Raw genomic sequence first — 57,671 nt, forward strand, 5'->3', positions numbered from 1 at the left:
CCCACGCCATGATGCTGCAATAACGCTCTCGCCGTATCGCGTTCCTCAGACCGCATTCTTAGTCGATAAAGGCGATGCCACTCATTGACAAGAGAACCTATTCCCGCAAAGACAATCATGCCCCCGGCTGCCGCTACACCTAATGCACTCCAATCCTGCTGCTGCCATGATTGATAAATCCACTGCACAAACTGAGCAACAGCACTCACCCCCAATAACATCAGAGAACCATATACCATTCTACGCCAGCAACTACGCTTAGGTTTCAGTGCCGCATTAACTATCCCTTCTACCTGACCTTCGCGTTCTTCAGCCTCAAGTTCCGGTGAAGCAGGACAAAAATTCGCTGTGTCTTTTTCATTAAAGATCTGAGCAGGCTTTAAAACCGGCTCTTGTGGCCCCGATAAAGATTCTGCAAAGTCAATTCTTGGCTTCAAGGGCTCCGTCATTTCACTTTATCTCCCACTAAAAATTCCAGCACGGTATCTAACCGGATATGAGGCAATGGTGTATCAACATTTACCGGGCAAGGGCTAAACTCTTCGAAAGCGAAACCCTGTTTTTGCCAGAAGTTATCCTCAGGTAAACGCCGTGGCACCTCTCCTGGAAAAAATGTCAGCGGTTTACCATCTGTAAGCCGATATCCTTTCAACGCCGGAATACTTTCACCATTGTGTTCAATCACGCCACTTTCTGTCGCTCGTACCGACGCAAGGCCAACACAATCCATGCTGATACCTTCAAAAACCGCATTTTGTCTGGCTTCCTGAATCAATTGCTGGAGTAAAGAAACCAAATTAGCATGCTGATCTGCGGTAACGTGATCGGCTTTACTGGCAGCAAACATTAATTTATCAATGCAAGGGGAAAACAGGCGACGGAAGAGCGTTCGTTTACCATAATGAAAACTTTGCATTAATTGTGTCAGCGCCAAACGCATATCATTAAATGCTTGTGGTCCACGGTTTAATGGCTGTAAACAATCTATCAACACAATCTGCCGATCAAAACGTAGAAAATGCGCTTTATAAAACCCTTTCACCACCGACTGGCAGTAATATTCAAAGCGCTGACGCAGCATACCGATATTCGTGTGTCTATCTGCCTGAGCAAATCGTGACTCAGTGATATTGTTGATATCCGGCCACGGGAAAAATTGTAAAGCCGGAGCACCCATCATATCACCGGGCAGAACAAATCTCCCCGGCTGAATAAAATGTAAACCTTGCTCTTTGCATTTAGCCAAATATTCCGTATAGGCCTGAGCAATAGCAGCCAACAGATTCTCATCCGCGGGTGCCAGTGGATCGCACTGTTTACAAAGTTCCAACCAAGGTTTCGCCCATGCAGCTCTTTGTCCCTGCAATAAGCTATTCATCTGGTGTGACCATGTTAAATAACTTTGCGCCAACATCGGTAGATCCAACAGCCATTCGCCGGGATAATCCACAATTTCCAGATATAACGTGGCAGTTTCTTTAAAATGGCGCAACAGAGAATCCCCAGAACGGTAACGAAGTGCCAGACGGATTTCACTGACACCCCGCGTCGGAGTCGGCCAGGCTGGCGGTGTGCTGTAAAGTGCGGTCAACCCTTCATCATAAGTAAAACGAGGAACGCCCAAATCACGTTGTGGAACCCGTTTTACACCCAACAAGCGACCGTCACGCACAGCAGAAAATAGCGGCAACCGGGCACCGCTATGGAGGTTAAGTAACTGATTAACCAAAGATGTGATAAACGCTGTTTTACCACTACGACTTAATCCTGTTACAGCTAACCGTAAATGGCGATCCATCCCACGATTAACCAACGCAGTTAATTCATTTTGTAGCCGTTTCATGTCTCTCCTGTGATAAATATGACGATCAGGCAATACCCGTTGCATCATTTAACTTTTCCTGCAACTCGTGCTGGCAAAGCTTCACGCTGACGCTACATCTCTTGTTTAGCCAACTTATGAGAAACCCAAACCGTGTTAGGATCATCGGCTTCATTGAGGCCCTGTTTCACTTGTTCCCGGAACCAATTATCGTGTTCCGCCGCTTCATGAGTTCGTTTCAACACTAATGACCCCAATTAGCCCAAGGCCTCCCTTAATTATTATCAAAGCTGCCTGAAACGACTGCGAACGCTGAACGTTTCCGAGGTGATATAACGCTCCATTTGGCGCAGACGAATCTCTCCCGATTTCAATTGATAATCGATTTCATTCAGCAAGTTTTGTACTGAAAAATGGTCCTCTTCGGTATAACCCGTAGGTGCCGGATCAAGGACGAAAACCAGTACAATATAAGCAACAACCACAAAACCAAACAGGCCAAAGAAGAGTGACAATACCGCGATGACACGAATCAAACGTACTGGTACATCAAAATAATAGGCCAACCCAGCACAAACACCTTTAATTTTGCCCTTTTCGGGTATTCGATACAGTTTCCGGCGGTTACCATTCGACATTATGATTGCCTCCAATCAGGATGTTCCGCATCCAGAATATCTTCCAATGTTTTGATTCGTGCCTGCATATGTTGTACCCGCTCTGCCAGACGCTGAATTTCATTCTGATCTAACTGGCTTTGGTTTGAATTCCGGCTGTTATAATGCAACCACAACCAGATGGGTAACACAAAAAGTACAAAAATAGTCAGCGGAATGCCAAGAAATATAGAGCCCATCACTTTTCCTTAAATGGTTAGTTGAGTGCGCCAACACTTAATGTTGTTCTTTATTAGCATTTATTTTAGCCTTCATTGCCGTTAACTGCGCACTGATTTCATCGTCTGCTTTTAATTCAGCAAACTGTTGATCCAGCGATTTTTGTTTTCCCATGCCCACGGCTTCTGCTTCCGCTTCCATATGATCGATACGGCGTTCAAATTGTTCGAAGCGAGCCATTGCCTGATCAATTTTACCGCTGTCTAGCTGATGACGAACCTGTCGGGAAGAGGCGGCCGCCTGATGACGCAAAGCCAATGCCTGTTGTCTTACTCGGGTTTCGCTAAGTTTGTTTTCAAGCTCAACAATCTCCCCTTTCATTCTCTCAAGTGTCTCTTCCAGTATGGTCAATTCATGTTTCAATGTATCCACTAAAGCAGCCACTTTCTGCTTTTCAAGCAGGGCTGCCCGTGCCAAATCTTCTCTCTCTTTATTCAACGCCAGTTCCGCTTTTTCCTGCCAGTCGTGCATTTGTTGTTCACCTGCGGTAATGCGGCGAGATAACTGCTTTTTCTCTGCCAAAGCACGGGCGGAAGTTGAGCGAATTTCAACTAAAGTGTCTTCCATTTCCTGAATCATTAGACGAATCATTTTCTGCGGATCTTCCGCTTTATCCAGTAATGAAGAGATATTGGCATTCACGATATCAGCAAAACGAGAGAAAATACCCATGGCAAATTATCCTCTTTGGTTAAGGTTGGTTAATACTATTCATGTCACTTCTATCCTATCAAGAGTCGTGCCAACTTTTCATTTACTTTATTTCCATGAAATATAAAGAAATTTTTTTATTTAACTTTTTATCACAACGTAATAAAGTGGCTAAAATAACCAATTATCGGTGAAAATAACCATGAATGACGCCACAGAAAACCTATTGGGTGAAGCAAACAGCTTTATTGAAATTCTGGAGCAGGTATCCGCGCTGGCAAAATTAAACAAACCCGTTATCGTTATTGGGGAACGCGGAACCGGCAAAGAGCTGATTGCCCGCCGTTTGCATTATTTATCTCCCCGCTGGCAAGGCCCATTTATCTCCCTAAACTGCGCGGCTCTGAATGAAAATTTATTGGATTCAGAGTTATTTGGTCATGAAGCTGGCGCATTTACCGGTGCACAAAAGAGGCACCAAGGAAGATTTGAACGTGCTGATGGAGGAACACTATTTCTTGATGAATTGGCAACCGCACCAATGCAAGTTCAAGAAAAGCTGTTGCGTGTCATTGAATATGGGCATCTTGAACGCGTTGGCGGCAGCCAATCATTACAAGTTGATGCTCGACTGATATGCGCGACCAATGATAATCTGCCCGCAATGGCAGCCAAGGGGCAATTCCGCGCTGATTTGCTCGATAGGCTGGCTTTCGATGTGGTTAAAATCCCACCATTGCGGCAAAGACAGCAGGATATCATGTTGTTAGCGCAGCATTTTGCTATTCAGATGTGCCGCGAACTTGATTTACCACTATTTCCCGGGTTCACTGACCAGGCAAGACAACAGTTACAGGATTACACGTGGCCCGGTAATATTCGTGAACTGAAAAATGTTGTGGAACGATCGGTTTATCGTCACGGCGAAAATTCTGCTCAACTTGATAATATTATTATTAACCCATTCGCTTCCACACCACATTTTATAGCCAATGATGATAGTAATGATTTATCTTCACAACTTCTGCCTTCACTACCCGTTAATTTAAAACAGTGGCAACATGACAGCGAACGACAATTAATAGCATTATCATTAAAAGAGAGCAGATTTAACCAAAGAAAAGCAGCAGAGAAACTACGACTGACCTATTATCAATTACGAGGCTTAATGAAGAAACATGATATCAACGTCGGCGATAAGTGATCCGGATTACAGATAAAAAAAAGCCAGCACCCGAGCTGGCTAAAAAACACTGGAAGCAATGTGAGCAATGTCGTGCCTTTCCTGAGATACAAAAACTGTTCCCCGGAAGTGCGATACAGATGATAATGGTTATCAATACGTTTTGTAAAGCACTTTATTGAGAATTTTTCTCATTATCATCCCCGCAGCGTTTTTTTGGGCTCAAGCGCGAATTGAGATACAATGTGTCAATTCTAATTAATAACAGATGCCTTATATGCGCAGTTTGATTTACTGGATCATATTATCCCTTTCAGCTCCTGCTATTGCAGAAACAATAGCTATGCCTGAAAAAAATCCCCACGTTCCGACTGACATTCAGCAACAAGGGCTTATTTATTGCGTTAATGGCAATCTGAATACCTTTAATCCCCAACTGGCTAGCAGCGGCTTAACTGTCGATACACTGGCGGCACAACTCTATGAGCGCCTACTAGATGTTGACCCTTATACTTATCGTTTACTCCCTGAATTAGCCTCCCATTGGGAAATACTGGATAACGGTGCTACCTACCGTTTTTATTTGCGCCATAATGTCTCATTTCAATCAACAGACTGGTTTACTCCGACCCGTAACATGAATGCTGATGACGTCATTTTCAGCTTTAAGCGCCTGTTTGATAAGCAACACTATTATCACAGCGTCAATGGCGGGCATTACCCCTATTTTGACAGCCTCCAACTGGCCGATTCTATTCAAAGTATCCGTAAACTTAATGAATATACGGTGGAGTTTCGCTTGAACGAACCAGATGCTTCTTTTCTTTGGCATTTGGCAACCCACTATGCCCCAATCCTTTCACAAGAATATGGGCAACAATTGCATCAAATGAATCGCCATGAACAAATTGACTGGAAGCCTGTCGGCACAGGCCCGTTTATGTTGGAAGATCATCGGACCAGACAATTTATCCGTCTGGTTCGTCATGATAAATACTGGAAAGGCAAACCACAAATGCGTCAGATAGTTATTGACGTCGGCGCCGGCGGCACCGGCAGGATGTCTAAACTTTTAACCGGTGAATGTGATGTATTAGCGTATCCCGCTGCCAGTCAGCTTACAGTTTTACGAGATGATCCTCGCCTGCGCCTGACTTTACGCCCAGGAATGAATATCGCTTATCTGGCTTTCAATACCAGCAAGCCACCACTTGATAAGCTACAGGTCCGGCAAGCCATTGCTTACGCTATTAATAACCAACGGCTGATGCAATCCATCTATTATGGTACGGCGGAAACAGCCTCATCAATTTTACCTCGGGCGTCATGGGCTTATGATAATCAAACTGAAATTACGGAATACAACCCAGAAAAATCCCGTAAAATGCTTAATGACCTCGGATTAAATGGCTTGCAATTGAGCTTATGGGTACCTTCCGCCTCTCAATCATATAATCCAAGTCCACTCAAAATGGCAGAACTGATTCAGGCCGATTTAGCACAAGTTGGTATTACCATGAGTATCAAACCTGTTGAGGGCCGCTTTCAGGAAACCAAACTGATGGATAAATCTCACGATATGACATTATCAGGTTGGTCAACTGACAGTAATGACCCAGACAGTTTTTTCCGTCCACTGTTAAGTTGTGCTGCTATCGCTTCACAGACAAATTTCAGCCATTGGTGTGAGCCAACGTTTGATAAAATTTTGCGGGAAGCTTTGATTAACCAGCAATTATTATCCCGAATTAAGTATTATCATGCTGCTCAACAAGTCCTTGAGCAGCAATTACCTATATTACCATTAGCCTATTCTCTGCATTTACAGGCCTACCGTCATGATATTAAAGGGCTGGTACTCAGCCCATTTGGTAATACCTCTTTCGCTGGCGTTTATCGGGAAAAAGAGACTAATCGAATGAATCAGAAGGGTGACAAATGATTATTTACACTCTCCGTCGTCTGCTATTGCTGATTATTACCCTGTTTTTCCTGTCACTGATAAGCTTTAGCCTAAGTTACTTTACCCCCAATGCTCCACTCAGCGGGGCATCCCTATTTGATGCTTATATATTCTATTTCAACAGCTTATTACTATGGGATTTTGGCGTATCCAGCATTAATGGTGAACTTATCAGCGGACAACTACGGGAAGTGTTCCCCGCTACAATGGAGCTCTGTATTCTGGCTTTCTCTACCGCCTTACTAATCGGCATCCCACTCGGGATTATTGCGGGAGTATGGCGTAACAAACCAGCGGATACTGTTATCATCTCCATTGCTTTAGTCGGATTTTCCATCCCGATTTTTTGGCTAGCATTATTACTGACTCTATTTTTCTCTCTTTATCTCGGCTGGCTACCCGTCTCCGGGCGCTTTAATCTGCTATATCAGATTGAACCTGTAACAGGTTTCTCATTAATTGATGCCTGGTTATCAAAATCACCCCATCGTAATGAGATGATCATTAGTGCCATGCAACACTTACTGCTACCCGTTATTACACTCGCCGTTGCACCGACAACCGAAGTTATCCGGTTGATGAGGAACAGCACAGAAGAAGTTTTTGGTGAAAACTATATTAAAGCCGCCGCAACCCGTGGTTTATCAAGGCTGACAATTATCCGTCGTCATGTATTACACAATGCGCTGCCCCCTATCATTCCGAAACTAGGATTACAATTTTCCACCATGCTGACACTGGCAATGATGACAGAACTCGTATTTAACTGGCCGGGACTTGGTCATTGGTTGGTCAGTGCCATTCGTCAGCAAGATTATTCCGCCATTTCTGCCAGTGTTATGGTGATTGGCACACTGGTGATTTTTGTCAATGTTCTGTCTGATATTATTGGCGCAATGGCTAACCCTCTGAAGCATAAGGAATGGTATGCCCTTAGATAATTTTTATCGTGAAAAGAAAATGCCGTCACCGATAAAGGTCATCTGGCGCTTTTTCTATTCTGACATGTTGGCAATGATGGGGTTTTATGGGGTGCTGATTCTGATCGCCCTAAGTCTGTTTGGTAGCTATCTGGCCCCCTATAAGCTCGATCAACAATTTCTTGGTCATCAGTTGCTGCCACCTTCATGGTCATATCACGGTAATATCGCATTTTTTCTAGGTACCGACGATCTTGGACGCGACATTCTCAGCCGATTACTAATAGGTACGGCCTCTACATTCGGTTCAGCGCTGTTAGTCACTTTAGCAGCCGCTTTATGTGGTCTGATTATTGGCTGTCTGGCAGGCATGACACGAGGACTGAAATCCGCGGTGCTCAATCATATTCTCGATACATTACTCTCTATCCCATCACTATTGTTGGCAATCATTGTCGTCGCCTTTGTGGGTGCCAGTTTGCAGCATGCAATAATCGCTATTTGGTTGGCGCTATTGCCACGTATCGTTCGCACAGTTTACAGCGCCGTTCACGATGAGCTAGATAAAGAATATGTTATTGCCGCTCGCCTGGATGGTGCCTCTAATTACCACATTCTATGGTATGCCGTATTACCAAACATTACCGCCGCCTTGGTCAACGAGCTAACACGTGCCCTTTCTATCGCCATACTTGATATCGCTTCACTTGGTTTTCTTGATCTTGGCGCCCAACTTCCCTCACCCGAATGGGGAGCCATGTTGGGCGATTCACTGGAGCTAATCTATGTTGCGCCCTGGACCGTTATGTTGCCCGGCGCGGCAATTATGTTCTGTGTCTTGTTAGTCAATTTATTAGGTGATGGATTACACCGAGCAATTAATTCCGGGGTGGAATAATGCCATTACTAGACATTCGCAATCTCACTATTGAATTTATGACTGCCAAAGGGCCAGTTAAAGCGGTTGATCGCGTCAGTATGTCACTGACAGAAGGCGAAATACGTGGTCTGGTTGGTGAATCCGGCTCAGGTAAAAGCTTGATTGCCAAAGCAATAAGCGGAGTCACTAAAGATAATCTCAAAGTGACGGCTGACCGTTTTCGCTTCGATGATATTGACCTGCTCCGTCTGACTCCACGTCAGCGCCGAAAAGTGATCGGCCACAATATCTCAATGATTTTTCAGGAGCCACAATCCTGTCTTGATCCTTCTGAAAATATTGGTCGTCAACTCATTCAAGCCATTCCCTGCTGGACATACAAAGGCCGTTGGTGGCAACGTTTCAAATGGCGAAAACGCCGGGCTATTGAATTACTCCATCGTGTGGGAATTAAAGATCATAAAGACATTATGAGTAGCTTCCCTTGCGAGTTAACGGAGGGAGAGTGCCAAAAGGTCATGATTGCTATCGCATTGGCTAACCAACCACGCCTGCTGATTGCAGATGAACCAACCAATGCGATGGAACCGACCACACAAGCTCAGATTTTCCGTCTGTTAGCACGATTGAATCAGAACAACAACACCACCATTTTACTGATAAGTCATGACTTGCAAGTCATGAGCAAATTGGTGGATCGCATTAATGTTCTGTACTGTGGTCAAACGGTCGAAAGCGCCGTTCCCGATGAATTACTGGTAACACCACACCACCCTTACACACAAGCGTTAAGCCGCGCTATCCCTGATTTTGGTAGCTCTTTGCCCCATAAAAGCAGGTTAAACACCTTATCAGGCGCTATTCCATCCCTTGAACACTTACCCATCGGCTGCCGTTTAGGTCCGCGTTGTCCTTATGCGCAAAAAACGTGTATTGAAACACCGCGGTTGCGGGTGATTAAAAACCACGCTTTTGCCTGCCACTTTCCACTGAATCTGGAGGAACAGTAATTGATTAATACTCTGCTAGAAGTCAGGAACTTGGCTAAAACTTTTCGCTATCGAACGGGGTTTTTTCATCGTCAACATCTCAATGCGGTAAAACCCGTAAGCTTTACCTTAAAAGCTAAACAGACGCTGGCGATTATTGGTGAAAACGGTTCTGGAAAATCAACACTGGCAAAAATGCTTTCAGGCGTCATCGAGCCAACTGCCGGTGAAATCATGATCGAAGGCCATAAACTCACTTACGGTGATTACAGTTATCGCAGCCAACGCATTCGCATGATATTTCAGGACCCAAGTACGTCGCTAAATCCTCGTCAGCGTATTGGACAAATTCTTGATATTCCCCTTCTGCTTAATACAGCGCTTAATACAATGGAGCGGGAAAAACGGATCAACCAGACATTGCGACAAGTTGGCCTGTTACCGGACCATGCCAATTATTATCCACATATGTTAGCCTCAGGCCAGAAACAGCGGGTAGCACTGGCGCGCGCATTGATATTACAACCTCAGATTATTATTGCTGATGAGGCATTAGCATCACTCGATATGTCTATGCGATCTCAAATCATTAATCTGATGTTGGAATTACAGGAAAAACAAGGTATTTCTTACCTCTATGTCACCCAGCATCTTGGCATGATGAAACATATCAGCGATCAGGTGCTGGTCATGCATCAAGGGGAAGTTGTTGAGCGGGGAAATACAGCAGAAGTGTTGGCTTCTCCTCTGCACGATATGACCCGCCGTTTAATCGCTAGCCATTTTGGTGAAGCACTCACCGCTGATGCCTGGCGGCAGGATATTCCTTAACATATAGAAAACGATAATCACTGCTCGGAGCAGAACGCAAAATACAGCATATTTCTCTCTAGCGTGATAGAATTACTGGGTTTATTAACAATAAAACGTCATATTGATATTGTCTCTGTGAGCAATTTTAATCCATGAATATCATTACCGGCGTTATCACACAAGGATACTGTTATGGGTTTTATGACCGGCAAGCGCATTCTGATCACTGGCGTCGCCAGTAAACTCTCCATCGCTTATGGTGTTGCAAAAGCAATGCATGACCAGGGAGCTGAGCTGGCTTTCACTTATCAAAATGACAAGTTGAAACCTCGTGTTGAAGAATTTGCTGCTTCCCTAAATTCTACTATCGTTCTGCCTTGCGATGTAGCTGAAGACGAAAGCATTGAAGTCCTGTTCACCGAACTGAGTAAAATTTGGCCAAAATTCGATGGTTTTGTTCACTCCATTGGCTTTGCACCTGCTGATCAACTGGATGGTAACTATGTCAGTTCCGTTACCCGCGAAGGTTTTAGAATCGCGCACGACATCAGCTCTTACAGCTTTGTTGCTATGGCAAAAACTTGCCGAGAAATGCTGAACCCAAATTCTGCTTTACTGACTCTCACCTACTTGGGAGCAGAGCGCTCAATCCCTAACTATAATGTAATGGGTCTGGCAAAAGCATCTCTGGAAGCTAACGTCCGTTATATGGCTAACGCCATGGGCGCTGAAGGTATTCGTGTTAACGGTATCTCTGCCGGGCCTATCCGTACTTTGGCTGCGTCTGGCATCAAAGATTTCCGTAAAATGCTGGCTCACTGTGAATCCGTTAACCCAATTCGCCGCACTGTAACAACTGAAGATGTTGGTAACGCTGCGGCATTCTTGTGCTCGGATCTGTCCGGCGGTATTACCGGTGAAATCCTGCATGTTGACGGTGGTTTCAGCATTGCCGCAATGAATGAGCTGGAATTGAAATAATCTGATTAATAATCAGTAAATTTCAACTCACAAAACAAGGCCCGAAAAGCTAGTTTTTCGGGCCTTTTATTATCAATAAAATAATATACCCGTCATCTTTCAAGTTGCCTCTTTGTTGGCTGCACTCACTCACCCCGGTCACATAGTTTGCTATGCTCCCGGGGATTCGCTCCCTTGCCGTCGCGATGCAGCTTGAAATCTATAAGGTATAGATTAATCACTTCATTAAATCATCACTAATAGGTAAAAATTAATTTTAAATCAAAATATAAAAAAACGATTAGGCCGAATTATTAAACCCTTTGTAATTAAAGAGTTAAATGATATTACCTTATAATTGTTTTACCGAAATAAAAAATATCAGCTTGTTTCCTTGCACTAATCAGTAATATGTCCTTTAATATAATCAACAACTTAATTTCATAAAATCGATTATTAGGTCAATATTTTATTTTTATTATTATTTTAACCTTTTAGTTTTAATATTATATTTCATGCTTTCATACAATTTAATCATATTTATTATTTTAGCAAGGTGCATAAAATGAAAAATGATTTTTTAATTATATCCAATATGTTTAAATCAATTACCAATATAAAATTACCAGAATGCCTGAAACATTATGATCTATCCCAAGAAATTGCAGCTTCTTGGAATGAATTCAGTGGATCATTATATCGCTGGCCATCAGCACTGGAAGATTATGAATATGCATATAATTCCGATGAACAAGATATTGATAGAATCATTAAAAATATACACAAAGCAACAACTTATTTAGGTTCACTTAGCAGTGGATATTTAGGTCATGGTTATATTGCCAGAGTCAATCATGCATTGAAAGAAATTGAATCAGATTTTAGTAAGCTAAACGATTTCATCTCAAAATTACCACAACCATTTGAAATATCTCAAATTAATTTTGAAAGCAAGAAAAACTTCGCAGAAAAGACACATATAAAAATACAACAATTATTAAAGAATATTCCCGATGGAGAAGATAAAAAACAAATATATAAACTCTCTTTATTGATGGAAGAAATCACTTTAAACATACCAGATATTTCATTTAGTCTTAGAAATATAAACAATTCAGTCAATAAACTTAATGGACAAATAAAAGCAATTAATAATAAATAACGTTTCATAATTCTGCTACACATAGCCTTATTCAACCCATTGTTATACATAGAATTATGGGTGGCATAAGATGTAGCACTATTTTGGAATCTTATTTATTTACAATGAGTTAGTCGAAAACTTTAATGAAGAAAATAAAAAAGATATTTTCACGAGAAACTATAGGCAATGCATGGTCTATTTTAGTGATTTTACAAATAAATTCAATTTATTTTCCTATGATTACAAATCATTTAACAAAAATAATATATTAATTATCTTATAATCAATATAAGATGAATTTTTGCAACTATCAATAATCGCCATTATTTATTCCATATAATATAACCAGTTGTAAAATATGCTATATACCCGTCATCTTTCAAATTGCTTCTTTGTTGGCTGCACTCACTCACCCCGGTCACAGAGTTATCTATGCTCCCGGGGATTCTCTCCCTTGTCGTCGCGATGCATCTTGAAATCCATAGGGTATATTTCCATCTATCGTGGTAGTATATATCAAGGCTATAGCAATGCCTTACTGAGTTCCTTTGTTCTATTATATCGAAAATTTTTAAGGAGCCATACATGAAACTTTATTACCAACCTGGAGCTTGTTCTCTCTCACCTCACATCATACTTCGTGAAGCAGGGCTTGATTTCAGCGTGATTAAAGTTGATCTGAAAACTAAAAAAACGGAGAACGGCGACGATTTCTTCGCAACCAATCCAAAAGGCCAGATACCCACTCTTCTGTTAGATAACAATGAGATCCTCACCGAAGGCTCTGTTATTGTCCAATATATTGCCGACCAGAAACCGGACAAAAAATTAATTGCGCCAGCCGGAACGATGGAACGATATCGTCAACTTGAATGGCTTAGCCATATTTCCAGCGAAATTCATAAAGGATTTTCGCCTCTGTTTTTTCCAGGAACACCAGAAAATTATCGTCCTGTTGCGATTAATAATCTACTGAGAAAATTCAAGTACATAGATGAAGTATTAGCAAAACAGCCATACATTGCCGGGGAGCATTTTACTGTTGCTGACGCTTACTTATTCACTCTCAGTAATTGGGCACCTTTAGTGCAATTGGATCTATCTGATCGGGTTCATCTTAAAGCTTATCAAGAGAGAATTGCAGAACGTCCAAATGTTCGTGATGCACTGAAAGCGGAAGGGTTAATTTGATTTACAGATAAAAGAACCGTTCCACACAATATCAGTGGAACGGTTAAATATCTTTACCCGTCTTTCAAGATGCATCTTGAAATCCATTGGGTATTAATCTAACTGTATTGCCCAAAATTTATGATTAGGTGCCACCATTCTGTCCTGAGCAGCCACAATCTGTAGTTCGTATTCGCCCATCTCTTTGGTTGTTACCATCACTTCATAAACCGCAGCAGCGACATGTTCGAGGGCGGTTTGTAAAGACTCACCTTTTAATAGATTAACCAATAGCAAGCCGCTGGTTAAATCACCAACACCCACTGGCTGCCGTTCGCCAAAGTCCACCAAAGGCCGACTCACATGCCAGCTATGTTCTTTAGTCACTAATAGCATTTCAAAACGATCAGTCCGATAACCCGCGCGACTAAGGTGTTTAACCAGTACAATATCCGGCCCTTTATCGCATAGTGTCCGAGCAGCCACAACAGCCTGTTCTACATTAGTCACTTTCTGCATACTGAGTGTTTCAAGCTCCAGCAAATTTGGCGCAATGATATCACTTACAGGAAGTGCATCTTTACACAAAAATTCAGCCACCCCAGGCACAACAATACAACCTTTTTCTGGGTGCCCCATAACGGGATCACAGAAATACCAAGCATCAGGATTCACCGCTTTTACCCGTTTTACTATATCGATAATATGGCCCCCTTGCTCCGCTGAACCGATATATCCACTCAGTACTGCATGACAAGATTTGAGCTGTTCAATTTCTTCTATGCCCTGAACGATTTCTGTAAGATGGTTAGCTGGCATAACACACCCTTTCCATTGAGCATATTGGGTGTGATTTGAAAACTGTACGGTATTCAACGGCCATACGTTTACCCCCATCCGACGCATAGGGAATTCCGCAGCACTGTTGCCAGCGTGACCAAAAACAACATGAGATTGAATTGAAAGGATATTTTTCACAATGACGGCCTATATTTTTATTCTGGCTTCTGTTTATAAGATTAAAGTCATAGTAAGAAAAAGGACAACATTTGTTGCCCCATCATAATGCAATATTAGTTATTTCCAGCAGATCAAACAATCGTGTTTTTTACCACGACGCAGCAGGGTGTAACGATCAAACAGACGGTTACTGTCAGTAAACAGATATTCAGGTTCAGATTGTTTTTCACCATTAATTGCGACAGCGTTGGAACTGATCATCGTACGCGCCTGACCACGAGAAGGTACCAACCCGGCATTAACCAAAGCTTGTTGCAAATCTGCACCTTTTTCCAACTCAATTACCGGCATACCATCCTGCGCCAATTGAGCAAAATCCGCTTCGGTCAAATCAGCAGCAGCTCCGGAGAATAAACTTTCTGTAATCCGTTTAGCGGCTGCTAACCCCTCTTCACCATGCACCATACCGGTGACTTGTTCTGCCAACACGTACTGAGCACGAGGAGCTTTACCGCTATTTTTATCTTCTTCTTCCAAAGCATCAATATCTTCAAGATTCATAAAGGTAAAGAATTTCAAGAAGCGATAAACATCAGCATCCGCAGTGTTAATCCAGAATTGATAGAATTTGTATGGACTGGTTTTCTTCGGATCTAACCAAACAGCGCCACCTTCTGTCTTACCAAATTTAGTGCCATCAGATTTCGTGATCAATGGAACGGTCATGCCAAATACTTGTTTCTGGTTGATACGACGCGTTAGATCAATACCAGAAGTAATATTCCCCCACTGGTCAGAACCACCAATCTGTAACTCAACACCATGTACTTCATTCAGGCGAGCAAAATCATAGGATTGCAGTAGATTATAAGAAAACTCAGTGAAAGAGATACCCACATCATCACGGTTCAAACGCTGTTTAACCGCCTCTTTGTTAATCATCTGATTAACTGAGAAATGTTTGCCGATATCACGCAGGAAAGTCAGAACATCCATGTTGCCAAACCAATCATAATTATTGGCTGTTTTAGCGCTATTTTCGCCACAATCAAAATCGAGGAAAGGTGAAACTTGTCTACGAATTTTCTCCACCCACTCTTTAACGGTAGCTTCAGTATTCAATTTACGTTCAGTGGCTTTGAAACTTGGATCACCAATCAAACCCGTAGCTCCACCAACTAACGCCACGGGTTTATGCCCGGCTAGCTGGAATCGTTTTAAACACAGCAAGGGAACCAGATGCCCCAAATGCAAGCTGTCAGCGGTCGGATCGAAACCACAATAGAGGGAGACAGGACCCTGCGCCAGTCTCTCCGCTAACGCATTCTCATCCGTCACCTGGGCAATGAGGCCCCGCTCTTGCAGTTGTTTTATCAGGTTATTGCTAGACATTAATGACTCCATCAATTTGTGTATTTTGTCTGTTGTATAAATCGCGATTTAAAAAGAGTGCGGCATATACCCGTTATCCTTCAAGTTGCCTCTTTGTTGGCTGCACTCGCTCACCCCGGTCACATCGTTACCTATGCTCCCGGGGATTCACTCCCTTGCCGTCGCGATGCATCTTGAAATCCATAGGGTATAGGATAAAACGCCAATACTATAAGTGCTAGTATTAAAAATGATAATCCACGATTTATGGTGCAAGCCTGTCAACATGCCAGATATCGCCTTGCCGTTGATAAATAAACCGATCATGGAGCCGGTTTGCACCACCTTGCCAAAATTCAACAGAATCAAAGGTCACTTTGAATCCCCCCCAAAAGCTAGGCAAAGGCACCTCACCATTCAAGAATTTCTGTTTCAATTCAAGGAACTTCCCTTCTAAAACACCGCGTGCGGAAATACGGGAAGATTGTTGTGATGCCCATGCGGCAATCTGGCTATCTCTAGGACGGCTATGGAAATATTTCACCACCTCAACAGGAGAAAGTCGTTCCGCTTTACCAAGAAAAGAGACTTGCCTTTCCAAAGGATACCAAGGGAAATGGAGGCTGATTTTGTTATTGTGCGCCAAATGTTTCGCTTTCCGGCTGCCTAAATTTGTATAAAAAATCAGACTATTTGTATCAAAATGCTTCAATAACACAATACGTTGATACGGTTGACCATTCTCATCGACCGTCGCTATAGACATTGCTGTGGGATCACTCAACTTAGCGTCACATGCTTGATTAAGCCAACGCTCAAAAAGTTCGATGGGCTCTTCAGTCAAATCCTTACGTCTTAACCCACCACGAATATATTCACGGCGTAATTCTGCGACATCAAATTCATTATGTTCTGACATTAACGTAGCTCTGTTCATGACTCACTAAATACCCAATAGCTTATCATTGTTATTGATTAATAACAGGATAAATCGCTCCTAAAATAGTTTCAGTACTCGCACCGGTAACAGAGGGTAAATTCCCTGGCACACCTGACATTGTACGGAATGCTAACCAAGCAAATGCCAGTGCTTCCATATCATCACCGCTTAAGCCATATTTATCTGTCGGGCAAACCTCCGTCCCCGGTAATAAGGCAGAAAGTCGACTCATTATCTGCGGGTTACGTGCGCCACCACCACAAACCAACAGACGTTCACATCCACCACTCAACATAATTTGCTGTGATACAGACGCTGCTGTCAGCTCGGCCAGCGTTGCCTGAACATCGACAGGAGATATGTCAGGAAAGTTAACTAATTGCGCCTCCAACCAACTCATATTGAAATACTCCCGGCCTGTACTTTTAGGGGCTGGTCGTGAAAAATAGTGATCAGAAAGCATTTGTCCGAGCAATTTGTTATTAACAACACCTTTTCGTGCCCATTGCGCATCTTTATCATAAGGTTTTTTCTGATGACGCCATACCCAACTATCCATCAGCATATTACCCGGACCTGTGTCATACCCTTTGACAGGTGATCCAGGTAATAGCGTCGTTATATTGGCAATACCACCGATATTGAGAATTATCCTTCGTTCTGTCGAATGGCCTAATACGGCGAAATGAAAAACTGGAACTAATGGCGCTCCCTGCCCACCATATGCCATATCCCTCCGACGAAAATCGCCAACCACAGTTATTCCAGTCAAAGCCGCAATACGGTTATTGTCGCCAAGTTGCATAGTGAAAGGCGTATGACTATCTGGCTCATGCCAAACGGTTTGCCCATGACATCCCACAGCAGTAATATCACTTGTGGTTAACCCTGTTTTAATCAGTAAGCCTTGTACAGCTTCAGCGAATAAAGAACCAAGTTCATAATCCAACCGACCGATTGCCGATAATGTCGTTTGCTGCCCTTGACAGACTGCGAGAATTTTCTGTTTTAATTCGTATGGGAATGGATGCGAATAACTGGCTTGCTGAGCAACAACTTTATCATTGATTGCGGCAAGCACCACATCAACGCCATCCAGACTTGTACCCGACATTACACCAATATAACGACCTGACTTCATAACCATTTAATTTGCCTTCCTGCTTAGAATCTGTCTTGATAAAATCAGAAACCATGCCAATAACTATAAAGCGCAGTGGTTTTGGCTGTATATGACTAATAGACAAACGAAGGAATAAAACCTGAGTTTTGGAAACAACTTCACAAAAAATGCTGAATTTTTCATTAATAGCTATTTCTTTTAAAAATCTCTATTGACGTTTAATATATGTTTAGCACTAGATTGCTAATGTACTGATATTCTATTTGAATAAACTTTTTATTACTTATTGCCAATGCCGGTTGTTAGCCTGATTGCCCAGTGAGCTATCAGATTTCCGCAGTCAGGCATCGAAATTAGGAGTTACTATGTTTAAGCACTTTTTAGTTAGCGCGGTCGCCGTTGCTTCATTATCAGGCTGTGTCAACACCGATTCTCTTTCTGGTGATACCTACACTGCTGGACAAGCTAAGCAGGTCCAAACTGTCTCTTACGGCACAGTTGTTTCTGTTCGTCCTATCAATATTCAGGCGAGCAGCAATGAGAATGTATTAGGCGCGATTGGTGGTGCAGTTCTAGGAGGCCTTGTTGGTAATACTATTGGTGGTGGCAGTGGCAACACATTAGCAACTGCCGCCGGTGCGATTGCCGGTGGTGTCGCGGGCCAAAATGTTCAGGGAGCTCTTAACACAACTAAAGGTGTAGAACTCGAAATTCGTCGTGACAGTGGTGAAAGCATCATTGTTGTTCAAAAACAAGGCAAAACACTCTTTCATAAAGGCCAACGTGTAAGAATCGCAGGCCAAGGTAGTAATATTACTGTTTCACCTCGACAATAAGATATAGATAAGAAAACCGTGACTTCATTTTAGTAAGTCGCGGTCTTCTTTCATCCGGTTAGCATTTCATGGATATCGTCATTACTATCTATTTTGTAATTGGATAATATTTTGCTCTAACTTCTGAACTAAAGTGGAAAGAAAAGCAAGTTCCTCGCGTGAAATACCTCCCAGAATCTCATTTCTTGTGGATTCAATAACACCATCTAACTCCCTAATAACCGATGCAGAATCTTCAGTTAGCTTGATTCTCTTTGCACGACGATCATTGGCACAAGTATGCCGGGTGATAAGTTTTTTTTCCTCAAGCTGATCTAATGTCCTGACTAAAGATGGTTGCTCGATACCGATAGCTTTCGCCAACTGTATCTGAGATTGCTCCTGAGGTAACCGGCTAATATTGTATAACGTTACCCAATGAGTCTGAGTTAATTCTAACGGCTTTAAACGATAGTCAATTAAAGCTCGCCAAATACGAACTAACCGTGCCAGATCTGATCCCAATGTAGATTCCAATTGTCCCTCCTTAAATAACTAGCCTACTAAACATAACAGCCAAATTTTTCTAAATCAGGCTAACTAGCCTTAAAAAGTATATATAACTTCTGTATAATCACAGTAAATTCTTAGTAACTAACTAATTCAGGTAACTATAACCAAGAATAACTAAACTTAATTTAAACTCAGAACAAACAATTAACATACAATATTTTTACCACAAAAACTATCAGAACTATCAGAACTACGAATACAAACAAACAGAAACCAATAAATATCATTCAATACTTTATTCAAAGTACTATAAGAATAGCTGTCATCTAAATGCTAAGCTATCTATTTTTACATTAATGTTGTTTTTATTTTACATTTATCACACAATCAAGCTTAAAATTCCATTTAAAACATAAAGTTATGAAAACATCAAATAAGCTCACTTAGCCTTTCCGTTAATCAAGAAATAAAAAAATAACAAACAAAATACTTAAAATTATAGTAGAACATTTATAACTTTGCCAAAAATATAACCCTATATAAGTAAATCATTGAATTGTTAATCCCAATAACCTCAAAAATCGATAATTAAAACAGTGATGGCTGCTCAGGTGGTTCTTCATCTATCTGATTTTGTGCTCTCAATGCGCGTAAATATCTTTGCCGGCACAGTCGCAATACTTCACGCTTTTGCCCATCTGACATTTTCATCCAATTAAATCTTTCTTCCCGGCTGCGATAACACCCCAGACAAAAACCCCGCTCATTCGCCTGACAAATTCCTCGACAAGGACTGGGAATAGCAAAAAACTCTAGTTGCTCAGCCATCACATCCCGTTTCCTATACAATTCACATACTATATTTAATTATAAACCTAGATAAGAATAAATTATAATTATGGACAAATTGAACTGTAACCGTAAGACACGTTATAGTTAGTGGTTTTTGTGCGATCTACCGCACAAAAATATTGGTAAAACCATTAAATTAGAGGTAATTATGCGTTTACTCCATACCATGATCCGTGTTGGTGATCTACAACGCTCCATTAATTTTTACACTGAAGTGTTAGGAATGCGCCTGTTGCGCACCAGTGAAAACACCGAATATAAATACTCACTCGCCTTCGTTGGCTACGCTGATGAAAGCGAAGGAGCAGTAATCGAGTTGACCTATAATTGGGGAGTTGACCATTACGAAATGGGAAATGCCTTTGGTCACATCGCATTAGGTGTTGATAATGTCTCAGCCACTTGCGAATCTATTCGCAAAGCAGGTGGTAACATTACCCGTGAAGCGGGTCCTGTAAAAGGCGGAACAACCATTATTGCTTTCGTTGAAGATCCAGATGGCTACAAAATTGAACTTATTGAAAACAAAAATGCCAGCAACGCTCTGGGTAACTCAATCTGATGTCTGACAAAAAAGAGCCAAACGTCCTTAGTGGACGTTTTAGAGGTTATTACCCTGTTGTTATTGATGTTGAAACTGGCGGTTTTAATGCCAAAACAGATGCATTACTTGAAATTGCCGCCGTTACACTGGAGATGGATGGTGAAGGTTGGCTAACGCCTGGCGAATCACTTCACTTCCATATTGAGCCATTTGAAGGAGCCAACCTTGAACCAGCAGCCCTAGAATTCACCGGCATTGATCCATTAAATCCGCTACGTGGGGCAGTGAGCGAATATGAAGCTCTACACGCTATTTTTAAAATGGTTCGTAAAGGGATAAAAAATAATCATTGTAATCGGGCAATTATCGTTGCTCACAATGCTAACTTCGATCACAGCTTTGTTATGGCTGCCGCGGAACGCACCGGACTAAAACGAAATCCGTTTCATCCGTTTGCAACTTTTGACACCGCTGCTTTAGGTGGTCTGGTGTTAGGACAAACAATCTTAGCAAAAGCCTGCATCACAGCCGGTATCCCATTCGATAATAATCAGGCTCACAGTGCTTTATATGATACTGATCGTACCGCTGAATTATTCTGTGAAATGGTCAACCGTTGGAAACAACTTGGTGGCTGGCCATTAGCAACAACAGCAGAAAAAACTGGATAAATAGCTGAATGGCTAGATTAATATAATCAAATCTAAACAATAATCCCCCCATATATCAACATATGGGGGGATAGCATAATAATCTATACCCGTCATCTTTCAAGTTGCCTCTTTGTTGGCTGCACTCGCTCACCCCGGTCACATAGTTACCTATGCTCCCGGGGATTCACTCCCTTGCCGTCGCGATGCATCTTGAAATCCATAGGGTATATAAGTAATTAAAAAATTACTCTTTCGCGTTTTCGTCCTGAGAACGATATTTATCAGCAGTTTCTTTGATTAATGTTTGTAACTCACCACGCTGATACATTTCAATGATAATATCGCATCCACCTATCAACTCACCTTCCACCCAAAGCTGAGGAAAAGTTGGCCAATTAGCATATTTTGGCAATTCTGCACGAATATCTGGATTTTGCAAAATATCTACGTAAGCAAAACGTTCACCACACGCAGATAAAGCCTGAACCGCCTGCGCAGAAAAGCCACAATTTGGCAATTTAGGAGAACCTTTCATATACAATAAAATCGGGTTTTCTTTAATTTGGCGCTCAATCTTCTCTATAGTAGTCGTCATTTTTATTTCCTTTAAACCAACAGTCTGTTGATAACCAACATCGTCACAATATTGCGGAGAATACCATTTTCTCTCACTAATATGTATCCTGATCTCTTCGTATCCTGACACAGATGACATGATTTTCACGGTTATTTATTGTAGAGGTTGTTAAGATGACAGACACAATGGCGGCAGAAAAACAAAGAGCAGATAAAGAGACTATCTGCCCAATTTCCTTTCAACGTAAAGCCCAATTTTTAAATCATCTAACCCGTTCAAAACATCAGGCAAAGATCAAGCAAAGAGCGGCAAAAATGGCAATCATCACCAACGTGCTGACAGCAGTAAATAAACCAAGCTTCAAATCGGTATTCATAGAGCCTCCTCAGAATAAAAAGTTTATAACGACAAAAACCAGTCTATTGAGATGGTTAATTGCCCTTACATAAGGAAAAGTATAAATAGCGATTACCACACATTTTATAACACTGATTATTGCTTTCACTTTTGAGCCAGATCAGACAAAATCCAGGATTTATCGCTAACTTATTGCTAGTCCTTTTATGTAAAGGGCTAGCAAGCGATTAACAAAGCGTTTTAAATTTAGACCAAAAGGTCAGGAGTCTTTCACCTCATGGCAACGATCAAAGATGTGGCTAAGCACGCTGGCGTCTCAACCACCACCGTATCCCATGTTATTAATAAAACCCGCTTCGTCGCTGAAGATACTAAAGCTGCTGTTTGGACTGCTATTAAGGCACTGAATTATTCACCCAGTGCCGTTGCCCGCAGTCTGAAAGTTAACCACACAAAATCGATCGGATTACTGGCAACGTCCAGTGAAGCCCCCTATTTTGCTGAAGTCATTGAGGCTGTTGAAAACAGTTGTTATAGCAAAGGCTATACGCTGATTTTATGTAACTCACACAATAACATTGATAAACAGAAAGCCTATCTAGCCATGCTGGCACAAAAACGTGTGGATGGACTGCTAATTATGTGTTCAGAATACCCGGAACAATTGTTGGGAATGTTGGAAGATTATCGCAATATTCCAATGGTCGTCATGGATTGGGGACAGGCCAGAAGTGATTTCACCGATACTATTATTGATAATGCATTCCACGGCGGTTATCTAGCTGGCCGTTATCTTATCGAACGTGGTCATCGTGATATTGGTGCGATCCCCGGCCCTCTGGCACGAAATACCGGTGGTGGTCGTCATCAAGGATTCTTAAAGGCGTTAAAAGAAGCCAACATTCCGATCAGAGAAGAATGGGTTATTCAGGGGGATTTTGAACCAGAATCGGGCTATAAAGCCATGCATCAAATCTTGAATCAAAAACAGCGCCCGACTGCGGTTTTCTGCGGCGGAGATGTTATGGCTATGGGAGCGATTTGTGCTGCTGATGAATTAGGATTACGCGTCCCACAGGATATTTCTGTCATCGGTTATGACAATATACGCAACGCTCGTTATTTCTCTCCGGCATTGACCACCATTCATCAACCAAAAGAACGACTGGGGCAGATGGCCTTTTCCATGTTGCTGGACAGAATAATCAATAAACGTGAAGATGCACAAACTATTGAAGTACATCCACGCTTGGTTGAGCGACGTTCCGTCGTGGATGGTCCATTTATCGACTATCGTCGTTAATTCGTTTTATTCATCTTGAAGCCATTCAGCATTAAGAGTTTCACTATCGCCAAGATAGTCAAGCAGCCAACTTAATGCTGGAGAATGGCTGTTTTGAACCCATGCCAAACAACATGGACTGTCTGGTAAAGGCTGTTCCAGTTCCAGCACGGTTAGTTTATTCTGCCGAATAAGCGGCATTGCCCTATGCTTAGGCACCATTCCTACACATAACCCTTCGTTTAGACAAGACAGACCGGACTCCCAATCAGGAACCACCAACCGGCGCTGATTATCCAGATTCCAGGTGTCACGCTTCGGTAAATTACGGGATGTATCTTCAAGGCACAAACTTGGATAAGGCCGCATTTGGTCATCAGATAACGGACCCGGCAACTGGGTCAGCGCATGGTCAGCGCTAACCACACATAACCAAGGCATAAACCCCATATCTCGGAAACTATACCTTTCCCCGACTGGAGCCGCCCGGGTTGCACCAATTGCAACATCAACTTGACTATTCACCAGCGCGTCCCACACACCATTAAACACTTCCTGATGAATAAAAAGTTCTATATCAGGAAAATGGTGGTAGAAATCAAGAATAAGCTGGCGACTACGTTCTGGTTTGACAACGAGATCAATAGCAATACTAAATTGCCCTCTCCAGCCGTTTGCAACTTGTTGACACTGGTGACGAGTATCAATCATTTTTTTGATAACAGAGCGAGCTTCTTTGATAAAAATAGCGCCTGCCTCAGTTAATTCCACATCCCGATGACGACGCTCAAACAACGAAACAGCAAGCCACTCTTCCAGTTGTCTTACGGTATAACTGATCGCAGAAGGGACACGGTGAAGCTCCGATGCAGCGGCACTAAAACTGCCTGTTCTGGCAACCGCATCCACAACTTCAAGTGAATATTCTGACCACATAATTTTACCTTTCAATTTTTTTCACAGCACTATGCAAATATTACCATTTCACAAGTAAAAATCACGACATATAGAATATGTGTCAATATTGTTATCTATCCATCACTGCAAATTATTTCAATCATGACATTCAAAGAGAGTAATCAAATGAAAAACTCAAGTCAGTTCATGTTCTACCTTGCAGGCTTGAGTATGCTAGGTTATCTGGCCATTGATATGTATCTGCCAGCATTCGGCACTATGCAACAAGAATTAGATACATCGGCAGAAGCAATCAGTGCCAGCCTAAGCATCTTTCTTGCAGGTTTCGCCTTCGCTCAACTTTTGTGGGGACCTCTTTCAGATCGCTTCGGCAGAAAGCCGATTATCATCACCGGACTATCCCTGTTTTCTATTGGCTGTCTGGGGATGATGTGGGTAACAGACGCCACCCAACTTTTAGTTTTGCGTTTTATCCAAGCCATAGGTGTTTGTTCAGCCGCGGTCTCATGGCAAGCATTAGTTATTGATCGTTATGAGGCCAATCGTACCAAACGTGTTTTTGCAACGATTATGCCTCTGGTTGCGCTCTCCCCTGCCTTGGCGCCTTTGATGGGAGCTTGGCTGTTACAACATGGCGGCTGGCGCATGATTTTCCTAGTCTTACTGACAATTACATTATTACTGTTGTTTTTTACTCTGTTCTTGCAAGAAAATCGCAAAAACCGTGAAACTCAAGCGCAAACAAATAATGTCTCTTTCCTTACGCTATTAAAATCACCGCTATTTAGTGGCAATGTTCTGATATTTGCATCATGCAGCGCCGGCTTTTTTGCTTGGTTAACAGGCTCACCTTCGATTCTCGGTGAGATGGGATATACCCCAGATGACATCGGTCTGAGTTATATCCCTCAAACACTGGCCTTTATCGTTGGAGGTTATGGATGCCGCAGTATTTTAGCCAAAATAAAAAGTGATATTATTTTCCCTTATCTGTTAATTGGCTATGCTGTCAGTATGATTGTGCTCTATTTAATTGCAAAATTTAGCGAGCCAACTCTATTCACCATTTTGGTACCTTTTTGCTTTATGGCTGCGATGAATGGTGCGTTATACCCAATTGCAGTAGCAAACGCTTTATCCGCTTATCCACAAGACAGTGGGAAAGCTACTGCATTACAAAACACGCTTCAATTAGGGCTCTGTTTTATTGCCAGCCTAATTGTATCAGCATTTATCAGTAATCCTCTCATATCCACAACCACTGTCATGGTTTCTACCGTTGTTCCAATGACATTAGGATATTTTATGCAGTGGAAAAAAAACGCTGATCGCCACATTCACATAATTGAACAAAATTCTTGATATTAATCAAATTGTTATCTCAATAAAGGCTGCCAATTACCAATTAATCGCAGCCTTTATTTATTAATTGATAAAACAATTTTACGCTTTTATACTCAAGATGTTCCCTATTATAAATAACCTGGAATTTGAGGTTTTCAGGAGCAATGACTGCCCCCATTAAACTCATGGATTAGTCATCTTTAAGGTTTTTTACTTTGATTCTTTGTTATTTTTTGCATTTTGCGTCTTAGCATCCTGCTTTGCTAGCTAAAACGAGCTCCTCAATATTCCATCACCCTAACGTTGGAGAGTATATGAGTTCATCCTATATTGAAAACCCGAAAACAGCCATTAACTCCTGGCAGAGAATTACCAATGAGATGCTAGAAGAAGCCGGTATTCAAATTAATGGTCACAATCCTTATGATATCCAGATAAAAAACCCTAATTTCTATAAAAGAGTTTTACAACAAGGTTCGATGGGATTAGGTGAAAGTTATATGGATGGCTGGTGGGATTGTGAGCGGTTGGATATTTTCTTTTATCGCGTTTTACGCGCTGGATTAGAAAATAAAATGCCTAATAATTTCAAAGATACGCTGAGAATCGCAATAACCCGCTTACGTAATCTGCAAACGCCAAAACGGTCATGGATTGTCGGTCATCAACATTATGATTTAGGAAATGATCTTTTTACCCGTATGCTTGACCCTTATATGCAATATTCCTGCGGATACTGGAAACAAGCTAAAACACTGGAACAAGCTCAGCTTGATAAGTTGAAACTCATCTGTGAGAAATTATCACTCTCTCCAGGTATGACTCTGCTGGATATTGGCTGTGGTTGGGGTGGGCTATCGGCTTATGCGGCTAAAAATTATGGTGTTTCCGTAACAGGTATTACTGTTTCAGCCGAACAACAGAAATATGCACAGAAACAATGTAAGAATCTAGATGTAAAGATCATTTTGAAAGACTATCGGGATTTACATGAACAGTTCGACAAAATTGTTTCTGTCGGTATGTTTGAACACGTTGGACCTAAAAATTATGCAACTTACTTCGACGTTGTTCAAAGAAACCTAAAACCTGATGGCTTATTCCTGCTACATACTATTGGTTCCAACAAAGCTAAAGTCAGTGCTGACCCGTGGATCAGCAAATATATTTTTCCTAATGGCTGCCTGCCTTCTATTGAGCAAATAGCCCACACCAGCAAAAGCCGTTTTGTTATGGAAGATTGGCATAACTTTGGCGCAGATTATGACCACACATTGATGGCCTGGCATGAAAGATTTATTGCCTACTGGCCTGAAATAGAAAATAACTATAGTCCAACATTTAAACGCATGTTTAGCTATTATCTGAATGCCTGTGCAGGTGCATTTCGTGCTCGCGATATCCAATTGTGGCAAATCATATTCAGTCTAAAAGGTATTGAAGGCGGGTTACGAGTAGCCAGATAATTAACCAGAAGCTACAGGTTTCCACTGTAGCTTTTAGTCAATGTAACAAACATATCCATGTTTAACTCTAAATATTAAAAGGGAAATTCCTATACTAACTTTAAAAAGATCGCTCTGTTTTTCACTAACGGAAATCATTCACATAACCATTATCAAAGAAGACTGTTTGATCAAATGCTATTTTTCCACCAGAAAATATCAAATCTAAATGATGACTCCCTTTTACACCACCACCCAAACCAAGATGTAAACCAGGATGTCGTTCTTCAAAACCAGCATTTCTGCCATAAAGCGCTTTCACACCCATGTTAGTCCCAATACCAAACTCTTCAACAATTCGGTTTCCGTGATTATGGTTTAGGTATAAATTAAAATCCCGACTAAATTCATCATTTTCACAATCAAACCCAATAATTCCACCCTCTTTTATATTTATAGTCATCATATCATTGACAACCCCATACTTTATGGCAAAAGGTGCCGTACTCAAAAAAGTACCACTAAAGCTGACACTACCGTTAAGGCTCTTTATATGGCTTGCTATTTCCCCAGGAATAACATCAATATTTCCACTGCCATCAATGGAAGTCCACTTATGGTCTTTTTCTAAATAACCTACAATCGAGTTCCCTTTATTATCTGTATATTGAATCTTCTGTGATCGACTTGATAATTCAATAAGTTTTTTGTTCCTTTCTGTTATTGATGCTGGTGGCTCGCTGAATGCTTCAATGAAATGCGGGCCATAATCTTTAAACAATACAGATTTCTTCCATGATTCAGTAATAAAGCTTCTTATTTTGGTTAGATATTCTGGCCCTTGTGGAGATGCATTCTTTAATGTTGATGATGCGTAAAGAAAAATAAACAAATCACAATCAGATATTTTTTGTTTCACATCGTCCGGTGATGTTTTTTCTAAAAAAGCAAAATCAGACTTTACATCGAAACTCTTCTTATGCACATGCATCTTTTGCGCAATATCGCTATGCTCAGTATCAGATCCGATAAATATTTTTATACATTCATCATTTCTTACTTTATCCGAAATCGCAGGATGATATGATAAACAATGATACATATTCTCAAGACTTTTATCCATGAGGACAATCCTGTTTATTTTTAAGTAAGGGGCGACTCCCCTTACTTATCTATTTATTATAAAGAACCTTAATTATAAAAAACCGTTAAGGCCAAAATGCGGTACCAAAAGGTACAACAGCTTGTGCATTCATCATTTCAACAGCATCATCGTGTGTAGGTTCTTCAAGCCATTCATCTAACTCAATCGGGTTTTCCATAAAAAAGTAGCCTCTAAAAATATCATCACGGGGATTAACCTGCACTTTACGAGAAAGGGCATTAACACAATAATAACAATATTAATTATATTAGTTAACATAATATGCAAAACACTGCAACACAAATCACAAAAAGGAGCATCGATGGGTTCAATGCTCCCTTTTAGCACACGGTTAATTCTGTTCGAAAGCGACAATCGGAGTCCGCCTATTGCTCCTCATTTATTGCGCATTCTTCCATGAATGTCTCCGGTTGCTGAGAGACAACCTGTTCCCGCTCTTTCTGAGCAAGAACACGCTCCACAGTATCAACAATCGCTTGAGTTTGTGAGTCAATCTCAATATTAACCCTCTGACCAAGACGTTTCTTACCTAATGTCGTACGTTCCAGTGTTTCAGGAATAAGGTGAACGCAAAAACGATTATTAACCACATCGCCAATTGTCAGGCTAATTCCGTCGATGCCGATAAATCCTTTATGCAAGATATATTTCATTAATTGCTTATCATGGATACGGAACCATATTTGATGATTATTTTCTGAAGTGAAAATTTTAGCTATCTCAGCAACCGTGATGATATGACCGGACATCAAATGTCCACCAATTTCATCCCCAAATTTAGCCGCCCGCTCCAGGTTCACATAATCCCCTGGCTGTAAATCACCAAGATTAGTCAGACGCAGAGTCTCTTTCATCAAGTCGAAACTAATCTCATCGCCTTCTATTTTGGTTACCGTCAGACAACAACCGTTATTGGCAACTGACGCCCCTGTTTCAATACCTGGCAATAATTCAGCCGGGAATTTAACAACATGAGTCCGAAAATTACTTTTTTCATCAATAGCAACCAAGGGTGCTTTTCCCTGAACGATGCCCGTAAACATAGAAGAACCTCTTAATGACTGTGTATAATTATTAATTAGTTTATATCAAGTTGTCATTGATAAATACCACCTGATCATTTGAATATAAACTCAGCATTATTATTGCAATATAGTATTAAATAGATACAATACTCCGGTTAGTAAGCGGTTGATTTTTCGAAAATCGTTTCTTATATACAGATGTCTTTCTTAATATTTTCTACTTTAATAAAAAAGGTGTAATGCGTGCAGAAGTATTTAAAAGAAGCGCGTAGTTTGCTCGCTCTTGGGATTCCCGTCATTATTGCTCAATTTTCACAAACTGCAATGGGGGTTGTGGACACCGTTATGGCGGGTAGCGTCAGTGCAACAGATATGTCCGCGGTTGCTGTTGGCACCTCGATCTGGCTGCCCGTTATCTTATTTGGTTACGGCTTACTATTAGCTTTAACACCCATTATTGCGCAAATGAACGGTTCTGGTCGCAGGAATCTCATTGCTAACCAAACTCAGCAAGGATTCTGGCTGGCGATTTTTCTCTCCATTATCATTATTGCTATTCTATACAACAGCAAGTTCCTGATTGACAGGCAACACAATATAGATCCACTTTTGGCGGAAAAAGCGGTTGGATTTATCCACGCAATAATGTGGGGTGCGCCGGGCTATCTGTTTTATCAGGTACTGCGTAATCAATGTGAAGGTTTATCGAAAACCAAACCAGGCATGGTAATTAGTTTTTTAGGATTATTGATTAATATTCCGATTAACTACATATTCATTTATGGTAAATTTGGCGCGCCCGCTTTAGGTGGTGTCGGCTGTGGTGTTGCTACCGCCAGCGTTTACTGGGTCATGTTCCTACTAATGCGTTGGTATGTGAAACGTGCATCATCACAAAGGGATATCCGCCCTAAACATCGCTTCGCCGCACCAGAATGGCATATTTTGAAACGCATTTCAGCTCTCGGCTTGCCTATTGCGATGGCGGTGTTTTTCGAAATTACGTTATTTGCCATAGTGGCATTACTGATCTCTCCTTTAGGCGTTACTGCTGTTGCAGGGCACCAAATTGCACAAAATTTTAGTTCATTAATGTTTATGTTCCCAATATCTTTGGCCGCAGCAACCACTATCCGCGTTGGCTATAATTTGGGGAAAAAATCTATCGAGAATGCCCGGATATCAGCCTATACCGGAATTATGGTTGGTTTGGTATTTGCTTGTTTAACCGCAACTTTTTCTATCATTCTGCGAGAGCCGATCGCCTTGATGTATAACGACAATCCTGAAGTTATCACCATGGCATCACATCTGATGCTATTTGCCGCGCTTTACCAATTATCTGATGCCATACAAGTGGTAGGGGCTGGTGTTTTACGTGGATATAAAGATACGCGTTCTATCTTTTATATCACTTTTATCGCTTTCTGGATTCTGGGGCTACCAAGCGGTTATATCTTGGGATTAACCGACTATATTGTACCCGCTATGGGGCCACAAGGGTTCTGGATCGGCTTTATTATTGGCCTGACTGCATCGGCAGTAATGATATTTGCCCGTATTTCATGGACACAAAAACAACCAGATGAGGTAATTTTACAACATTCAACCCGCTAATTTACTTTACTATAAAGCCGGGGATGAATACTTAACTGTTGGAATAAACGACAAACTCACTGTGACAGATGCAAATACGAACAGTTGAACAATAATTTGTATTATTCCCCTTGCCAGAAGGCTAACTCACCGTTAATATTCGTCCCCGTTGTCACCAATGCAATTTAGATTGCGTCCGTAGCTCAGTTGGTTAGAGCACCACCTTGACATGGTGGGGGTCGGTGGTTCGAGTCCACTCGGACGCACCAATTGCGTAGTGATTACACCGGTTTACAGTGCGTCCGTAGCTCAGTTGGTTAGAGCACCACCTTGACATGGTGGGGGTCGGTGGTTCGAGTCCACTCGGACGCACCAAGTCTACAGATGGATCTTCTTGTTTTTATTATCTCTTCTCTTGGTTTTGCTTAATTTATTTCCCACGTCAAAATACACTGTTGTTTGTTTACAGACAGTTTGCGCAATGCGCGGTAACTCTCCTCTGTTAAGATCTGCATCATTTTTCCTGTTTACCGTTATAATTAATTCATATATACCTTATGGATTTCAAGATGCATCGCGGCGGCAAGGGAGCGAATCCCCGGGAGCATAGATAACTATGTGACCGGGGTGAGTGAGTGCAGCCAATAAAGAGGCAACTTGAAAGATGACGGGTATAATCATTTTTTGATTCATTTCACAGAAATAAGTCTCTATAATACGGCGCAATTTAGAGTTGAATGGTTTCAGCTTATTGATTTGCCGAACACGGAAAAGTTACAGATTATCGTATGTATAAGCTCGCATAATTACATGTGCCTAACCTCACACGAAAAACACCGCATGTCTTCCCCGCCACTTGTCCTTAATGATGTTGCGCAACGTTCAACACCACATGGTATCTGCGCAAACCATAAAGTTGGCGATTCACTATTTTATCCAATTAAAACCTGTAGATAGATTGTCATGAAAAAAACTAAAATTGTTTGTACTATCGGACCAAAAACAGAATCCGAAGAAAAACTAGCCGAACTGTTGAATGCTGGCATGAATGTTATGCGCCTCAACTTTTCACACGGAGACTATGAAGAGCACGGCCAGCGTATTCAAAATATCCGTTCAGTTATGACTAAGATAGGTAAACAAGCCGCTATTTTGCTGGATACTAAAGGCCCTGAAATCCGAACTATGAAACTGGAAGGCGGTAACGATGTCTCTTTAACCGCAGGTCAGACCTTCACTTTTACTACTGACACTTCCGTTATCGGTAATAAAGACCGTGTTGCTGTCACTTACAGTGGTTTCCCCGCGGATCTGGCTCCCGGTAATACCGTGCTAGTTGATGACGGCTTGATCGGCATGACAGTTAAAGAAGTCACTAAGTCAGAGGTCATTTGCCAAGTTTTGAATAACGGTGACTTGGGGGAAAATAAAGGTGTTAATCTGCCGGGTATTTCCATCAGCCTGCCTGCCCTGGCTGAAAAAGATAAGCAAGATTTGATCTTTGGTTGCCAACAAGGTGTTGATTTCGTCGCCGCTTCTTTTATCCGCAAACGCTCCGATGTTCTGAAAATCCGTGAACATCTGAAAGCGCACGGCGGTGAAAATATTCAAATCATCTCTAAGATTGAAAATCAGGAAGGTCTGAACAATTTTGATGAAATTCTGGAAGTTTCTGACGGGATCATGGTTGCTCGTGGTGATCTGGGCGTTGAAATTCCAGTTGAAGAAGTGATCTTCGCCCAGAAGAAGATGATTCAAAAATGTAATATCGCTCGCAAAGTTGTTATCACTGCAACTCAAATGCTCGATTCCATGATTAAAAACCCGCGCCCTACCCGTGCGGAAGCCGGTGACGTCGCTAACGCTATTTTGGATGGTACTGATGCGGTTATGCTTTCTGGTGAAAGTGCAAAAGGCAAATATCCAATAGAAGCAGTGACTATCATGGCAACGATTTGTGAACGTACAGACCGCGTTATGCCAAGCCGTATCGAAGCCGTCCATTGCCGTAACCTGCGCGTAACCGAAGCGGTGTGTCGTGGCGCTGTTGAAACAGCAGAAAAACTGGAAGCCCCTCTGATTGTGGTCGCAACCTATGGCGGTAAGTCTGCCAAATCCATCCGTAAGTACTTCCCTGGAGCCCCTATTTTGGCATTAACCACTAATGAAGTGACTGCCCGCCAATTACTACTTGTTAAGGGTGTTTTTACCCAAATTGTTAAAGAAATCGCCTCTACCGATGATTTCTACCGCATTGGTAAAGAAGCGGCGTTAGCAAGTGGCTTGGCGAAGAAAGGAGAAATCGTGGTTATGGTGTCTGGCGCCCTAGTTCCAAGCGGCACAACCAATACATCGTCTGTTCACGTACTTTAATTTAATAGGTCGCTTTATTTCTGAAACACCGTAAATATAGCGGTGTTTCAGGATATTGAATATCTGATTTTCTCCGCCAATATGTTGCAATACCAAATTACTTTCCCAATCATCATACTCACAGATTTCTTTTCATTTTATGCTAGTTAATATTAATAATAATGCCATTCTCTGTTTTCTCGTGGTCAGAAAATGGCTTAACTCTCAACAATGATGATATTTTCCAGCACTATACCCTATGGATTTCAAGATGCATCGCGACGGCAAGGGAGTGAATCCCCGGGAGCATAGGTAACTATGTGACCGGGGTGAGCGAGTGCAGCCAACAAAGAGGCAACTTGAAAGATGACGGGTATACATCATTTGTGGAGAACCCTCTTTACATATCATCAACATCTTTGCCTTGATCATGGCTCATCGAAAGCTTTACCGACTTCGCTTAAGTTCTGGAACTCGCCTTTCGTTCCCGTCGTTTTCGCTTGAATCGAGCACAGGATATCTTGACGACTAAAAATCGAAGCTTGCAAAAGTGCTGTTTGTTGCAACGATTCATGGACACCATGATCACGGCTATAAAGCATGGCCCGTTTAACCCCGTTAATAGCCACTGGAGGCCGATCAGCAATACGCCGGGCAGTCGCGAGAGCGCCTTCGATTAGTGTTTCCGTAGAAGGGAACACCTTTACCACCAGCCCCAAATCATGAGCCTGAACCGCACTCAACGTATCCCCAGTCAGAGCAAGATAGCGAGCCACACCACCAGGGATCAAATGTTGCAAACGTTGAAGAATACCTAAGTCAGCCATCATACCAATATTGGTTTCTTCTATACGAAACTTCGCATTTTCAGCAGCAAAACAAAAATCGCACGCAGCAATTAAATCAAAACCGGCACCAAGACAAGCGCCTTGTACTGCGGCAATAATGGGGAATCGGGCATGTTCCAATACGCTTATCGCCTCTTGCATTTGCAATAAGCTGAATTGCATCGCTTCCCGCTCATTAGGATTAGTCGTATTAGCCTCTTTGCTAGAGGCAAAGATTTGCAAGTCAAGCCCACCACAAAATGTGTTTCCCTGTGCAGAAATCACCATTGCCCGCACTTTACCTGAACGACTGAGTTGCTCTACTGTTTCAGGAAATCGTTTCCAAAACCCAAGCGCTAAACTATTTGCCTTTTCAGGACGACTGAGTTGTAAATGGGCGACTCCGTTGTCAATGCTGATGTTAAAATATTCGTTAGATTGATCAGTTAACATAACAAACTCCTCTTACCAGTTTGAATTTGAGCCTAGGATTCAACCTGAACATTGTCAAGTTGTTCATCTACAATCAGATTCAGTTAACAAATTTGTTTTAAGAGAATCCCTAAATTATGTATAAAAAATGGTTTCATTAAAGAGATGTCCCGATGGTTCAATAGATGTAAGATGACCTGGATGTTGTATTTTTTATTTATAAGAATTTTTAACTAAAATTATTTCGAAGAATATCATTCCCTCATGGAATAGGCTTTTTTTGATTAAAATGTTACTCAACGGTTTTGTTTTTTTACATTCAGATGAAAATTATCCACTTGTTAAAGAGAAAAATTGAAATAATTGGTTTTCATGATAAAAATTTATTCTCTTTCTAAAAAACTTTGTGTAATACTTACATGGCTACTTGGAGATTAACTTAAATCTAGAGGGTATTATAATGAATCGTACTAAAATTGTACTGGGTGCAGTAGTTCTGGCTTCTACTCTGTTGGCTGGTTGTTCAAGCACTGCTAAGGTTGACCAACTGACTTCTGATATTCAGACTCTGAATGCAAAAGTTGATCAACTGAGCAATGACGTGAACGCAGTACGTACTGACATTCAAGCCGCTAAAGACGATGCAGCTCGTGCGAATCAGCGTCTGGATAATCAAGTTCGTTCCTACAAAAAATAATTTTTTGTAATTATGTACAAAAATGGCGCACAGTCCATCTGTGCGCCATTTTTTATCATCGGATTCTGTTAGATAAATATTTGCAGGCTTCTTTGTCCGCAATAAAATATTAATTTTCCCGATAGATTGGCCCAGGTTGATATAACGGTGGTAATTGAAACGGTTCAGATACATCTTTATTCACCGCTTGTTCTACACCTTTAACATCATCATCTTCCACCTGTACGATATTCTCTTCTCGCAACTCCTGTTGTGTTTCAGACTCTATGCCTTTACTTACCAGCACCGGCATACCAGAACGACGTACCATCGCTTGTTCAACAATATTCTTATCTGTCTTGCTATTATCAATGAACTTGTTCAAATCGGCTGAGCGGACAATAGGTAATGTCTGTGGATCATCATCCTCTTTTTTAGACAATGGCTGATGTACTTCAATATAACGCTTACCATTTGGTTCTACAGAATACTTAACCGCCTCATTGATAATCTGTACTCGCGTTCCACGGGGCACTGTGTTGAACAACGTTTCAATATCATCAGGACGTAAACGGATACAACCGGAACTCACCCGCATACCGATACCAAAATCAGCATTCGTGCCGTGGATCAAGTATTCTCCTCGCCCGGCAGCTAAGCGCAACGCAAATGCGCCCATTGGGTTTTCCGGACCAGCAGGAACAACCGCAGGTAAGATAACCCCCTGTTCAGCATAATGTTTACGGATATTCTTAGTCGGCGTCCAAGTTGGATCTTTAATTAGCTGACTAACAGATGTTGTCATCACTGGCGTATTACGACCGAGTTGCCCAATACCAATGGGATAAACGATGACTTTGTTTTTTCCTTTAGGAAAATAGTAGAGTCTGAGCTCTGCAAGGTTAATCACAATCCCCTGCCTCGGTGTATCAGGCAACAACATTTGTGATGGAATAATCAGTTCAGAACCCTGAGCAGGCAAATAAGGGTCGGTACCTGGATTAGCTTCCAGCATTGCCAGTAAACCAATTTCATATTCGGCAGCAATGGCCTCTAAAGAACGTCCATCATCGGGTACAACCAATGTCGTATTTTCGCCAATTAAACGACTATTGGCCGCTGGCAAAGTATATTCCGTGGCACTGACTGTGTTAGTTAGCCCACTGAACAATAACACGCCAATAAACGTTAAAACTCGTTTCATGCTTGCTTCCTGGAATGACTTCTGAATGTTATCGAATAAATTTAAGTATAAAAGGTTGAAGCCTTATCGGCCGTACATATTATCAGTAGCTGAAGAAACGCGTAAGACTCGTATTTAAACCATTTTACTTGCCCTATTTCGGATGGCACGTATCATCGCATGTAGCCCCTGCGTGCGTGAGGGTGTCAGATGTTGCTCCAAAGACAATTTTCCAAAATATTCAGTCACATCCAAATCCAGAATCTCCTGGGTTGTTTTACCTTGAAACAGAATAAAGACAATCGCAACCAATCCTTTAACAATAGCGGCATCACTGTCACCAATAAATTCCACTTTGTTTTGGTGATTCATTCTCAGCAATATCCACACCTGGCTCTGGCAACCTGCGATTAAGTTCTCAGGTTGGCGTTGTTCGTCAGTAAGAGGAGGCAGCCTCGCCCCCAGTTCAATCATATAGAGATATCTTTCTTCCCAATTCTGGCAACGGGAAAAATTACGTAACAACTTATTTGTGTCGGGCAAACTTGCCATGACTTTTTCCTTATCACTTTTTTGATCTATATCAACCCAGTAACTGCTCTATTCTCTGCAATGCAACAACAAGTGCATCAATATCTTCTTGCGTAGTATAAATCGCCAATGAGGCCCTACACATGCTGGAAACGTGATAATGTTCCATCACAGGAAGGGCACAATGATGTCCAGTACGGATCGCTATTCCATATTGATCAAGGAAACTTCCCACATCATAAGCATGATGTCGGCCAAGGTTGAAAGCAATAACCCCCTGACGTTGCTCAGGACCATACAATTTCAGGGTTCTGACCTCTTTCAGCCGTGCCATTGCATAATCCATCAGTGCCTGTTCATGCTGCTGAATTTCATCCAGCCCAAGTGAAGTGACATAATCGACAGCAGCACCAAGCCCAATAATTCCCGCAATATTTGGGGTTCCCGCCTCAAATCGCCACGGTGGTTCCGCATAGGTTATCCCCTTTTGCAGGCTGACCTGTTTTATCATTGCGCCACCTCCTTCCCAAGGTGGCATAGCATCCAGCAGGGATTTGCGCCCATAAAGCACACCCATGCCTGTTGGGCCATATAATTTATGACTGGAAAAAACATAGAAATCGCAGTCCAGATCCTGCACATCAACTTGCTTATGCATAATGGCCTGAGCACCATCGACTAGAATAGGTAACCGACTCCCCTGCTCATTAGTTAGTTTTCTTGCCTGTTTTATGATTTGACGTACAGGATTCACTGTGCCAAGCACATTAGAGAGATGAGTAAAAGAGAGTAATTTAGTCCGTGAATCAATCAAAGAGGCTAAGACTACTTGATCCAACTCGCCATTCTCATTCAATGGCCATACTCTAATTTCAAACCCAATCTGTTCTGCCAGCATATACCACGGAACAATATTGGCGTGATGTTCCATTTCAGTAATAACAATATTATCGCCATTATTGATAAACTTGCGGCCATAACTGTTAGCAATCAGGTTAATCCCTTCCGTCGTACCTTTAACGAAGACAATCTCTTCATTACTTTGAGCATGAATAAATTGCGCCATCTGGTAGCGCACATTTTCAACCATCCGAGTAGCCGCAGAGCTCAGGGTATGAATTCCCCGGTGAACTGCCGCATACTGGTGCAAACAAAATTCACTTTCTCGTTCAATAACCGAAACCGGCTTCTGAGTGCTGGCAGCACTATCAAGATAAACCAATGGATACCCATTAACCTGTTGAGTTAACACCGGGAAATCTTGCCGCACCTTTTTTACAGAAAAAGTCATCTTTCCACTCTCGCTAAACGGTGCTTAATGTGTTTCATAACAACAGCCTTCAGGAATTCATCTTCAATAGATTCAGTAAGCTCAGCAGCAAAAGCAAATACCATCATATGCTCTGCATCACGTCGTTCGATACCGCGTGATTGCAGATAAAACAGTTGTTCTTCATCTATCCGGCCAACGGTCGCACCATGACTGCATTTCACATCATCAGCGTAAATTTCCAGTTGAGGTTTGGTATCCACTTCTGCCTGTTTGCCTAACAACAAATAGTTATTGGTCATTTGTCCGTCAGTTTTCAATGCATGAGGAGCCACTTTAATCATGCCGTTAAATACCGCTTTGCTCTGATCCATCACAATGGTTTTATGCAACTGGCGGCTTTCACAATGCCCCTTATTATGTTCCAAATAAGTACGAGTATCAGCGACCTCTTTTCCTTGTGGCAACAGTAAGCTGTTCAACGACAGATTGGCCCCTTCGCCATTCAACTTAACACTGGTATTGTGTCGGCCAAGCCCTGAGCCTAATAAAAAGCTGGTGCTTTTTACTTGAGCATCACGACCAATCACAATATCGTTATGGGCAAAGTGATAGCTTGCACTGTTCTCAACCCCCAGTTTTATATGGGCGAAATGGGCATTATCCCCCACTTCCGCAGTTAATCGGCTTCCTGTCATATGAGGTTGTTGTCTATCAATACTGACGAAATGTTCAATCACGCTGGCACTCGCATTCGTGCCTACGGCAATGTGGTAGCGGTAATGACTGCTATTCAATGCTTCACTACTGTGACCACTGGTTATATTCAGCAGGTACAGCGGCTTTTCTGCCACTTGCCCAGCCTTTAACGTAATAACCAAAGGTTGTTGGGCCAAACTCTCTGTCAAATGCAGAAAAATCTCACCCTGTATCGGTGCCGGAAGCCCACTTTTGTTATCCAGTAAACTGAGCTGATATGGCCCAAATTCACAGGAACTCAGTAAAGGTGAAAAACAACCATCCACCATAACGACACGCCAACAATCCATTGGAATCGCCAGTTGTTCGCATTGTGCTACTGTCAATTCCCAAGTTTTGCTGCTGTATTGCTGATTTAACAATTTATCCAACGGCGTATAACGCCAATCTTCATGTCTGAATTGAGGAAAACCGGTTTTAATGGCTTTCTGCCAATGCAAACTGGCATGAGATGAATCCTCACCATGACGGCTGCGGTACAAATCAGCAAAACGTGCTAATGCTTGCTGGTTACGTTCTGCAACCTGCCGCACCTTTTCAGCTTTTTCACTGTTGGTCAATAAGCCAGCCATAACCTTGCTCCTCCAACTTTTTCGCCAGACTGAAATCACCGGATTTAATTATTCTTCCCTGATAAAGCACATGCACAAAATCAGGTTTCACATAATCCAAAATACGTTGGTAATGGGTCACAATAATGAATGAGCGGTTTGGATCACGTAGAGAATTCACACCATTAGCCACAATTTTCAATGCATCAATATCCAGCCCTGAATCTGTCTCATCCAGAATACAAAGTGTCGGTTCCAGCGCGGCCATTTGCAGAATATCATTACGTTTTTTTTCACCACCGGAAAAGCCGACATTGACTGAACGTGTCAGCAAATCCGGCGGCATATCCAACAATTCAATTTTTTCTTCGATAAAATCGGCAAAATCAAAGCGATCCAGCGGCTCCTGATAGCGATATTGGCGAACAGCGTTCACTGCGGTTTGCAGGAAAAATTGATTACTGACACCCGGAATTTCTACCGGATATTGAAACGCCAGGAAAATCCCCTCCCCGGCTCGCTCTTCTGGCTCAAATCTAAGTAACTCCTTGCCTTTAAAGATGATTTCACCATCATCGATTTCATACTCTTCACGGCCAGCTAACGTTGCTGATAATGTACTTTTACCGGAACCATTTGGCCCCATGATGGCATGAATTTCACCCGGTTTAACTTCAAGATTTAATCCTTTTAAGATTTCATTACCTTCAACACTGACTCGTAAATTTTTAATACTTAACATATTACATGCCTTCGAACGACTTAACGTTCTGTCATAAAAAAGGGAAACCGAGAAAATTCATCCGACGCTGTGTTCAAGGCTGATCGCCAGCAATTTTTGTGCTTCAACAGCAAATTCCAGGGGAAGTTCAGAGAACACATCCTTACAGAATCCATTAACAATCATGGAAATCGCATCATCTTCACTGATGCCACGTTGCAAGCAATAGAACAATTGATCTTCACCAATGCGGGAGGTTGTCGCTTCATGCTCCAGTTGCGCCGTATTGTTCTGTACTTCTACATAAGGGAATGTATGTGCGCCACATTCAGTACCAATCAACATGGAGTCACATTGGGTATAGTTACGAGCGTTTTCTGCTCCCGATAATATTTTAACCAGCCCACGATAACTGTTCTGACTACGACCGGCAGAAATGCCCTTTGAAATAATGGTCGATTTGGTATTACGACCAATGTGGATCATCTTGGTACCGGTATCTGCCTGTTGAGTACCGTTAGTCAGCGCAACGGAGAAAAACTCGCCAATCGAGTTATCCCCTTTCAGGATCACACTGGGATATTTCCAAGTAATTGCGGAACCTGTTTCCGATTGAGTCCAAGACATTTTGGCATTTTCGCCTTCACATAATGCTCTTTTAGTGACAAAGTTGAGAATCCCCCCGGTACTATCACCACCGGAAAACCAGTTTTGTACCGTGGAATATTTCACTTCGGCATCTTTATGGATAATCACTTCGACAACAGCAGCATGAAGTTGATAACTATCACGCACCGGTGCAGAGCACCCTTCTATATAGCTGACATAACTGCCTTCATCAGCAATCAGGATAGTGCGCTCAAATTGTCCCGTTTTCGCCGCGTTGATACGGAAATAGGTGGACAGTTCCATTGGGCATCGAACGCCTTTTGGCACATAAACAAAAGTACCATCAGAAGCCACCGCGGCATTCAGCGCGGCAAAAAAGTTATCATGGCTTGCAACCACACTGCCGAGATATTTACGGACCAATCCGGGATATTCCTGTATCGCTTCACTAAATGAGCAGAAAATAATCCCTTCTTTCGCTAACTTATCCCGATAGGTCGTTGAAACAGAAACGGAGTCAAAAATAGCATCTACCGCAACAGCTTCACCTTCCCGTACAGGAACACCCAACTTATCAAATGTTTCTTCAATTTCCGCGGTTAAATAGCTATTAGCTTGCTCCGCCCCTGTTCCTTGGACAGCACCAGATTGTGAATTGCAACTATCACCACAAGCACCGCATGAAGGTGCTGAATAGTAACTGTAGTCCTGGTAATCAAGATTAGGATAATTGGCTTTCAACCAATGAGGCTCTTCCATTCCTAGCCAATGGCGATAAGCCTCCAGCCGAAATTCAAGCATCCATACAGGCTCATTGCGTTTTGCGGAAATGGCCCGCACAACATCTTCACTCAAACCTTTAGCTAACTCATCCGTCGCTACCTGAGTAAAGAAGCCTTCTTTATAACGATGATCGCTGAGCCAAGTCTGCACATCATCACTGATTTCTACATTGCTCTGAGACATATATTGGTACACTTATATACCAAAGCTTTCACCACACCCACAGGCATGTTGTGCTTTTGGATTATTGAATTTAAATATCTGATTCAAACCTTCACGAACAAAATCCACTTCAGTACCATCAATAAATGGCATTGCTTTCAGAGGAACATATAGACATGCACCTTCACTTTCATACCTTAGATCATCAGGTGCCGGATCGTTAACCATCTCAAACACATAGCCAAAGCCGGCACATCCTGACTGCTTAACCCCCAGATATAAACCCTTACTTTGTGGGTTTTGCTGCATCAATTTTAAGATCTGCGCTGCGGCTCCCGCGGTAATGGTGATTCCCTGCCATGTGGTTTCATTCAGAGAAAAGGTTTCAACACTGTTTGTCATAGTTGACCTCACATTTGTTCTATAGCCATTTTTGCCGCCGTTATCGGAGAGTTCTCCTCCCGTATAATGGTAATGATAACCTTTATCACTTCAACCATTTGTTTTAAGAGGATATACCTTAATCAGCCCAAACTTTATACAAACACGATGATTTATGTTCATTCCACATGAAGGCATATCTTTAATTTACTGTTTTATCTATAAATTATTAGTTTGATCAATTGTGCTATTTTTTACTTATTGGCGTAAGACAAAAGCACAAAAAGTTCATCAGAAATACCATTTGATGTGAACTTTCAGATATATGGGAGAGTAGTTCCTTTCCTAGTATGAAAATAGCAGCCAGCCAGATAAAATTGACATAGTTAGCCGGAGATACAAAATAGAGATTATCATTATGATCATAATATATACAAATAGAATTTCTATTTAATTGACGCAATTAATTAAACGTATTAAAAAACAATTTTATCTATATATTCCATTTTCAACATTTATTCCCTTTTTATTAATAATTTTACTAACTGGCTAATTTAATTCGAAGGTATTACGTGACCATAATAAATATTTTCAAGATCTTGCTTCTCATGCGAATAAACGTATACTACCTCCGGGTGCTTGAGACTTTCTGTCTTGAGCATTATGTTCTAAGTAAGAATTATGTTTCAGGCAGAAAGAGAAAAGCCCCATCCGACTATAAATCGAAATGAGGCTACTCCTATGGTCAACAACATAAGGCTAGCCTCTTACCTAGTAAAAAGCAAGGAGAGAAGGCGATGAAGCCGTAAAAAATCGCAATATTTAGTTTGATCATTATTTGTGTGACATTACTCATATTCACGTGGATAACCAGGGGTTCAATCTGTAAACTCCATATCAAACGAGGTAATACAGAGGTTGCGGCAAGCATGGCTTACGAATCCAGCAACAGGTAAGGCAACCTTCGGCGGGAGGTTTTTACTCCCGCCCTTTGAGATGTTGTTATGACTTAGTTCTCAGGCACCCTTCATATTTAAGTGGAAAATAGAGAGTTGCTATTATTATATATACAAATAGAGTTTCTATTTAATCAACTCAATTAATCAAATGCATTAAGAAACAATTTTATCTATACCTTATGGATTTCAAGATGCATCGCGGCGGCAAGGGAGCGAATCCCCGGGAGCATAGATAACTATGTGACCGGGGGGAGTGAGTGCAGCCAACAAAGAGGCAACTTGAAGGATGACAGGTATATATATTCCATCATCAATATCCCTTCATTTTTTATTAATAGCTTGACTGGCTGGCTAATTTAATTTGAAGGTATTACGTGACCATAATAAATATTTTCAAGATCTTGCTTCTCATGCGAATAAACGTATACTGCCTTCCGGGTGCTTGAGACTTTCTGTCTTGAGCATTATGTTCCAGGCAGAAAGAAAAAAGCCCCATCCGACTATAAATCGAAATGAGGCTGTTCCTATGCATGACAACATAAGGCTAGCCTCTTACCTGAAAAAAAGCAAGGAGAGAAGGCGATGAAGCCGCAAAAAATCGCAATATTTAGTTTGATCATTATTTGTGTGACGTTACTTATATTCACATGGATAACCAGGGGTTCAATCTGTAAACTCCATATCAAACGAGGTAATACAGAGGTTGCGGCAATCATGGCTTACGAATCCAGCAACAGGTAAGGCAACCTTCGGCGGGAGGTTTTTACTCCCGCCCTTTGAGATGTTGTTATGACTTAGTNTGTTCTAAGTAAGAATTATGTTTCAGGCAGAAAGAGAAAAGCCCCATCCGACTATAAATCGAAATGAGGCTACTCCTATGGTCAACAACATAAGGCTAGCCTCTTACCTAGTAAAAAGCAAGGAGAGAAGGCGATGAAGCCGCAAAAAATCGCAATATTTAGTTTGATCATTATTTGTGTGACGTTACTTATATTCACATGGATAACCAGGGGTTCAATCTGTAAACTCCATATCAAACGAGGTAATACAGAGGTTGCGGCAATCATGGCTTACGAATCCAGCAACAGGTAAGGCAACCTTCGGCGGGAGGTTTTTACTCCCGCCCTTTGAGATGTTGTTATGACTTAGTTCTCAGGCACCCTTTATATTTAAGTGGAAAATAGAGAGTTGCTATTATTATATATGCAAATAGAGTTTCTATTTAATCAACTCAATTAATCAAACGCATTAAGAAACAATTTTATCTATATACTTCATCATCAATATTCCTTCATTTTTTATTAATAGTTTGACTAGCTGGCTAATTTAATTTGAAGGTATTACGTGACCATAATAAATATTTTCAAGATCTTGCATCTCATGCGAATAAACGTATACTGCCTCCGGGTGCTTGAGACTTTCTGTCTTGAGCATTGTGTTCTAAGTAAGAATTATGTTTCAGGCAGAAAGAGAAAAGCCCCATCCGACTATAAATCGAAATGAGGCTACTCCTAATGCACAAACAACATAAGGCTAGCCTCTTATCTGGCAAAAAGCAAGGAGAGAAGGCGATGAAGCCGCAAAAAATCGCAATATTTAGTTTGATCATTATTTGTGTGACGTTACTTATATTCACATGGATAACCAGGGGTTCAATCTGTAAACTCCATATCAAACGAGGTAATACAGAGGTTGCGGCAATCATGGCTTACGAATCCAGCAACAGGTAAGGCAACCTTCGGCGGGAGGTTTTTACTCCCGCCCTTTGAGATGTTGTTATGACTTAGTTCTCAGGCACCCTTTATATTTAAGTGGAATTAAACATAAATCCTACTTTCACTTTACTTTATATTTTATCTAGGAAAAATTGATATGGTTAACCGGCAGGAAGAGAATATATACTTATTAATGTAAGACAAAAACACAAAAAGTTCATAAAGAGACATGATTTCAGATATACCGGAGAATAATTTATCCTCCGGATTAAAATAACAATCAGCCAAACAGTAATTAGGAAGTTTTGTCACTTTCAAAAAAGTGGTTCAAGGCTGACAGTTACCACATTCAGAAACTATCTTATCGATATATACAGCCCTTAACAGCCTTTCTTTTCTATTATTAACAGCCTCACTCGCTGCTAATTTATAATCATCAGGAAGATGATCTGAAAAATAATTCAGTTTTTCCTTAAGTAAGGATACATTGATAATATTTTTATTTCTAACATTATCTACAATAGACAAGAATAAAGTAAAAAAATTAGCTTTATTTAACCAATAAGATTTACTAGTAAATTTCATTTTTAATATAATAGAGGCTGTTTTTTCAAAATTATCAATAAGCTCGTCTTTTTCTTCAAACACATAAGAATAACTATTCAAATAATCATATGTTTTGTCATTCCTATTAAAAAATGAATATAAATACGTTGACATAATATTCAATATATGAATTAAATGTACTTTTCTAATCAAATCTCTTGATGTATAAATACCTTTCTCCAAAATTAATTTTCTAAAATTATTAACTTCCTTAGTTTTTGCCCAAGAATAGAATTCTACAGGAATATTAGGATCTTCTTTGAACTTAGCTTCTTCATCTTCCATCCAAGATATATCGATCTGATCAGTCAATAATTTCGCAACAAGCATATAATCTGATGTAGAATATTGAGATGCTAATTTTTCTATAGTTGTCAAAGAATTTGATGTTCTATTAATTCTCTGAAATATATCATTAATCTTAGGATCGTCATTTTCAAGATCAAGCTCAATGACTGCTATTTCATACTTTAGAAAATTAGCTTTATCATCACCATCTAATTCATTAAAATATTTATTTCTCACAGGAAACTTATCATCAATAAATTCCATTATCGCATTTGTTCTTTGCTGTCCATCAACGATACAAGAAACTGTTATCATTCTATCCACATCAATTTTCCCTTTCGATATAAATATCTGCGGGAAACAATATTGTATCAATAAAATCTACTTTATGCGTTTCTCGCCAGACCAAATTTCTTTGAAAATATGCGTCAGGTATTAATTTTTTACTACGAATATCATTCACTAAATTTAGTAAAGAAACTGAACGAACTCTATAATCTATCATATTACCCCCTCTCTATATTTTTCAATTAAATCAGATTGTTTAATTTCAAAAAAACATTGTGATTGATATATGCCAGCATTTATAGATTTAAATAAACATCTATAATTTTGAGACAACTTGTTAAAAAATGAGAACCAATCTTCTTTTTCAGGACAATATGGCATTAAGTCCGGCCTAAATATTCCTTTAGAAATACAATTTTTATATTGCACAAATTTACTTCTATTACTCTCTCTATTTAGAGGGAAATCTCTTATATCTTGAAATCCTTTTGTTTTATAAAAAAAATCTCCGAGTACCTAATAAATAATTCATTACTAATAATCGCAATATCTAAATCAGAATCTCCTGGAGAGAACGTAGAAGATTTATATATGCTTTGACCAATTTTTGCAGATCCAACAACATGTATTGACGAAAATAGTATGCAAAGTTTAGAGCTAATCTGATTAAATATTTCATATTGTAGCTCTTCATTATTATGAAAAACATGTGTTGGATAGCATAAATATATTTTTCTCACTATTTCATGATGTGGAATATTATTATCTATACCTGTCATCCTTCAAGTTGCCTCTTTGTTGGCTGCACTCGCTCACCCCGATCACATAGTTATCTATGCTCCCGGGGATTCACTCCCTTGCCGTCGCGATGCATCTTGAAATCCATAGGGTATATAAGATATATGAAAACACAATTTATACAGATAATAATATTATAAAAATATCGATAATGCCTATAAAAAATCTATTTCTTGGAGGATTATCACAATTAAATTTAATACATAAATAACCCTTTCACTTAATAAGTAGGTTATTTCTATTGAAAATAACCTACCTTCATTTTATCCAGGCAAAACTGATGTGGTTAACCGAGAGGTACAGCACAAATGTTGCCGCTCATCAAAAATATCAATTCGCCACACCTGGTGATTGCGGCCAATATGAATAGGTTTACATACGCCTTTCACTTCACCACTACGAACCGAGCGAATATGATTAGCATTGATTTCCAGCCCAACAACTTTTTTCTCACCTTCGGAACAGAGATACCCAGCTAAAGAACCGAGTGATTCTGCCAGCACAACAGATGCCCCGCCATGCAATAAACCAAATGGCTGACGCGTGCGATAATCAACCGGCATTGTGCCTTCAATATAGTCATCACCGATATGCGTGATTTTTATGCCCAGATGGCCCATCATACATTGGCTATTTACTTGATTCAGGCTATCCAGTCCAATATCACGTTTCCAAATCATGGGATTATCTCCAATAAAGCTTGCAACGGATGCTTAAGTACTTGCCCTTCTATCCGTTTAACCTGACTGCGGCAGGAATAACCGGAGCTTAGACAACGCTCCAATGGTAATTTCTGCAAGGCAGGTTGCCAGGATAACTTATAGATACCAATAGAGTGTTCTATGTTTTTGTTTTCATGACCATAGGTTCCGGCCATGCCACAGCAGCCTACACTGATATTATCCAGCTTGCTACCCAACCGATGGAAAATTTTTTCCCACTGTTGACTACTGCCCGGTAGCATAGTCACTTCGGTACAATGTCCAAATAGATACCATTTATCACCGGATCTTTCTTCATGGCCACTTTTCTCTGGTAAGCTATTAATCAACCATTCATGAACAAGCTGAACCTCAAACTTCCCTCGCTGTTCTCCCAAAATTTCTTTATATTCGTCCCGGTAGCACAGTACCAGCGCTGGATCGACACCGACCATAGGAATACCCAACTCAGCAACCCGGTTCAGAAAATCTGACGTCTTTTTGGCCGTTTTAGCAAAACGGGATAAGAAGCCTTTGATATGTTGTGCTTTACCGTTTGGAGAAAATGGCAGCAATACGGGTTTATATCCCAATTTTTCTACCAAATAGGCAAAATCAGCCACAACTTTAGCATCGTAATAACTCGTGAACGGATCCTGAACGATCAACACGTGTTCATCACGATGAACTTGTTCCATTTTTTCAAGCTGTTCCAGTGTGGTCGAAAGTGCATAATGACCCGCCAATTGTTGGTGCAGCGTCGGGCTGGATAACAAGGGTAAATCCACCATGCCGATAGTCCGACGACTCAATTCTTGCATCCACGGTTGTTTCAGAAAGAAATTAAAGACCCGAGGGACCTTAGCCATTAATGGCGTACTGCTTTCCGCACTCGCCACGATATGATCACGTAAAGGACGAAAATAGCGGCCGTGATATAACTCAAGAAAACGTGCACGAAATGACGGAACATCAATTTTAATCGGGCACTGTGTTGAGCAAGCTTTGCATGCCAGACAACCCGACATTGCCTCTTTCACTTCGTGAGAAAAGTCATACTCCCCGCGCCATGCCTGCCAACTATTGTGGGTCCTCTCAATCAACCCACGCAAACTTGGTCGTTTTTGTTCTAATCCCTGTTTCAGTAACGTCGGCTCCACCCCCTGTTCAGCCAAAAGGCGCAGCCATTCACGCACCAGTGTTGCGCGTCCTTTCGGTGAATGAATACGTTGCTGACTCACTTTCATTGATGGACACATCGGGCTTTTTACATCGAAATTAAAACAGAGCCCATTCCCATTACACTCCATAGCACCGCGGAATGTATTCCTGACATTTACCGGAATTGTCCGGTCATACGTTCCTCGCTTAACAGCATCGACTTTCATCATCGGGGCATCAACCCCCATCGGCGGACAAATTTTACCCGGATTCAAGCGATTATCCGGGTCAAAGGCAGCCTTAATTCGGCGTAATTCTTCATACAAGATGCTACCGAAAAATGCCGGGCTGTATTCAGCACGAAATCCTTTACCATGCTCTCCCCACAGCAAACCACCATAACGTGCGGTGAGACTGACAATTTCATCAGAAATCTGTTTCATCAGTATCTCTTGCTGAGGATCGCACATATCCAACGCCGGCCGAACATGCAGCACCCCCGCATCCACATGACCAAACATACCGTAATTAAGATGATGACTATCCAATAGCTGCCGGAATTCCGCAATATAATCAGCAAGATGCTGTGGCGGCACACACGTATCTTCCACAAAAGGAATGGGTTTCGCCGCACCTTTACTGTTACCCAACAAGCCAACCGCTTTCTTGCGCATTGCATAAATACGCTCAATATCCGCTAACTCTCGGCAAATTTGATAACCAATAACCCCAGCTTGCTTGCTATCCATCAGTTCATCAAGGCGCTGACAAAGTGTTTCTACTTGCCGGTCTATCAAAGGTTGATCATCGCCACTGAATTCAACAATATTCAACCCCTGCATATCTTTGTTCGGAACATCAGTGATCAATTCCTTAACTGAATGCCAGACGATATCCTCACGCGCCAAATTCAGCACCTTGGAATCCACGGTTTCAACCGATAATGCCTTTGCCTCCACCATAAAAAGGGCATTACGCAGTGCAGAATCAAATGAATCATATTTCACATTCACCAATCGCCTAACTTTTGGCAGCGGAGTAATATCCAAAACCGCTTCGGTAATAAAAGCTAGCGTTCCTTCTGAACCGGTTAAGATACGACCTAAGTCAAATTTCCGCATATCGTCACTGAAAACATGGCGCAAATCATAACCGGTCAGAAAGCGATTAAGTTTGGGGAATTTTTCAACGATAAGTTCACGTTGTTCACGGCAACGACTAAGCACCGTGTTATAAATGCGACCGGTAACAGAATCCTCTTGCGCAATCGATTCCGCCTGGACTATATCCATAGCGCGGGTGTCAAGTAATTCCCCCCCTAATAGAACTGCCCGTAGGCTAAGAACATGATCAGAAGTTTTACCATAGACTAATGAGCCCTGACCGGATGCGTCAGTATTAATCATACCGCCCAATGTTGCACGGTTACTGGTTGAAAGCTCCGGTGAAAAGAAATAACCATATGGACGCAAATATTGATTCAGTTGGTCTTTAATCACACCCGCTTCAACTCTGACCCAACCTTGCTCCGGGTTAATCTCAAGAATGCGATTCATATAACGGGACATATCCACCACAATGCCGTCATTAAGCGCCTGACCGTTTGTGCCTGTACCGCCACCGCGTGGAGTAAATGTCAAATTCTGATATTCTTTTTCACCTGCGACACGAGCCAGTAAAACCACATCGGCACTGGATCGAGGGAAAACGACAGCCTGTGGTAAGAGTTGATAGATACTGTTATCTGTCGCCATTGTCAGACGATCGGCATAACTACTGGCAACATCTCCGGTAAATCCTTGTTCCTTTAATGTATCCAAGAACTTCTGTGCGACCTCACTGACGTGCGGTGCTTGTGATATGCGTGGGATCATTATCGTTTTGACCCTTTTAGAATGAGTGTCCACATTGCTTCATTTATACTATCTTTGAATCAATGCCTTAATCAGCCGTAACCATTTACCACCGTTAACTGATTTGTCTGAGAAGGCAAGCGTTTACCTTATCATAATATTCACCTATTTTGAGTAACCTGTAGATAACATCCTATTTATTCATTATCTTTAGCGCCATTAAATCTCTGAGAGAAATTAACTTATGGACAAATCTCAACCGCATTATGATTTACCAAAACTATTATTTACTTTAATTTTCCTGTCACTGTTAATTGTTACCAGCTTTTGGGTGATAAAGCCCTTTATCTTCGGTTTTGTCTGGGCCGGCATGGTTGTTATCGCCACCTGGCCATTATTAGAAAAACTACAGAGCAGTTTATGGGGTAAACGCTGGATTGCGGTCTCCATCATGACGCTACTGCTAATTCTATTATTTGTGATCCCTATCGCATTACTGGTCAGTAGTTTATTGGAAAACAGCGCGCCATTAATCCAGTGGGCTAAATCCCCCTCTCATTTTCAGATACCGACAATGACCTGGCTGAATAACATCCCTCTGGTTGGCGATAAACTATACAGCGGTTGGAACTCACTCATTACTGATGGTGGAAATGTTCTGATAGCTAAAGTCCAGCCTTATGTTGGAGAAGCAGCAACCTGGTTCTTTACTCAAGCAGCAAATGCCGGGCGTTTCGTATTCCATCTCGGTTTGATGGTGCTATTCAGCGTGCTCTTATATCTAAAAGGAGAACAGGTGACGATGAGCATTCGCCATTTTGCCATTCGCTTGGCAAATAAACGCGGAGATGCCGCCATCCTGTTAGCAGCACAATCCATCCGTGCCGTAGCGCTTGGAGTGGTGGTTACCGCACTGGTTCAAGCCATTATCGGTGGTCTTGGCTTGGCTGTTTCAGGCATTCCTTATGCTACATTGCTGACAGTACTCATGTTTGTCTGTTGTGTCGCTCAACTCGGTCCATTACTGATTTTAGTTCCCGCTGTTGCCTGGCTTTATTGGACAGGTGATACAACCTGGGGAACCGTGCTACTGGTCTGGAGCGGTATCGTAACGACAATGGATGGGTTTCTTCGCCCATTTTTAATCCGTCTGGGCGCAGATTTACCTATGGTGCTGATATTAATAGGCGTTATTGGTGGAATACTCTCATTTGGCATGATTGGCTTATTTATCGGCCCCGTTGTATTAGCAGTTGCTTATCGTTTATTAATCGCATGGATGAATGAAGTCCCAGAACCTAAAAATGATTTAGCCGAAACTGAAAAATATCTGGAACAGAAATTTTCAGAATAAATTTGTATGATAATTAATTCTGACTTATATAGCGAAAGAGAGTTAGCTCTTTCGCTAAAGCATAATCTCAATAAAACTTATCACTCTTCTGAGGTGCTGATTTATTAAATATCATTATTGTAAAGTAATTGTTAAAAAATCGTTAAATTTGGCTCATTATAGCCGTAAATAATACGTAAATTAGGACAATTCTTAATGAATAAACTATTTAACTAAATTAATATAAGTGGGCTATGAACGAGACGTTTATTTCTCCTTTTGATGGTTCTACTTGTTAGAAACACCTATATTGCTGTGTGTAGTCCTTGCCTATCACGCCCATGATAGGCTTTTTTTTTGCTATTTTTATACTTTCCCTTAGAACGATAATTAACGACTCTAGTTGTTAAAAAACCCGCCATTATTTTGACGGGCCTTTAGTTTCAATTGAGTATTATTCTCAATTAACTCACTTTCGCTAATCCTAACCAAGTTTTTACAACGGTATCTGGATTTAATGACAGGCTATCAATCCCTTCTTCCATCAACCAATGAGCAAAATCCTGATGGTCTGAAGGCCCCTGACCACAAATTCCCACATACTTGTTTTGACGCTTAGCCGCTTGAATAGCCAATGAGAGCAGCGCTTTGACCGCATCATTACGTTCATCAAATAGTTCAGATACCACCCCAGAATCCCGATCCAAACCAAGAGTCAGTTGAGTCATATCATTAGAACCAATAGAGAAGCCATCAAAATGTTCAAGGAACTGTTCCGCCAGAATTGCGTTGGACGGAATCTCGCACATCATAATGACTTTCAATCCGTTTTCACCGCGCTTCAACCCTTGGGATGCCAGTTCAGCAATCACTGCTTCAGCCTGCGCTACCGTACGAACGAACGGGATCATAATTTCAACGTTGGTCAACTCCATATCATTACGTACACGTTTAACGGCTTCGCACTCCAATGCAAAACAGCGACGGAAACTGTCAGAAACATAACGCCCTGCACCACGGAAACCTAGCATAGGGTTCTCTTCATCAGGTTCATAAATGTCACCACCAACCAGATTGGCATATTCATTGGATTTAAAATCAGACAAACGGACAATAACCCGTTTCGGCCAGAATGCAGCCGCCAGAGTGGCAATCCCCTCCGTCAAGCGCCCAACATAGAACTCAACCGGGTTGTCATAACCTGCCATCAGCGATTTTATCTCTTGCTGCAACTCAGGAGTTTGCTGATCAAACTCCAGTAATGCACGGGGATGTACACCAATCATCCGATTAATAATAAACTCCAAACGAGCAAGACCTACGCCATCATTCGGCAAAAGGGCAAAATCAAATGCACGATCTGGATTGCCGACGTTTAGCATAATTTTTACATCAAGCTCCGGTAACTGATCGACTTGAGAACTTTGTACAGTAAAATTCAGTTGATTCTGATAAACAAAACCCGTATCACCTTCCGCACAGGAAACTGTCACCGACTGATTCTCTTTCAAACGTTCCGTTGCATCACCGCATCCAACAACCGCGGGAATGCCCAATTCACGGGCAATAATCGCTGCATGACAGGTCCGGCCACCGCGGTTAGTCACAATCGCAGCAGCTTTTTTCATAATAGGCTCCCAATCCGGATCGGTCATATCAGTAACCAGAACATCACCCGGTTGGATGCGATCCATTTCATTCAAGTTGTGAATAACTTTTACTCGACCTGCACCAATACGATGGCCTATGGCACGTCCTTCCACCAATACCTGACCTTGTTCATTCAGTTGGTAACGCTCCATAACCTGCTGGTTTGAGCGGACAGTCTCAGGACGCGCCTGAACAATGTATAACTTGCCGTTATGACCATCTTTAGCCCATTCAATATCCATTGGCCGGCCATAATGTTTTTCAATTAGTAACGCCTGACGCGCCAATGCCTCAATTTCTTCATCAGCTAAAGAGAAACGATTGCGTTGTGATGCTGGTACATCTTCGATGCGTACCTGCTTGCCATGTTCTTTATTGTCAGCATAGATCATATGCAGTTTTTTAGAACCCAGATTACGTCGCACAATTGCTGGTTTACCCTTATTCAGGGTTGATTTATGAACATAGAACTCATCCGGATTCACAGCGCCCTGAACAACCATCTCACCCAATCCGTAAGCAGAGGTAATAAAAACAACCTGATCAAACCCTGATTCAGTATCAATAGTGAACATCACACCGGAAGAGGCGAGATCAGAACGCACCATACGTTGTACACCCGCTGATAATGCAACCCCCCGATGGTCATATCCCTGATGGACACGATAGGAAATAGCACGATCATTAAACAATGAAGCAAACACATGTTTGATGGCAACCATCACAGTATCAATGCCTTGCACGTTTAGAAAGGTTTCCTGCTGCCCGGCAAAAGAGGCATCAGGCATATCCTCAGCCGTTGCCGAAGAACGTACAGCAAAAGAGGCTTCAGGCTCTCCTTCAGACAACTGTTGATAAGCATCCTGAATATCTTTTTCTAGTTGTGGCGTAAATGGTGTATCAATCACCCATTGGCGAATTTGCGCACCTGCTTTAGCCAGTTGATTGACATCATCAACATCCGTTTCATCCAGCAAGTCATAAATGCGCTGATTAACACCACTTTGTTCCAAGAAATCATTAAATGCCTGTGCTGTCGTGGCGAAACCATTCGGGACAGAAACCCCCAACTCTGACAGGTGAGTGATCATTTCTCCCAGGGAGGCGTTTTTACCACCAACCCGGTCAATATCATGCATACCTAATTGGTTATACCAAAGCACATTACGCGGGGTGAGGTCATTATTGGGCATTAAAACAATCCTTTTAGCATTCGTGAAGTACAAATCGGAAAATTGGCACTGCATAGCGCAGTCATAAATAGACTAACACAATGTTTTCGCACACATAGAAAGGTGAATCGATCAACCCAACACATTATTTTTTTCTTAGGTATACTTTGCAGAAAATCGATACTCGGTTTCATTTAACTAAACGATTGGAAAGATAAAAGGTCACTATAAATATCATGGCAAAATTCAGATTAGAAACATCAGCGAAACGTAATGGTCGTAATAATGTTGAAAGTGTTGAACGCACTGTCTTTTTTATTTCAGATGGCACGGCAATTACCGCGGAAGTATTGGGTCATGCTGTCTTATCACAATTTCCCATCAAAATAACTTCTTATACTCTTCCTTTTGTTGCCAGTGAAACCCGCGCAGAAGAAATAAAGCAACAAATAAATCAGATATATCAGGATACGCGTATAAGACCTTTAGTTTTCTATTCCATTATCTCTTCTGGAGTGAAAAATATTATTACCAGCAGCGAAGGATTTTGTCAGGACATTGTACAAACACTGGTAGCCCCATTACAGCAAGAAACCGGGTTGGAACCCAAACCCGAACTTAATCGCACTCACGGCCTGACTGAGAAGAATCTCAGCCAGTACGATGCACGTATAGCTGCTATTGATTATGCCCTGGCACATGATGATGGTATCTCTTTACGTAATCTTGACCAGGCACAGGTTATCCTATTGGGCGTATCCCGCTGTGGGAAAACACCCACTAGCCTCTATTTAGCCATGCAATTTGGTATTCAGGCTGCAAATTATCCTTTTACTGCGGATGATATGGACAATTTACAATTACCTGCGACATTAAAACAATTTCAACATAAGTTATTCGGTTTAACTATAAGCCCTGAACGGCTGGCAGCTATTAGGGAAGAACGTCGAGAAAATAGCCGTTATGCATCACTGAGGCAATGTAGAATAGAAATTTCCGAAGTTGAAGCTTTATTCCGTAAGAATAAGATTAATTATCTTAACACCACCAATTATTCTGTTGAAGAAATCTCAACCAAAATAATCGACATGATGAAGCTAAACCGCCGAATGTTTTAAAAATATATCAATAGGAATAATGGAAAAAAATTTATCATATGACTAATTATATCATTTGTTTAACTTAGTCGTTTTCGTTTATTGTAATTTCAATTATCTATAGATATGCCTGCTAATGTGAAACGAACTTTGAGAAAATATATGTACAAAACAGATGGTTTAAGGACTCACCGTGTCGATAGTTTGGTCACACCTCAAACTCTTGCAATTCAATTTCCCGTATCCGAAAAAATCGTCAACAATGTGACAGCGTCACGGAAACGTATTGCCGATATTCTCTGCGGGAATGATCCACGGCTTATGGTAATCATCGGTCCTTGCTCTATTCATGATATTGACGCCGCTTTAGATTATGCTCAGCGACTGAACAGATTGCGTGAAAAATACCAGCACAGACTGGAAATTATTATGCGCGCCTATTTTGAGAAACCACGCACAGTGGTGGGCTGGAAAGGTTTAATTTCAGATCCCTATCTCGACGGTTCTTGCCAGGTAAATCGGGGCATTACTTTGGCCCGGAAATTATTGGTTGACGTTAATGAGTTGGGTTTACCTACAGCAACCGAATTTCTGGATATGGTGACCGGCCAATATATTGCCGATCTGATCAGTTGGGGCGCGATCGGAGCCAGAACAACAGAAAGCCAGATTCACCGAGAAATGGCATCCTCCCTCTCCTGTCCAGTTGGCTTTAAAAATGGAACGGATGGCAACATCCGTATCGCCATAGACGCAATCCGTGCAGCCAGTGTCTGTCACACATTTCTTTCGCCAGATAAGCACGGTCAGATGACCATCTATCAAACCGAAGGCAACCCATACGGCCACATTATTATGCGTGGAGGCAAACAGCCTAATTACAGTGCCAAAGATATTGCTACAGCTTGTACTCAACTACGTGAATTTAATTTACCAGAACATTTAGTTATCGATTTCAGTCATGGTAATTGTCAAAAAATTCATAAACGCCAACTGACTATAGCAAAAGAGGTGGGCCACCAGATTCAAGAGGGTTCTACCGCTATTGTCGGTGTGATGGTTGAAAGTTTTCTGGTTGAAGGCACCCAGCAGGTCATTCAGGGGCAACCGCTAAATTACGGTCAATCGATCACAGATCCTTGTCTAAACTGGCAAGATACAGAACAGCTTATTGACATTCTCGCCGAAGCAGTAAGTTACCGTTTCTAAATCCTTATTCCGAGTTAGCCTTTTTCATTCATAAGAGGCTAACTGACAACACATTAATTAAATTTCATTAACGTGTTAATCCTGACCACCAAAAATATTGCTTGAAGTCACCTCTTTATATAACGATAATAATTCTCACTATGATAATAGTTAGTATTCGCAAAGTGGTTTTATGACTAAAATATGTCACCAACATTCTTGTATTACACTTGAAAAACAATGCAACACCTATCCTGCTGAAATTGTAGAAATTGGCTACATTGACAGTAAACGACTATTAGGTGAGCTAGGAATTACCAGAATTCGTCACCAAGGAGAATTCTACCAATTGCGCCAAACTAAAGCAGGTAAGCTGATACTAACTAAATAAAATAATAACTCAGCCAGCCACCCGGATCGCGTATCGGGGCAGCCAGCTATATCCATAACTCATAAAATATTATTATGGAGATTCGTCTGATGTCTCAATCTGCAAGATCAACACTCAAACTATCAGCATTAAGCTTGGCAATTATCAGTAGTATTCCGGCTGCTTATGCGGCAACAAAATCGCTCGATGCCGACAGTGATAAATCATCCCGCGAGGTGATAACTGTTTATGCAACAGGTAATGAAAGGGATAGTTTCGAAGCTCCCATGATGGTAACTGTGATAAAGAGTAAGTCACCACAAAGTCAGACAGCCGGTAATGCTAACGACCTCATCAAAAAAATACCCGGCATTAATATAGCCG

At 41.4% G+C, this 57,671-nt stretch carries 58 protein-coding genes and 2 tRNA genes (2 of these 60 cut by a window edge); 30 read left to right on the forward strand and 30 right to left on the reverse strand.

Annotated elements, in window-relative coordinates; translation table 11 throughout:
* The 6 genes from CKY02_RS01235 to pspA form a co-directional block, all read right to left on the reverse strand.
* On the reverse strand, positions 1–449 hold the beginning of the coding sequence (locus CKY02_RS01235) for a YcjF family protein (RefSeq protein WP_112893920.1). Its footprint begins 616 nt before the window's first position; 449 of the gene's 1,065 nt are visible here — the first part of the coding sequence; its start codon is at positions 447–449; its stop codon lies beyond the left edge, outside the window.
* Entirely contained in the window at positions 446–1,843 is a 1,398-nt protein-coding gene (locus CKY02_RS01240; protein ID WP_112893921.1) for a YcjX family GTP-binding protein, read from the reverse strand. Before CKY02_RS01240 ends, CKY02_RS01235 begins: the two co-directional genes overlap by 4 nt.
* Before the next feature lie 92 nt (positions 1,844–1,935).
* A complete protein-coding gene (locus tag CKY02_RS26110) occupies positions 1,936–2,067 on the reverse strand; it encodes a hypothetical protein (RefSeq protein ID WP_274382138.1) in 132 nt (43 codons plus the stop codon).
* Between the two features lie 39 nt (positions 2,068–2,106).
* The gene (gene pspC / locus CKY02_RS01245; protein WP_112893922.1) at positions 2,107–2,460 is read right to left on the reverse strand and encodes an envelope stress response membrane protein PspC; all 354 of its coding nucleotides are present in this window, start codon (positions 2,458–2,460) and stop codon (positions 2,107–2,109) included.
* A complete protein-coding gene (gene pspB, locus CKY02_RS01250) occupies positions 2,460–2,678 on the reverse strand; it encodes an envelope stress response membrane protein PspB (protein WP_011146806.1) in 219 nt (72 codons plus the stop codon). The genes pspC and pspB overlap by 1 nt, the downstream gene beginning before the upstream one ends.
* 37 nt (positions 2,679–2,715) lie before the next feature.
* Positions 2,716–3,390: a phage shock protein PspA gene (gene pspA, locus CKY02_RS01255; protein WP_112893923.1), complete on the reverse strand. Its 675-nt coding sequence runs from the start codon at positions 3,388–3,390 to the stop codon at positions 2,716–2,718.
* A 181-nt stretch (positions 3,391–3,571) separates the two neighbouring features.
* On the opposite strand from pspA, the gene pspF reads away from it, so the two are divergent.
* The 8 genes from pspF to CKY02_RS01295 all read left to right on the forward strand — a co-directional run bounded on the left by pspF (position 3,572) and on the right by CKY02_RS01295 (position 12,239).
* A complete protein-coding gene (gene pspF / locus CKY02_RS01260) occupies positions 3,572–4,573 on the forward strand; it encodes a phage shock protein operon transcriptional activator (protein WP_112893924.1) in 1,002 nt (333 codons plus the stop codon).
* Positions 4,574–4,829: 256 nt separating this feature from the next.
* Positions 4,830–6,494 carry an ABC transporter substrate-binding protein SapA gene (gene sapA / locus CKY02_RS01265; protein ID WP_112894014.1) on the forward strand — a complete coding sequence of 555 codons (1,665 nt, stop codon included), beginning with the start codon at positions 4,830–4,832 and terminating at the stop codon, positions 6,492–6,494.
* Positions 6,491–7,456 (forward strand): putrescine export ABC transporter permease SapB, encoded by a 966-nt coding sequence (gene sapB, locus CKY02_RS01270; protein ID WP_112893925.1) that lies wholly within the window; start codon positions 6,491–6,493, stop codon positions 7,454–7,456. Before sapA ends, sapB begins: the two co-directional genes overlap by 4 nt.
* Positions 7,443–8,333 carry a putrescine export ABC transporter permease SapC gene (gene sapC, locus CKY02_RS01275; protein ID WP_112875792.1) on the forward strand — a complete coding sequence of 297 codons (891 nt, stop codon included), beginning with the start codon at positions 7,443–7,445 and terminating at the stop codon, positions 8,331–8,333. The genes sapB and sapC overlap by 14 nt, the downstream gene beginning before the upstream one ends.
* Positions 8,333–9,325 (forward strand): putrescine export ABC transporter ATP-binding protein SapD, encoded by a 993-nt coding sequence (gene sapD / locus CKY02_RS01280; protein WP_112893926.1) that lies wholly within the window; start codon positions 8,333–8,335, stop codon positions 9,323–9,325. Before sapC ends, sapD begins: the two co-directional genes overlap by 1 nt.
* Positions 9,326–10,135: a putrescine export ABC transporter ATP-binding protein SapF gene (gene sapF / locus CKY02_RS01285; protein ID WP_112875790.1), complete on the forward strand. Its 810-nt coding sequence runs from the start codon at positions 9,326–9,328 to the stop codon at positions 10,133–10,135.
* Positions 10,136–10,309: 174 nt separating this feature from the next.
* On the forward strand, positions 10,310–11,098 hold the full coding sequence (gene fabI / locus CKY02_RS01290; RefSeq protein ID WP_011146814.1) for an enoyl-ACP reductase FabI: 789 nt from the start codon (positions 10,310–10,312) through the stop codon (positions 11,096–11,098).
* Between the two features lie 544 nt (positions 11,099–11,642).
* Entirely contained in the window at positions 11,643–12,239 is a 597-nt protein-coding gene (locus CKY02_RS01295) for a hypothetical protein (RefSeq protein WP_240001969.1), read from the forward strand.
* A gap of 305 nt (positions 12,240–12,544) precedes the next feature.
* Here CKY02_RS01295 and CKY02_RS23415 read toward each other — a convergent pair whose 3' ends face one another.
* Positions 12,545–12,808 carry a hypothetical protein gene (locus CKY02_RS23415; protein ID WP_146747377.1) on the reverse strand — a complete coding sequence of 88 codons (264 nt, stop codon included), beginning with the start codon at positions 12,806–12,808 and terminating at the stop codon, positions 12,545–12,547.
* Between CKY02_RS23415 and gstA the strand changes: the two genes are divergently transcribed.
* Complete coding sequence (gene gstA / locus CKY02_RS01300) at positions 12,807–13,412, forward strand: glutathione transferase GstA (protein WP_112893927.1); 606 nt, start codon at positions 12,807–12,809, stop codon at positions 13,410–13,412. The two genes, CKY02_RS23415 and gstA, sit on opposite strands and share 2 nt — an antisense overlap.
* A 93-nt stretch (positions 13,413–13,505) precedes the next feature.
* Here gstA and pdxY read toward each other — a convergent pair whose 3' ends face one another.
* From pdxY to anmK, 4 genes are all read right to left on the reverse strand, one after another.
* Positions 13,506–14,369 (reverse strand): pyridoxal kinase PdxY, encoded by an 864-nt coding sequence (gene pdxY, locus CKY02_RS01305; protein WP_112893928.1) that lies wholly within the window; start codon positions 14,367–14,369, stop codon positions 13,506–13,508.
* Between the two features lie 99 nt (positions 14,370–14,468).
* Entirely contained in the window at positions 14,469–15,743 is a 1,275-nt protein-coding gene (gene tyrS, locus CKY02_RS01310) for a tyrosine--tRNA ligase (protein ID WP_112875785.1), read from the reverse strand.
* Positions 15,744–15,987: 244 nt separating this feature from the next.
* Positions 15,988–16,641: a pyridoxamine 5'-phosphate oxidase gene (pdxH, locus tag CKY02_RS01315; protein WP_112893929.1), complete on the reverse strand. Its 654-nt coding sequence runs from the start codon at positions 16,639–16,641 to the stop codon at positions 15,988–15,990.
* Between the two features lie 49 nt (positions 16,642–16,690).
* Positions 16,691–17,803 carry an anhydro-N-acetylmuramic acid kinase gene (gene anmK, locus CKY02_RS01320; RefSeq protein WP_112894015.1) on the reverse strand — a complete coding sequence of 371 codons (1,113 nt, stop codon included), beginning with the start codon at positions 17,801–17,803 and terminating at the stop codon, positions 16,691–16,693.
* A 347-nt stretch (positions 17,804–18,150) separates the two neighbouring features.
* Here anmK and CKY02_RS01325 point away from each other — a divergent pair, with 347 nt between their 5' ends.
* Positions 18,151–18,621 carry an outer membrane lipoprotein gene (locus CKY02_RS01325; protein WP_112893930.1) on the forward strand — a complete coding sequence of 157 codons (471 nt, stop codon included), beginning with the start codon at positions 18,151–18,153 and terminating at the stop codon, positions 18,619–18,621.
* 84 nt (positions 18,622–18,705) lie between these two features.
* Here CKY02_RS01325 and slyA read toward each other — a convergent pair whose 3' ends face one another.
* Together slyA and CKY02_RS01335 are read right to left on the reverse strand one after the other, a co-directional pair.
* Positions 18,706–19,137, reverse strand: a complete 432-nt coding sequence (gene slyA, locus CKY02_RS01330) for a transcriptional regulator SlyA (RefSeq protein WP_112875782.1) — start codon at positions 19,135–19,137, stop codon at positions 18,706–18,708.
* 564 nt (positions 19,138–19,701) lie between these two features.
* Entirely contained in the window at positions 19,702–19,941 is a 240-nt protein-coding gene (locus tag CKY02_RS01335) for a DUF1289 domain-containing protein (RefSeq protein WP_112875781.1), read from the reverse strand.
* A 172-nt stretch (positions 19,942–20,113) separates the two neighbouring features.
* On the opposite strand from CKY02_RS01335, the gene gloA reads away from it, so the two are divergent.
* Complete coding sequence (gene gloA, locus CKY02_RS01340; protein WP_112893931.1) at positions 20,114–20,527, forward strand: lactoylglutathione lyase; 414 nt, start codon at positions 20,114–20,116, stop codon at positions 20,525–20,527.
* Entirely contained in the window at positions 20,527–21,180 is a 654-nt protein-coding gene (gene rnt / locus CKY02_RS01345) for a ribonuclease T (protein WP_112875779.1), read from the forward strand. Before gloA ends, rnt begins: the two co-directional genes overlap by 1 nt.
* 226 nt (positions 21,181–21,406) lie before the next feature.
* Here rnt and CKY02_RS01350 read toward each other — a convergent pair whose 3' ends face one another.
* Positions 21,407–21,757 (reverse strand): Grx4 family monothiol glutaredoxin, encoded by a 351-nt coding sequence (locus tag CKY02_RS01350; protein WP_112893932.1) that lies wholly within the window; start codon positions 21,755–21,757, stop codon positions 21,407–21,409.
* A gap of 155 nt (positions 21,758–21,912) precedes the next feature.
* On the opposite strand from CKY02_RS01350, the gene CKY02_RS01355 reads away from it, so the two are divergent.
* Together CKY02_RS01355 and purR are read left to right on the forward strand one after the other, a co-directional pair.
* A complete protein-coding gene (locus CKY02_RS01355; protein ID WP_112893933.1) occupies positions 21,913–22,188 on the forward strand; it encodes a hypothetical protein in 276 nt (91 codons plus the stop codon).
* A 185-nt stretch (positions 22,189–22,373) separates the two neighbouring features.
* On the forward strand, positions 22,374–23,399 hold the full coding sequence (gene purR, locus CKY02_RS01360) for an HTH-type transcriptional repressor PurR (protein WP_112875776.1): 1,026 nt from the start codon (positions 22,374–22,376) through the stop codon (positions 23,397–23,399).
* Positions 23,400–23,405: 6 nt separating this feature from the next.
* Here the strand turns inward: purR and punR are convergent, their stop codons facing one another.
* The gene (punR, locus tag CKY02_RS01365; protein ID WP_112893934.1) at positions 23,406–24,314 is read right to left on the reverse strand and encodes a DNA-binding transcriptional activator PunR; all 909 of its coding nucleotides are present in this window, start codon (positions 24,312–24,314) and stop codon (positions 23,406–23,408) included.
* 147 nt (positions 24,315–24,461) lie between these two features.
* Here punR and punC point away from each other — a divergent pair, with 147 nt between their 5' ends.
* Together punC and cfa are read left to right on the forward strand one after the other, a co-directional pair.
* A complete protein-coding gene (gene punC / locus CKY02_RS01370) occupies positions 24,462–25,658 on the forward strand; it encodes a purine nucleoside transporter PunC (RefSeq protein WP_112893935.1) in 1,197 nt (398 codons plus the stop codon).
* Positions 25,659–25,954: 296 nt separating this feature from the next.
* Positions 25,955–27,106, forward strand: coding sequence for a cyclopropane fatty acyl phospholipid synthase (gene cfa, locus CKY02_RS01375; protein ID WP_112893936.1), 1,152 nt, complete (start codon positions 25,955–25,957; stop codon positions 27,104–27,106).
* A gap of 124 nt (positions 27,107–27,230) precedes the next feature.
* On the opposite strand, the gene CKY02_RS01380 is transcribed toward cfa, so the two are convergent.
* Together CKY02_RS01380 and CKY02_RS01385 are read right to left on the reverse strand one after the other, a co-directional pair.
* On the reverse strand, positions 27,231–28,208 hold the full coding sequence (locus tag CKY02_RS01380) for a CgnE/CgnB domain-containing protein (RefSeq protein WP_112893937.1): 978 nt from the start codon (positions 28,206–28,208) through the stop codon (positions 27,231–27,233).
* Between the two features lie 407 nt (positions 28,209–28,615).
* Positions 28,616–29,293 carry a riboflavin synthase subunit alpha gene (locus CKY02_RS01385; RefSeq protein WP_112893938.1) on the reverse strand — a complete coding sequence of 226 codons (678 nt, stop codon included), beginning with the start codon at positions 29,291–29,293 and terminating at the stop codon, positions 28,616–28,618.
* Between the two features lie 225 nt (positions 29,294–29,518).
* On the opposite strand from CKY02_RS01385, the gene CKY02_RS01390 reads away from it, so the two are divergent.
* The 3 genes from CKY02_RS01390 (at position 29,519) to CKY02_RS01400 (ending at position 31,246) form a co-directional block, all read left to right on the forward strand.
* Positions 29,519–30,892 (forward strand): MATE family efflux transporter, encoded by a 1,374-nt coding sequence (locus CKY02_RS01390; protein ID WP_112875770.1) that lies wholly within the window; start codon positions 29,519–29,521, stop codon positions 30,890–30,892.
* Between the two features lie 171 nt (positions 30,893–31,063).
* Positions 31,064–31,140: transfer RNA gene (locus tag CKY02_RS01395), tRNA-Val, on the forward strand.
* A gap of 29 nt (positions 31,141–31,169) precedes the next feature.
* Positions 31,170–31,246: transfer RNA gene (locus CKY02_RS01400), tRNA-Val, on the forward strand.
* A 189-nt stretch (positions 31,247–31,435) separates the two neighbouring features.
* Here CKY02_RS01400 and CKY02_RS26115 read toward each other — a convergent pair.
* On the reverse strand, positions 31,436–31,564 hold the full coding sequence (locus CKY02_RS26115) for a hypothetical protein (RefSeq protein WP_274382140.1): 129 nt from the start codon (positions 31,562–31,564) through the stop codon (positions 31,436–31,438).
* Between the two features lie 270 nt (positions 31,565–31,834).
* Between CKY02_RS26115 and pykF the strand changes: the two genes are divergently transcribed.
* Positions 31,835–33,244, forward strand: coding sequence for a pyruvate kinase PykF (pykF, locus tag CKY02_RS01405; protein WP_112893939.1), 1,410 nt, complete (start codon positions 31,835–31,837; stop codon positions 33,242–33,244).
* Between the two features lie 407 nt (positions 33,245–33,651).
* Here pykF and CKY02_RS01410 read toward each other — a convergent pair whose 3' ends face one another.
* Positions 33,652–34,503 carry an enoyl-CoA hydratase-related protein gene (locus CKY02_RS01410; RefSeq protein WP_112893940.1) on the reverse strand — a complete coding sequence of 284 codons (852 nt, stop codon included), beginning with the start codon at positions 34,501–34,503 and terminating at the stop codon, positions 33,652–33,654.
* A 439-nt stretch (positions 34,504–34,942) separates the two neighbouring features.
* Here CKY02_RS01410 and CKY02_RS01415 point away from each other — a divergent pair, with 439 nt between their 5' ends.
* Positions 34,943–35,179: a major outer membrane lipoprotein gene (locus CKY02_RS01415; RefSeq protein ID WP_036805405.1), complete on the forward strand. Its 237-nt coding sequence runs from the start codon at positions 34,943–34,945 to the stop codon at positions 35,177–35,179.
* A gap of 109 nt (positions 35,180–35,288) precedes the next feature.
* On the opposite strand, the gene CKY02_RS01420 is transcribed toward CKY02_RS01415, so the two are convergent.
* From CKY02_RS01420 to sufA, 7 genes are all read right to left on the reverse strand, one after another.
* Positions 35,289–36,362, reverse strand: coding sequence for a L,D-transpeptidase family protein (locus tag CKY02_RS01420; RefSeq protein WP_112893941.1), 1,074 nt, complete (start codon positions 36,360–36,362; stop codon positions 35,289–35,291).
* Positions 36,363–36,476: 114 nt separating this feature from the next.
* Positions 36,477–36,893 carry a cysteine desulfuration protein SufE gene (gene sufE / locus CKY02_RS01425; protein WP_112893942.1) on the reverse strand — a complete coding sequence of 139 codons (417 nt, stop codon included), beginning with the start codon at positions 36,891–36,893 and terminating at the stop codon, positions 36,477–36,479.
* A gap of 31 nt (positions 36,894–36,924) precedes the next feature.
* A complete protein-coding gene (gene sufS / locus CKY02_RS01430; protein ID WP_112893943.1) occupies positions 36,925–38,163 on the reverse strand; it encodes a cysteine desulfurase SufS in 1,239 nt (412 codons plus the stop codon).
* A complete protein-coding gene (gene sufD, locus CKY02_RS01435) occupies positions 38,160–39,473 on the reverse strand; it encodes a Fe-S cluster assembly protein SufD (protein WP_112893944.1) in 1,314 nt (437 codons plus the stop codon). Before sufD ends, sufS begins: the two co-directional genes overlap by 4 nt.
* The gene (gene sufC, locus CKY02_RS01440; RefSeq protein ID WP_112893945.1) at positions 39,448–40,194 is read right to left on the reverse strand and encodes a Fe-S cluster assembly ATPase SufC; all 747 of its coding nucleotides are present in this window, start codon (positions 40,192–40,194) and stop codon (positions 39,448–39,450) included. The genes sufD and sufC overlap by 26 nt, the downstream gene beginning before the upstream one ends.
* Positions 40,195–40,251: 57 nt before the next feature.
* Positions 40,252–41,748: a Fe-S cluster assembly protein SufB gene (gene sufB / locus CKY02_RS01445; protein WP_112893946.1), complete on the reverse strand. Its 1,497-nt coding sequence runs from the start codon at positions 41,746–41,748 to the stop codon at positions 40,252–40,254.
* A gap of 12 nt (positions 41,749–41,760) precedes the next feature.
* Complete coding sequence (gene sufA, locus CKY02_RS01450; RefSeq protein WP_112893947.1) at positions 41,761–42,129, reverse strand: Fe-S cluster assembly scaffold SufA; 369 nt, start codon at positions 42,127–42,129, stop codon at positions 41,761–41,763.
* A 791-nt stretch (positions 42,130–42,920) separates the two neighbouring features.
* Between sufA and CKY02_RS01455 the strand changes: the two genes are divergently transcribed.
* The 4 genes from CKY02_RS01455 (at position 42,921) to CKY02_RS01470 (ending at position 44,797) form a co-directional block, all read left to right on the forward strand.
* Positions 42,921–43,064, forward strand: coding sequence for a Hok/Gef family protein (locus CKY02_RS01455; protein ID WP_240001972.1), 144 nt, complete (start codon positions 42,921–42,923; stop codon positions 43,062–43,064).
* Positions 43,065–43,649: 585 nt separating this feature from the next.
* Positions 43,650–43,808, forward strand: a complete 159-nt coding sequence (locus tag CKY02_RS01460) for a Hok/Gef family protein (RefSeq protein WP_105395194.1) — start codon at positions 43,650–43,652, stop codon at positions 43,806–43,808.
* A gap of 192 nt (positions 43,809–44,000) precedes the next feature.
* Positions 44,001–44,159 (forward strand): Hok/Gef family protein, encoded by a 159-nt coding sequence (locus CKY02_RS01465; RefSeq protein WP_105395194.1) that lies wholly within the window; start codon positions 44,001–44,003, stop codon positions 44,157–44,159.
* Positions 44,160–44,638: 479 nt separating this feature from the next.
* Positions 44,639–44,797 carry a Hok/Gef family protein gene (locus CKY02_RS01470; protein WP_105395194.1) on the forward strand — a complete coding sequence of 53 codons (159 nt, stop codon included), beginning with the start codon at positions 44,639–44,641 and terminating at the stop codon, positions 44,795–44,797.
* Positions 44,798–45,109: 312 nt separating this feature from the next.
* Here the strand turns inward: CKY02_RS01470 and CKY02_RS01475 are convergent, their stop codons facing one another.
* From CKY02_RS01475 to ydiJ, 3 genes are all read right to left on the reverse strand, one after another.
* Complete coding sequence (locus CKY02_RS01475; protein ID WP_238399131.1) at positions 45,110–46,000, reverse strand: DUF262 domain-containing protein; 891 nt, start codon at positions 45,998–46,000, stop codon at positions 45,110–45,112.
* A 1,025-nt stretch (positions 46,001–47,025) separates the two neighbouring features.
* The gene (locus tag CKY02_RS01485; protein ID WP_112893949.1) at positions 47,026–47,442 is read right to left on the reverse strand and encodes a hotdog fold thioesterase; all 417 of its coding nucleotides are present in this window, start codon (positions 47,440–47,442) and stop codon (positions 47,026–47,028) included.
* On the reverse strand, positions 47,439–50,498 hold the full coding sequence (gene ydiJ, locus CKY02_RS01490; RefSeq protein ID WP_112893950.1) for a D-2-hydroxyglutarate dehydrogenase YdiJ: 3,060 nt from the start codon (positions 50,496–50,498) through the stop codon (positions 47,439–47,441). The genes CKY02_RS01485 and ydiJ overlap by 4 nt, the downstream gene beginning before the upstream one ends.
* A gap of 223 nt (positions 50,499–50,721) precedes the next feature.
* On the opposite strand from ydiJ, the gene ydiK reads away from it, so the two are divergent.
* Positions 50,722–51,831, forward strand: a complete 1,110-nt coding sequence (gene ydiK, locus CKY02_RS01495) for an AI-2E family transporter YdiK (protein WP_112893951.1) — start codon at positions 50,722–50,724, stop codon at positions 51,829–51,831.
* A 443-nt stretch (positions 51,832–52,274) separates the two neighbouring features.
* Here ydiK and ppsA read toward each other — a convergent pair whose 3' ends face one another.
* Positions 52,275–54,653, reverse strand: a complete 2,379-nt coding sequence (gene ppsA, locus CKY02_RS01505) for a phosphoenolpyruvate synthase (protein ID WP_112893952.1) — start codon at positions 54,651–54,653, stop codon at positions 52,275–52,277.
* Positions 54,654–54,868: 215 nt separating this feature from the next.
* On the opposite strand from ppsA, the gene ppsR reads away from it, so the two are divergent.
* The 4 genes from ppsR to CKY02_RS01525 form a co-directional block, all read left to right on the forward strand.
* Positions 54,869–55,750 carry a posphoenolpyruvate synthetase regulatory kinase/phosphorylase PpsR gene (ppsR, locus tag CKY02_RS01510; protein WP_112893953.1) on the forward strand — a complete coding sequence of 294 codons (882 nt, stop codon included), beginning with the start codon at positions 54,869–54,871 and terminating at the stop codon, positions 55,748–55,750.
* Between the two features lie 141 nt (positions 55,751–55,891).
* The gene (locus tag CKY02_RS01515; RefSeq protein WP_112893954.1) at positions 55,892–56,938 is read left to right on the forward strand and encodes a 3-deoxy-7-phosphoheptulonate synthase; all 1,047 of its coding nucleotides are present in this window, start codon (positions 55,892–55,894) and stop codon (positions 56,936–56,938) included.
* 172 nt (positions 56,939–57,110) lie between these two features.
* Positions 57,111–57,308, forward strand: a complete 198-nt coding sequence (hemP, locus tag CKY02_RS01520) for a hemin uptake protein HemP (RefSeq protein WP_112893955.1) — start codon at positions 57,111–57,113, stop codon at positions 57,306–57,308.
* An 89-nt stretch (positions 57,309–57,397) separates the two neighbouring features.
* A protein-coding gene (locus CKY02_RS01525; RefSeq protein ID WP_112893956.1) for a TonB-dependent hemoglobin/transferrin/lactoferrin family receptor crosses the window boundary here: on the forward strand, positions 57,398–57,671 show its beginning. It continues 1,748 nt past the right edge of the window; the window shows 274 of its 2,022 coding nt (coding positions 1–274); its start codon is at positions 57,398–57,400; its stop codon lies beyond the right edge, outside the window.

This window comes from Photorhabdus bodei, assembly GCF_003287735.1.
Taxonomy (GTDB): Bacteria; Pseudomonadota; Gammaproteobacteria; order Enterobacterales; family Enterobacteriaceae; genus Photorhabdus; species Photorhabdus kayaii.

What these genes read in the sequence shown, in the direction of transcription:
- CKY02_RS01240 (WP_112893921.1), bottom strand. Translation starts at nt 1,843, where the DNA reads ATGAAACGGCTACAAAATGAATTAACTGCGTTGGTTAATCGTGGGATG.
- pspC (WP_112893922.1), bottom strand. Translation starts at nt 2,460, where the DNA reads ATGTCGAATGGTAACCGCCGGAAACTGTATCGAATACCCGAAAAGGGC.
- pspB (WP_011146806.1), bottom strand. Translation starts at nt 2,678, where the DNA reads ATGGGCTCTATATTTCTTGGCATTCCGCTGACTATTTTTGTACTTTTT.
- pspA (WP_112893923.1), bottom strand. Translation starts at nt 3,390, where the DNA reads ATGGGTATTTTCTCTCGTTTTGCTGATATCGTGAATGCCAATATCTCT.
- pspF (WP_112893924.1), top strand. Translation starts at nt 3,572, where the DNA reads ATGAATGACGCCACAGAAAACCTATTGGGTGAAGCAAACAGCTTTATT.
- sapA (WP_112894014.1), top strand. Translation starts at nt 4,830, where the DNA reads ATGCGCAGTTTGATTTACTGGATCATATTATCCCTTTCAGCTCCTGCT.
- sapB (WP_112893925.1), top strand. Translation starts at nt 6,491, where the DNA reads ATGATTATTTACACTCTCCGTCGTCTGCTATTGCTGATTATTACCCTG.
- sapC (WP_112875792.1), top strand. Translation starts at nt 7,443, where the DNA reads ATGCCCTTAGATAATTTTTATCGTGAAAAGAAAATGCCGTCACCGATA.
- sapD (WP_112893926.1), top strand. Translation starts at nt 8,333, where the DNA reads ATGCCATTACTAGACATTCGCAATCTCACTATTGAATTTATGACTGCC.
- fabI (WP_011146814.1), top strand. Translation starts at nt 10,310, where the DNA reads ATGGGTTTTATGACCGGCAAGCGCATTCTGATCACTGGCGTCGCCAGT.
- CKY02_RS01295 (WP_240001969.1), top strand. Translation starts at nt 11,643, where the DNA reads ATGAAAAATGATTTTTTAATTATATCCAATATGTTTAAATCAATTACC.
- gstA (WP_112893927.1), top strand. Translation starts at nt 12,807, where the DNA reads ATGAAACTTTATTACCAACCTGGAGCTTGTTCTCTCTCACCTCACATC.
- CKY02_RS23415 (WP_146747377.1), bottom strand. Translation starts at nt 12,808, where the DNA reads ATGTATGGCTCCTTAAAAATTTTCGATATAATAGAACAAAGGAACTCA.
- tyrS (WP_112875785.1), bottom strand. Translation starts at nt 15,743, where the DNA reads ATGTCTAGCAATAACCTGATAAAACAACTGCAAGAGCGGGGCCTCATT.
- pdxH (WP_112893929.1), bottom strand. Translation starts at nt 16,641, where the DNA reads ATGTCAGAACATAATGAATTTGATGTCGCAGAATTACGCCGTGAATAT.
- anmK (WP_112894015.1), bottom strand. Translation starts at nt 17,803, where the DNA reads ATGAAGTCAGGTCGTTATATTGGTGTAATGTCGGGTACAAGTCTGGAT.
- CKY02_RS01325 (WP_112893930.1), top strand. Translation starts at nt 18,151, where the DNA reads ATGTTTAAGCACTTTTTAGTTAGCGCGGTCGCCGTTGCTTCATTATCA.
- CKY02_RS01335 (WP_112875781.1), bottom strand. Translation starts at nt 19,941, where the DNA reads ATGGCTGAGCAACTAGAGTTTTTTGCTATTCCCAGTCCTTGTCGAGGA.
- gloA (WP_112893931.1), top strand. Translation starts at nt 20,114, where the DNA reads ATGCGTTTACTCCATACCATGATCCGTGTTGGTGATCTACAACGCTCC.
- rnt (WP_112875779.1), top strand. Translation starts at nt 20,527, where the DNA reads ATGTCTGACAAAAAAGAGCCAAACGTCCTTAGTGGACGTTTTAGAGGT.
- CKY02_RS01350 (WP_112893932.1), bottom strand. Translation starts at nt 21,757, where the DNA reads ATGACGACTACTATAGAGAAGATTGAGCGCCAAATTAAAGAAAACCCG.
- CKY02_RS01355 (WP_112893933.1), top strand. Translation starts at nt 21,913, where the DNA reads ATGACAGACACAATGGCGGCAGAAAAACAAAGAGCAGATAAAGAGACT.
- purR (WP_112875776.1), top strand. Translation starts at nt 22,374, where the DNA reads ATGGCAACGATCAAAGATGTGGCTAAGCACGCTGGCGTCTCAACCACC.
- punR (WP_112893934.1), bottom strand. Translation starts at nt 24,314, where the DNA reads ATGTGGTCAGAATATTCACTTGAAGTTGTGGATGCGGTTGCCAGAACA.
- punC (WP_112893935.1), top strand. Translation starts at nt 24,462, where the DNA reads ATGAAAAACTCAAGTCAGTTCATGTTCTACCTTGCAGGCTTGAGTATG.
- cfa (WP_112893936.1), top strand. Translation starts at nt 25,955, where the DNA reads ATGAGTTCATCCTATATTGAAAACCCGAAAACAGCCATTAACTCCTGG.
- CKY02_RS01380 (WP_112893937.1), bottom strand. Translation starts at nt 28,208, where the DNA reads ATGGATAAAAGTCTTGAGAATATGTATCATTGTTTATCATATCATCCT.
- CKY02_RS01385 (WP_112893938.1), bottom strand. Translation starts at nt 29,293, where the DNA reads ATGTTTACGGGCATCGTTCAGGGAAAAGCACCCTTGGTTGCTATTGAT.
- CKY02_RS26115 (WP_274382140.1), bottom strand. Translation starts at nt 31,564, where the DNA reads ATGAATCAAAAAATGATTATACCCGTCATCTTTCAAGTTGCCTCTTTA.
- pykF (WP_112893939.1), top strand. Translation starts at nt 31,835, where the DNA reads ATGAAAAAAACTAAAATTGTTTGTACTATCGGACCAAAAACAGAATCC.
- CKY02_RS01410 (WP_112893940.1), bottom strand. Translation starts at nt 34,503, where the DNA reads ATGTTAACTGATCAATCTAACGAATATTTTAACATCAGCATTGACAAC.
- CKY02_RS01415 (WP_036805405.1), top strand. Translation starts at nt 34,943, where the DNA reads ATGAATCGTACTAAAATTGTACTGGGTGCAGTAGTTCTGGCTTCTACT.
- CKY02_RS01420 (WP_112893941.1), bottom strand. Translation starts at nt 36,362, where the DNA reads ATGAAACGAGTTTTAACGTTTATTGGCGTGTTATTGTTCAGTGGGCTA.
- sufE (WP_112893942.1), bottom strand. Translation starts at nt 36,893, where the DNA reads ATGGCAAGTTTGCCCGACACAAATAAGTTGTTACGTAATTTTTCCCGT.
- sufS (WP_112893943.1), bottom strand. Translation starts at nt 38,163, where the DNA reads ATGACTTTTTCTGTAAAAAAGGTGCGGCAAGATTTCCCGGTGTTAACT.
- sufD (WP_112893944.1), bottom strand. Translation starts at nt 39,473, where the DNA reads ATGGCTGGCTTATTGACCAACAGTGAAAAAGCTGAAAAGGTGCGGCAG.
- sufC (WP_112893945.1), bottom strand. Translation starts at nt 40,194, where the DNA reads ATGTTAAGTATTAAAAATTTACGAGTCAGTGTTGAAGGTAATGAAATC.
- sufB (WP_112893946.1), bottom strand. Translation starts at nt 41,748, where the DNA reads ATGTCTCAGAGCAATGTAGAAATCAGTGATGATGTGCAGACTTGGCTC.
- sufA (WP_112893947.1), bottom strand. Translation starts at nt 42,129, where the DNA reads ATGACAAACAGTGTTGAAACCTTTTCTCTGAATGAAACCACATGGCAG.
- CKY02_RS01460 (WP_105395194.1), top strand. Translation starts at nt 43,650, where the DNA reads ATGAAGCCGCAAAAAATCGCAATATTTAGTTTGATCATTATTTGTGTG.
- CKY02_RS01465 (WP_105395194.1), top strand. Translation starts at nt 44,001, where the DNA reads ATGAAGCCGCAAAAAATCGCAATATTTAGTTTGATCATTATTTGTGTG.
- CKY02_RS01470 (WP_105395194.1), top strand. Translation starts at nt 44,639, where the DNA reads ATGAAGCCGCAAAAAATCGCAATATTTAGTTTGATCATTATTTGTGTG.
- CKY02_RS01485 (WP_112893949.1), bottom strand. Translation starts at nt 47,442, where the DNA reads ATGATTTGGAAACGTGATATTGGACTGGATAGCCTGAATCAAGTAAAT.
- ydiJ (WP_112893950.1), bottom strand. Translation starts at nt 50,498, where the DNA reads ATGATCCCACGCATATCACAAGCACCGCACGTCAGTGAGGTCGCACAG.
- ydiK (WP_112893951.1), top strand. Translation starts at nt 50,722, where the DNA reads ATGGACAAATCTCAACCGCATTATGATTTACCAAAACTATTATTTACT.
- ppsA (WP_112893952.1), bottom strand. Translation starts at nt 54,653, where the DNA reads ATGCCCAATAATGACCTCACCCCGCGTAATGTGCTTTGGTATAACCAA.
- ppsR (WP_112893953.1), top strand. Translation starts at nt 54,869, where the DNA reads ATGGCAAAATTCAGATTAGAAACATCAGCGAAACGTAATGGTCGTAAT.
- CKY02_RS01515 (WP_112893954.1), top strand. Translation starts at nt 55,892, where the DNA reads ATGTACAAAACAGATGGTTTAAGGACTCACCGTGTCGATAGTTTGGTC.
- hemP (WP_112893955.1), top strand. Translation starts at nt 57,111, where the DNA reads ATGACTAAAATATGTCACCAACATTCTTGTATTACACTTGAAAAACAA.